Below are 57671 nucleotides of genomic sequence, written 5' to 3' on the forward strand. Positions count from 1 at the left end.
TTTTGCGCGGTACATCCCATTCAAACCAAGGTCTAAAGCTATCTGGCATCTCATCACTTAAGCTTGATTTAAAGTCAAATTCAAGTGAACCATCTGCTTTACATAAGCGCATTCTAGTGAAGTAATTGGTAATGGCTCTTATTCTACTGAATCCGTTTAGCTGCTCAGACCATTCATCAGGATACTTGCTATATAAATGCGGTAGCACCCTATCTAATTGATGTAAGCTACTTGAAAGCTGTACCTCTACCTCGCGCGCGTAGCGTTGGGCTTGACTAATGGTCCAGTGTGGTGGAATTCCGGCGTGTACCATGACAGTTCTGTCGTCGGGACATCTTAGCAAAGGTTGTTTGCGTAACCAGTGGAGCAGCTCGTCGCAATCTTCAGCTTCAAAAATAGGTTGGGTCTTGTCTTTATCTTTAAGGTTAATTATACCGCGCCATACTGCAATGAGTGTTATATCGTGATTACCAAGTACAATAGCAGCCGCATTCTGATCACATAGATTTTTTACATGTCTTAGTGTCGCAAGAGAATCATCTCCACGCGCAACAATATCTCCCACAAACCAGAGTTTGTCCTGTTTAGGATCAAAGTCTAATTTATCTAATAATTCAAGGTATGCAGCATAGCATCCTTGTAAATCGCCAATCACATATTCGGCACGACAACTCATAAAATCACTCAATTTTTACTATACTTAATTTTTTACTATTCTAAATTTATATTTAAAATTTTACTTTAAACTGTTCTACTGACCATAACTTTATGAAGTGGACACTATTGACGTTGGGTAACTAAATTTGACAGTTTTACAAATTGGTTCACGTCCAATGTCTCGGGACGTGCAGAGCTTGATATATCAATTGAAGCGAAATCTTCGTCTGTCAACTGAGGTAAAAATGATGACTGTTTAAAAATAGCACGTAGTGTTTTACGACGATGATTAAAGGTTTCGCGTACTACGATAGCAAAAGTCTGTTCATCTTCTGCTGTGACAGGTTTGACGCGATGGGGACGCAATCTAAATACGGCACTTGTTACCTTTGGAGGTGGGTTGAATGCCCCACGTGGTACTGTAAGCAGATATTCGGTTTCGCAGTGATACTGCATAATTATTGATAATCGGCCATATATCTTACTACCTACATCAGCCGTAATGCGTTCAACCACTTCTTTTTGCAGCATAAAGTGCATATCTTCAATAATGTCTGAATACTCAAGAAGTTTGAACAATAGCGGGGTTGATATATTATAAGGTAGATTGCCTACGATACGCAGTTTTTTGGGTGCATCATTGTTAGCATCGTATAAAGTCGCGTAATCAAAATCCATCGCATTCGCGGATATAATTTTAAAATTTTCATGGCTATTTGCGCCAATACGAATACGCAAACTACTCGCTAAATCTCGGTCCAGTTCAATAACCGTCATGGCATCAACTTGTTCTAACAGTGGTTCAGTTAAGGCGCCCATACCCGGTCCAATCTCAACTAAATTATCTTCTCTATTGAGATTAATTGAATCGACTATTTGACCGATAATGCTACTGTCGTGTAAAAAATTTTGACCGAAACGCTTTCTAGGCTGATGTTTGGCCATACGTTGTAATTTATTAGCAAGAGGATGTTTAGGTAAATTTGAATGCGTCATAAATATATAGCTGTTACCGATAATATTAGTTTGGTCTTTCATTCTAGCACAACTAGAGGTTGAATTATGATCCGTTGATTTCACAACATTTCTTGAGAGGACGCCATATTATCGGCCATAAAAAGCGCTTGCCATAGGCTACTACTACTGGCTTCTCCTTGACCAATAAGGTTACCGGCTAAGTCTAAAGCGGTACCATGATCTACAGAGGTTCTAATATAGGGTAGTCCTAAGGTTAGGTTCACTGTATCTCCAAATCCGTGCGACTTAAGAACAGGTAACCCTTGATCGTGATACATAGCAATCACCGCATCACAGTCCTCAAGATGTCTTGAAGTAAATACAGTGTCGGCTGGCATCGCTAAAGATATATTAACCCCCTGTTTTTGAAAGTCCTCAAGTACAGGGTTTATAATGGTTATCTCTTCTTCACCCAAGTGTCCGCCCTCACCTGCATGAGGATTTAATCCACAAACCAGTATTTTAGGATCAGATAAGCCAAATTTTGATTTAAGATCATTCAATACAATCTGAACAGTTTGTCTCACGTTCTTAGGCGTCACATAATCAACAACCTGTCTAAGGGGTAAATGTATTGTGACTAAGGCAACCTTCATCACATTATTCGCAAGCATCATCACCACTTTGTCACAGCCACTTTTTTGCATGAAATACTCCGTATGACCTGTGAACATCGTTCCATCATCAAGCGTGATTTCAGCATCAATAAGGTTCGACTTTTGCAGTGGTCCGGTCACAATACCGGCAACACCACCAGAATTAGCGAAGCGGCTAGCCAGTTCAAGCTGTTCAATAACCATATGGGCGTTATCTACCACTAATTTTCCAGGAATGACTGGCTCAGTGCATGGCACATCTATCAAATAAAATCCTTCATCATTGTGCATAGGATTTTCTTTAGTAACTTGGGTTAGATAACAGTTAATCTTAGTGCTTTCAATTTTAATGCTATTAGGATTAGTGCTATTAGGATTAGTGTTATCAGGCTTAGTGCTTTCAAGTATGCTGCTTTGATTGCTTTTTTTAATGCTGGTTTTATCAATACTATCTTTATCAATACTATCTTTATAAATACTGGTTTTGTTAATACTGTTTTCATCAATACTGCTATCTTCAATATGGCTATCTTCAATACTCGTTAATTCATTGATGTTACACAGTCGTATCCATTTAATAGTGCTAAGCTCGTTAGGCAAGGTTGTAGTTTGATTCTGCTTAGAATCCTTTGTGATGGCTTTATTAAATATAAGATTAGCACGCTCTATTAATGCTTGCTCATCAGCCAAAACGATAACTGGTCGATTTAGTTCACTAAGTTTACCTGATGCCGCAAGCTGTAAAATAATATCCATACCTATGCCGGCAGGTTCACCTGAGGTAACTATTAAAGGTAGCCTATACTGTTTTGTACTAAGCTTTGTTAAAGAATTAGAGTCATTCGAAAATGAATCGCTGATATTGTTATTGTTATTTATATTGTTATCTTTATCACTGCTATTTTTATGACAACTATTGTTAATATTGCTATTGTTCATATTGCTTTACTCGCATGGCTATCGTTAATTTTAATTTTGCTCATACATTTATAGGCTTATTAAATGCTAAATTCATCTTTTGTACACGGTCAATGTGGTAAACTTTACCTGCTACGATCTTCGATTCTTTATTCAATTTAACCCTATCTATTTAACTCGCGAATTCATTTAAACCTATTAATATTAAGTTTTCTTAACGATACTATGATTAAGGTTAAGAATAAGATTATATAACTATGGCAGAAACCAAAAAAAAGTCCAAGAACAACACACAAGACAGTAACAATGATGCAGGATTGACTGACTTACTCAGTCAACAGCCGCCTCATAATATCGACATTGAAAAAGCTTTAATTGCTGCCTTGATGAGCATTGAGGAATCCTTTGATAAAATTTCTGACATCGTATCAAAAGACGATTTTTATGCGGGTCGACATCAGCATATATTTGCTGCAATTACTCATTTAGCGATGGTTGGAGAGCCTTATGATACCATTATGGTTCATGATTGGTTAAGCTCTCAAAAGCTACTTAAAGCGGCAGGCGGCGAAAGCTACTTGGCCGATATTGTAACCCAAAGCCCGGGCACTCTATTTAATCTACAATCCTATGCAGAGCGCGTACGTGAACTGTCGACGTTAAGACAGCTGATTACTACGGGTAATGAGATGTTGGCTTTGGCTTATGACCCTAGAGATCGGGGTGTTAGTGATATTTTAGACACCGTTGAATCAAAAATATTCTCTATTAATGAACAACATAATAAACGTGCTGAACAACGTGGCCCTCGAGAAGTGACTGATGTTATATCCAATGTGGTCGAACAATTAGATGAAATTAAAAACAACCCTGGCGGTCTAATAGGTTTAAGAACCCCGTTTGCTGAGTTAAATAATAAAACTCAAGGACTGCAAGCTGGTGATTTAGTTATTGTGGCAGCACGTCCATCTATGGGTAAAACGACATTTGCGATGAACTTGGCTGAAGGTGTGTTATTCAATGAAGACCTACCAGTTGTTGTATTTTCGATGGAGATGCCTGCGGAATCTATTGTGCTTCGTTTGTTGTCGTCGTGGGGTCAAATTAATCAAACCAATTTGCGTTCAGCACAGATGAATGAAGACGAATGGGCGCGAATGATGAATGCGATAACCCATTTACAAGATAAGCATTTATACATCGATGACAGCACCGCCCTACCCCCCTCTGAGTTACGTTCACGTTGCCGCCGAATTGCTAAAAATCATGATGGCAGATTAGGCATGATTGTTGTCGATTATTTGCAGCTGATGAAAGTCCCTAGCTTAAGTGGTAACCGTGTTGAAGAAATCTCAGAGATTTCTCGAAGTTTAAAAGCCTTAGCGCGTGAGCTAAATTGTCCTGTGGTCGCTTTGTCTCAGCTCAACCGCAGCTTAGAAAACCGTCCCAATAAACGTCCTATCATGTCAGATTTAAGAGAGTCTGGAGCGATTGAGCAGGATGCCGATTTAATCACCTTTATTTATCGCGATGAGGTTTATAACGAAAATTCTGATCTAAAGGGTGTGGCAGAAATTATCATAGGTAAGCAGCGTAACGGCCCTATAGGAACGGTTCGACTCGCCTTTGAAGGTCAATACACACGATTCATAAACCTAACGCCCGATCACTTTATGGCAGATGCCGCCTTTGAGAATGATGAATAAAAAAGTTTAGTCCTAATTAATTAAACCATAAAAGCGAATACTCTCATATGTTTCATTTTTATAATGATTATAGCGAAAGCGCTCATCCCGATGTTATTCAAGCTATTCAATCGACAGGTTTACATCAATATGGCGGATATGGCAATGATGACTACAGTGAGTCTGCGCGGCGCTTAATTAGAAAAGAACTCAAAGACGAAAACACTGCCGTATATTTTTGTACGACAGGAACTTTGACCAATCAAGTTTGTATTGATGCTATGTTATCCCCGATAGACGGTATTATTGCATGTGATACTGGTCATATTGCGGTGAATGAGGCAGGCGCTATTGAAGCCACAGGTCATAAAGTTATTATCGCTGAGTCGACAAACGGTAAATTAACCATTGACGCTATCGAGACGCTTAGGGTACGTCATAGTTTTAAACCACATGTGGTCCGTGCTAAAGCCGTTTATATTTCCAATTCAACAGAACTTGGTACAGTATACAGCTACCAAGAGCTTAAAGCGTTATCGAACTACTGCCGTGAACATGACATGTTATTGTTTATGGACGGTGCTCGCTTAGGTACAGCTATTGCTTATACAACTACTCAAGACAATGAACGAACCGTTACTTTAGCCGACTTTGCAGAACTGACCGATATATTCTGGCTCGGAGGTACCAAAATGGGGGCTTTATTTGGTGAAGTTATAATTATACCCAATCAAAATATTGCTATAGATTTTGATACCTATCTAAAACGTCAGGGCGCTTTAATGGCTAAAGGTTTTTTATTGGGTGTACAATTTGCCACTTTATTAAAAGACAATAAGTATATCGAGCTTTGCATGCATGCAAACAACATGGCCAAAAAACTTGCAAATGGACTCACCAGTTATGGTATTGAACTGTCTGTTCCTACCCATAGCAATCAAGTCTTTGCTATATTAGATACTAATCTCATTGAAAAGCTTGCGTTGGACTTTGGTTTCTATGAGTGGCAACAATTAAATGATGGACGCAGTATTGTTCGACTTGTGACCTCTTGGGCCACTCCAGAACATGAAGTTGATAAATTTCTACGAATCGTGGCAGAAGCCTGCTCTTAAATTCTTCAATGTACTTATTGATTGTGGTGCTTATTGATTGTGGCGCTTATTGTCTTTAGCGCTTAATGAGAAAAGCGCTTATTAATCGTTCAGCCGCTAATTCTTTTAAACATTTTACAATAATTTTAAAGTCTTTAACTAGGGGCTGTATATAATTGATTCATGGAACTGGCAGAGGCTATTTTTTAGGTAATATGCAGGTAAATTTTCGCAGCTTAATCGTTCTAAGTTAGAATAGTAAGTTAGATCCCTTAATTACTAAAAGTCACAATATATTGGCATAAAATATCCCTGCCCCCCACTCGATCACAGCTCTCGCCTTGCGAACGGGCATAGCAATACTTTGCTCGAGAACCGTTCTCAAGGCTGATGCTAAAATTGCCCCAAACGTTGTTGTAAACCTAGCTAAGGTCCAATACGCTTCGGGCATTATCAGCGGTTTACGCCTAGTTTGGAACACAGCTTGGATTAATTGGTAGCTATCAGCAGTCCTAATTAATCAATTCTATACAGCCCCTATATCTACTAAGTTCAAGTGCCAATATGTATTAAAGGTAAACCCCTTGTTTTGATCGATTTATCATATCTTTTATAACTATTTATAATTTAAGGATTTCGCTAATGACCCAATCTCAAGATACCGTGTTATACCAAGTTGAAGATCACATAGCTACCATCACTTTAAATGACCCAAATAGCTTAAATGCGTTTAACACCACTATGAAAAATGGTGTTCTAAAAGTGCTAGATGCGGCAGAAAAAGATGAACAGGTACGAGTGATTATTTTGCAAGGTGCTGGTGGTAACTTCTCTAGCGGTGGCGATATAAAAGAGATGCTATCTGATGGGATTGATAAAGACAAAATTTCTAGCAAATTAGAATCGATGGTAGAAGGCGCAGGAGAGGTAAGTTTAAAACTTCGTAAAATTCACAAACCTATCATTGCAAAACTTGAAGGCGCTGTAGCAGGTGCTGGCATGAACTTAGCATTAACCTGCGATTTTAGAATTTCTACCGATACTGCTAAATATTTACAGGCTTTTGTTCATATTGGTCTTGTACCTGATGCTGGGGGTATTTACTTATTGAACCAACTGGTGGGCGCTGCCAAAACAACTGAGCTTGTGATGCTCGGTGATAAATTTTGTGCTCAAGATATGGCAGATTTAAATATAATAAATCAAGTGGTTACTCAAGATAAGCTCGATGATACTGTACTCACTTTAGCGAAGCGTTTAAGCCGTCTACCAGGCGTTGCATTAGCCACTATGAAACATATGTTAAACACACATGCCTATGCAGGCTTAAATGAAGCTTTAGATATGGAAGTTCATCAGCAAGCTCGGTTAGCAAAAACGGATGACTTTATCGAAGGAGTCTCCGCCTTTGTTGAAAAACGACAACCCGTTTATATTGGCAAATAACTTTGCTATATAACGAGTGAAATAAAGGCTACCCAATGGTAGCTTTTATTTTGGGTATAAATTGATTATCTAAGCCATTCAAATTCAGCCAATCTAAATTATTATATTTTAAACTTATCTTGATAGACTTAATTTATAATATTAATTAAAACAACATATATAATTAAAAAAAACTAAAATGGTTACATCGCAATAAAGTGTAAGTACTAATATAGTAGGGTGAGCGAGGTTAACACCGTAACCGTTTAGTATTTCGCTGACTATAGAAACCAAAAAAGCTCCCGTATATTAATACGAGAGCTATTGTTTATAAGATATTACTTAAATAAAATTAAGCCAATTGCGCCACGTTAATCTTATCCGCTTCTTCAGAATAGGTTTCCATCTGATCGAAGTTCATGTAACGGTATACCTCATCACCCATGCTGTTTAGCATGCCAGCGTATTGCTGATATTCATCATTCGTTGGCAGTTTACCAAGTACGGCAGCAACCGCAGCCAGCTCAGCTGATGCTAAGTAAACATTCGCGCCTTGACCTAAACGGTTCGGGAAGTTACGCGTTGAGGTTGAAACCGCCGTAGAGCCTGGTGCAATACGTGCTTGGTTACCCATACATAGTGAACACCCTGGCATTTCGGTACGTGCGCCAGCTTGAGCATAAACGTTGTAATACCCCTCTTCCATTAACTGGCGTGCATCCATCTTAGTTGGAGGCGCAATCCATAAACGAGTTTTGAGGCTACCCGCAGGTACTTCTTGTAGTAATTTACCCGCTGCACGGAAGTGGCCAATGTTAGTCATACAAGAACCGATAAACACTTCATCAATTTTGTCGCCAGCAACATCAGCTAACGTCTTAGCATCATCTGGATCGTTCGGGCAGCATAATACTGGCTCATTAATCTGACTCATATCGATGGTCATATCAATAGCATACTCAGCGTCTGCATCAGCGCGCATGAGGCTTGGATTCGCTAACCACTCTTTCATTGCTTCAATACGGCGGCTAAGTGTGCGTGCATCACCATAGCCTTCTGAGATCATCCACTTAAGTAGTGTGATGTTTGACTCTAGATACTCTTTAACTGAATCTTCAGATAACGTGATGGTACAGCCAGCAGCACTACGCTCAGCTGAAGCGTCAGACAATTCAAATGCTTGCTCAACAGTTAGATCTTCTAGACCTTCAATCTCTAAGATACGGCCGTTAAATTCGTTGATTTTACCTTTCTTATCAACCGTTAAGTACCCTTCTTTGATCGCTTGTAAAGGAATAGCATGTACTAGATCACGTAAAGTAATACCAGGCTGACGCTCACCAACGAAACGAACACGTACAGACTCAGGCATATCTAGTGGCATAACCCCAGTCGCAGCAGCGAATGCAACCAAACCAGACCCTGCTGGGAATGAGATACCCATTGGGAAACGCGTATGCGAGTCACCACCCGTACCAACCGTATCAGGAAGAAGCATACGGTTCAGCCAGCTATGTATAATACCATCACCAGGACGTAAGCTTACGCCGCCACGGTTCATGATGAAGTCAGGAAGGGTATGCTGAGTCTCAACGTCGACAGGCTTTGGATAAGCAGCTGTGTGACAGAAAGACTGCATGACTAAATCGGCTTGGAAGCCTAGACAAGCTAAATCTTTAAGCTCATCACGAGTCATAGGACCGGTAGTATCTTGAGAACCAACGGTTGTCATCTTAGGCTCACAGTACATCCCTGGACGTACACCTTCCATACCACAAGCTTTACCTACCATCTTCTGAGCTAACGTATAGCCTTTGTCAGATTCTTCAGGCTGCTCAGGCTTAGCAAATACGTCTGAATGCTCTAAACCTAAATAGTCACGTGCACGGTTCGTCAGACCACGGCCTACGATTAAAGGAATACGGCCACCGGCGCGTACTTCGTCTAGAAGCGTTGCAGAGTTCAGTTTGAAAGTAGATAATACTTCATCTGAATCATGCTTAGTGATTTTGCCATCATGTGGATAGATGTCAAACACATCACCCATTTCAATGTTATCAACTTCAACGTCTTCGATAGGTAGCGCACCTGAGTCTTCCATCGTATTAAAGAAGATAGGCGCAATTTTACCACCTAATACAAGACCGCCTGCACGCTTGTTAGGTACATTAGGAATATCATCACCCATTAACCAAAGTACAGAGTTGGTAGCTGACTTACGGCTAGAACCTGTCCCTACTACATCACCAACATAAGCTAGTGGATGGCCTTTTTCTTTAAGCTCATCAATAAGTGTCATAGGACCACGGACACCTTCTTCGTCAGCTTGAATGCCGTCGCGAGAGTTTTTGTGCATGGCTAATGAATGCAGTGGAATATCCGGACGACTCCAAGCATCCTGTGCAGGAGATAAGTCATCAGTATTGGTTTCGCCAGTTACTTTAAACGCAGTATAAGTTGTTATTTTAGGTACTTCTGGACGATTTAAGAACCACTCTGCATCGGCCCAAGATTGAATTACTTCTTTAGCTTTTTGATTACCCGCTTCAGCTTTGTCAGTAACGTCATTGAACGCATCAAATACTAATAATGTCTTTTTAAGCGCTTCAGCAGCATTTTCAGCAACTTCTTCGTCTTCTAAAGCTTCAACTAATGGTAATACGTTATAACCACCTTGCATGGTACCCAAAATATCGACTGCTTTTTGTTTGTCAATAAGAGGTGAGGTTGTTTCGCCTTTTACGATAGCTGCTAAGAAAGCGGCTTTTACATATGCTGCTTGGTCAACACCCGCTGGTACGCGGTTCGCCAATAAGTCCATCAAGAACTCTTCTTCACCCGCTGGAGGATTTTTTAATAGTTCTACCAAATCTGCAGTCTGATGCTCAGATAAAGGTAGTGGTACTGTACCGAGTTCGGCACGTTCTTCAATATGTTTACGATATGCATCTAACACAATAGCGTCCTCTAAATTTAAATGCAGGCTAAGGTAGCTACATTGATAAATCCACTGACCAATCATCTGATTTCAGTGGATTTATGTATTGGCTGCCAGGGCCTTGCAGGTGGGTTTAAATATCCCTACTAATATAGCGTAAAACGCGGCAAAAGTTAATCCTAATAGCGTTATACATTAGTAATAAGGGACTATAATCATCATTTATTATTGAAATACGGTATATGGAAAAGATATGCCTATCTGTTTTATTTTAGATATTATATCTACACCATTTATTAATAGTTTGGCATTAATTGTAATAAGAGTATTAAAGTTCACAATGTTTATTAAATTACTAGGGCTGTATAGAATTGATTCATGGAACTGACAGAGGCTATTTTTTAGGCAATATACTGGGAAATTTTAGACACTTAGTCGTTCTAAGTTAGAACCCTTAATTATTGAATGTCACAATATATTGGCAAAAAATATCCCTGCCCCCCTCTCGAGCACAGCTCTCACCTTGCGAACGGGCAAAGGAGTGCTTTGCTCGAGAACCGTTCTCAAGGCTGATGCTAAAATTGCCCCAAACGTTGTTGTAAACCTATCTAAGGTCCAATACGCTTCAGTCATTATCGTCGATTAACGCCTAGTTTGGAACACAGCTTGGATTAATTGGTAGCTGTCAGCAGTCCTAATTAAGCAATTCTATACAGCCCCTAATATAATTATGATAAATTAGTGTTTTTATTGATTTGAAACAGAGTTTTAAGATATAAATTTATACGTAGCTTGATGGTGCTGAACATCAGTATTGTCAATTTTATAACGTGTGAATATATAAAACGTTCATAATATTTAAGCACTTTATACGTTAAAGTTAAATTATAATCACTATATTAGGATAACCACGTATGTCAAAAAACGATAAATATAATAAAGGCCTTAAAGTTCGTACCGAAGTTATGGGCGAGGCGCATGTCCAGCGTTCATTAGATGCTGCCACCTCTTTTACCCAGCCTTTACAAGACTGGATTATTGAACACGCATGGGGAACGACGTGGCAGGATGACTCAATATTACCTCGTAAATATCGATCTTTAATAACATTAGGGTTTTTAATTGCTCAAAAAAGTCCAAATGAATTAAAAGGTCATATTAGAGGTGCTATTAACAATGGCGCTTCTGTAGAAGAGATACGTGAAGTCTTAATGCACAGCTTGCTGTATTGCGGGGCGCCTACTACTCAAGAAGCTTTTAGGGCCGCTATTGAAGTGTTTGAAGAAATGGAAATAAATTATAAATAGTTGATTATAATTACTTACATCACCTTCAACTCTTGACGTAGGCTGTGACTTTAGCCCAGCAATATGAAAAAAAATTTTAATTTTCTGGCCTAAAGTCATAGCCTACAAGGCAGTTTAAAAAGTTGTGAATGGGTTAATTACTTATTCAGAACTAGTCGTTCATAAGAATTAGATCAAAAGCGAAATTGGATCTGCACTGAGCATCAGACGCTTGTGCACGAATATGACTTTAAAACATCGATACTCTGATATAATACAATAATTATTTATTATCGAATGATCGATTCAAAACCCTTATTTAATAACGGTTTAAGAGATAAGTTTATTATGACTGTAATAGTACAAACTCATGTACCGTCACTGAAGCCAAAGCCAAAAAAAGCGGTGAAAGGTGAGAAACTACGCGGCTATGATAAGGTTGCACGTATTCCTATCAAAGTTATTCCTACAGAAAAGGCTAAAAAGAAGCCTGATTGGATTCGCGTTAAGATGTCATCTCCTGCCGAGGTCGATCGCATCAAAAAGACACTGCGTAAACAAAAACTATATACCGTGTGTGAAGAAGCCGCCTGCCCCAACCTACCTCAGTGTTTCGGTGATGGTACGGCTACCTTTATGATTATGGGTGATATATGTACACGCCGTTGCCCGTTTTGTGATGTGGCACATGGCCGACCAAACAACCTTGATCCTGATGAGCCACGTCATACCGCAGAAACAATCTTAGGCCTAGGTCTTAAGTATGCGGTTATCACCTCAGTTGATCGCGATGATTTAAAAGATGGTGGTGCTCAACATTTTGTTGAGGTTATCAATGAATCAAAAGCTTTAAGCCCAAACTGTTTGATAGAAATCCTTGTTCCTGATTTTAGAGGACGTATGGAGGTGGCTTTAGATTTATTAACTGAGACACCACCAGATGTGTTTAACCATAATATCGAAACGGTGCCTCGTTTATATAAAGCGTTTCGCCCTGGTTCGGATTATCAACATTCACTCGATCTGCTTAAAAAGTACAAAGCACGTCGTCCCGATATCGCAACTAAGTGCGGCTTTATGGTGGGACTTGGTGAAACTGAAGAAGAGGTCTATGCTTTACTTGATGACTTAAAAGCACATGATGTTGATATGATCACCATTGGTCAATATTTACAACCTAGTAAAAACCATGCTCCAGTTGAGCGTTATGTGCACCCCGATGAGTTCCAGCGTTATATGGATTATGGAAAAGAGATAGGCTTCTTTAGTATATGGGCAGGACCGATGGTACGCTCAAGTTACTTTGCAGATCGTCAATACTATGGTGAAGACTGCCCTACGCCTATTCGCAGTAAAAAGGCTTTAGAAGCTGAAGGTAAGCTTGGTTGTTAATAAAAACCATAATTATGAAATAAAGTCAAAAGGAGACCTAATAACTAGGTCTCCTTTTTAAGTTTGAACTATTAACTTGCTATTAAAACAATTAACTTGTTATTAAAATAGAACCTATTTAGATTCAACACAGAATTTAGCTTTATAGTTTAACTTTATAGTGTAGAAACTTGTACCGGTTTTTTATTTGATTTATTGGCAGTGATATTTAAAATCACTATACCTAGTACAATTATTCCACCTACCACATCGGTCATCAGCTCAGGATAAATAAGCAACAAGGCGCCCACTCCTAATATAATACGAGTGACAGCATTCATTGGACCTTTAAAATAGCCTTCAACCGCAGCACTTAGCCCTATTACACCAGTTACTGAAGTGAATACCACAGTAATAATGTCTAATATAGGTGGCAAAGGGAATTCTTTAGCGGTTACTGCCAATCCTACTGGATCAATCATCAACATGGTTGGATTATAAATAAACATAAACGGCACGATAAACCCAGCCAAAGCTAATCTTAGAGATTGAAAACCAGTTTTCATCGGGTCACCACCAGCTATCCCTGCTCCAGCAAAGGCTGCTAAACAAACAGGTGGGGTTATATTGGCAAATATACCAAAATAAAACACAAACATATGTGCTGATAGAATAGGAATATCAAAACCAGCCAGTGCCGGTGCTGCCATAGTCGCAGTGATGATATAGGCTGGAATAGAAGGTAATCCCATACCAAGTACCATTGAAGCCAGCATTGTTAATATAAGGGTTAGCAATAACGAGCCGGCCCCTAGGGTCACTATTGATGAAGTCATTACTGTACCAAAACTGGTCAAACTCACCACACCAATGATAATACCCACCACCGCACACGCTGCCATTACCGCCAGCGATTGACGCGTTCCGTCTTCTAAAGCGCCAAGTACATCCGTGAAGCTCATGCGCGTTTCTTTTTTAATCATACTGATTAAAACCGTAAACCCGATGGTGTAAGCCGCAGCAAAACCAACTGGTACCGATTTGGCTAATAACGTTACCAAAAAGATAATGGGTAATAGCATATGCCCGCGCGCGCGCATCACTTCTTTTAACTGTGGCAGGCTATCTTTAGCAATACCTTTTAGGTCGCGTCTACCCGCTCTAAAATGAACTTGTGCAATCACTCCTAAGTAATAAAGCACAGCTGGTAATAAAGCCGCCAAAGCAATGGTACTGTATTTAACGCCTGTGGTTTCGGCCATAATAAAAGCACTGGCACCCATAATAGGAGGTAGTACCTGCCCGCCTACGGAAGCGCTTGCCTCCACTGCACCAGCAAAATTTTTGTGGTAACCCACCTTTTTCATTAAAGGAATAGTGAACGCACCCGTACCCACGACATTAGCAACCGCAGCACCGTTGATACTACCCATAAAGCCACTGGAAATCACCGCAACTTTTGCAGGCCCACCTTGTTTGTGCCCAGCTAACGCAAGCGCTAAATCGTTAAAAAGTTGCCCCATACCTGAACGTGATAAAAATGCGCCAAAAAGAATGAATAGGAAGATAAACGTTACCGACGCCCCAATGGCTGTAGAGTATAATCCTTCAGTTTTAAGATAAAGCTGCCCAAAAATATCACCCATATCATACGGTCTGGTCAGTAATCTATCCGGCATAAAGTCGAGATGACTAAAAAATGGATATGCTAAAAATACCAATGCAAATAATGGCAATATAAACCCAGTGATACGTCTTGTACCTTCCAATACACAAAGTACGGTAATTATAGAAAATACAATGTCTAATGTATTGGGTATGCCGCCGCGAATCGTAACAATGTTTTGATACTCCATCATTAAATACACAACACCTGACAAGGACATCAAGAACCAAATCCAGTCATAGAAAGCCACCTTTAAACGTGATGCTTTTTTAGTAGCAGGATAAATCAGGAAGATAAGCCCGAAACCAACGCCTACGTGTATAGCACGCTGTAACAAAGCAGGCATGGGGTTAAAAGTAATGTATAAATGAAAAATTGCGTATAAGATCGCTATCGCCGCAATCAACCAACTTACCTTTTTATTTTTAAGATGCCTTGTAATCGACTCGCGATCGAACTTCTCTAGTATTTTCTGCTGCTGCTCTGCGGTAGGTGCATCTTCATCAATAACATCAACATTAGGCAACTCATCATAGGGTGGAATAGCTGCTCCTGGTGCTGGAATAGCGCTGGTGGGTATACTAGATGTTGCGGGATTATTTATGCCTCCGCTACTTGGGCGGGATGTACTCATAACAAGATTCCTGTCGTCTTAGATTCCATAGGTTGAGCTTCCGTATTGCTATATAAATGTTGGTATAACCGTCTACCCATTTATAAATAGGTAAACTGTCGAAGGTGTCATTATTGTGGTTAAGTATTATTTGCGCTTTAATATTGCTTGATATCATCCAGTTCAAATATGGCAATGTCGTATTGATTGAATAATGGGTATATTGAGGGTATTTACCGTCTGGCCTACCTATTGTCCCGGTAGATGGTGTACCCGCACCAAAGGTTTCAAAATAGGTATCTGTTAATAGGAGCTGATCACCCTGCTTTTTATAACTCTCAATCCACCACTGTTTTTCAACCGAGTGCATCCATTTAATTTCAAAATCATCTTCAAGTAGGCACTGATAATTGTTAAAACTCACCGTTACAACGCTATGAGGTATCAAAAACCAGTAACTAACCAAATAAATTAGCAAGCCCAAAGCTAATAGGCTTATTATCAAAGTCTTTACAAATAAAAAGCGACCAGCATGGTGGTGTTGCCAGTGCTGATCGCGGTTATTTAATATCATTAAGATTAACTTTCTCGATAAACGATTGCTAATTGCCGATTGCCATAGCTATCTATTTAGCATTTTGCTCATCGTAATAGCGCTTAGCACCTGGATGAATCGGCGCGACCAATCCTTGTTGCGCAGTTTCTAGACTAATGCCAGCCGCTGCTTGGTGTGCCGTTTTAAGCTTATCTTGACTATCAAAAAACGTTTTTGTGAGCTTATACACATCATCTTTTGACAAATCTGAGCTAACAACAAACGCATTCATAATCGCGGCAGTGGGTATGGCTGTCTCATTACCGTAAGTGCCGGCAGGAATTTCTTTAGCCGTAAAATAAGTTTGATCTTGAGCGATTTCGTTCACTTTAGCAGGATCAATACTAACCAATTGTAGATCAAAACCTTGCTCTAGTTCCATTAATGAAGAGTTGGGTAAACCACTGGTTAAAAACGCTGCGTCTAATTTGCCAGATTTTAGAGCGTCTGCTGCTTCAGCATAACCCAAATAATCTACTTTAACATCCTCATAGCTCATGCCAAAGCCTTTAAGCAAGTTGCGTGCATTAACTTCAACTCCTGAGTTCTGAGCTCCAACTGCAATGCGCTTGCCACGTAAGTCTTCAAAGTTGGTAATGCCTGAATCTTTCGAGGTTACGATTTGAACATAGTTAGGATATAAAGCTGCGATTTGCTGCACCTTAGTAATGGGTGCAGTAAAGTTATTCTGGCCTTTAACAGCATCGTTTACTACATCGCTCATGGCAAATGCCATTTCGACCTTACCTTGATTGATAAGATTCATGTTTTCCACTGATGCGCCTGTGGTCTGAGTCTTGGAGTTTACGCCATAGGTTTGATTAAAAGCTTCGGTTAGTGAGGTGCCTATAATATTATAAGGACCTGAAGCACCGCCTGTCGCTAGTGTTGCAAATTTGGTCTCAAGCTTATCAGTTGCCACCGTTTCAGTTCCACTTTCAGTGTCAGTGCCTTTAACCGTTTCTTCAGGCGTATCACCTTCAGTTACTGCATCAGTACTATTATCAGAACAAGCGGTTAAGCCCATAGTTGTTAATAAAATCAGCGAAGCTAACCCTATTTTATGCGAGTTAATTGCGGTATGGAGTGTAGACAAAGCTGTCATATTTATATCCCTATAAAAATTAAAAGTAGGCTTAAGAATTAAGTACTGTTAGTATTAAGTTGATAATGATCTATATTTAGATCAATAAATAAGGTTACAATTTAGATAACCATAATATTTATAACATAAAATACTAATAACTTATAGAATTTTGTTAATTCTTCTTACTTTTATGTGACTGTTTAATGCATAGCCGTATATAACTTTCTATATCTAAAATAGGGTTCAACATATAATTATTTGCTTATAAAATATGACTTGAACTATTGATATATTGTTATGTACAGCTTTATGACTATTTAATTGCTACCATATTTTATAATACGCTCATTGAATTTATTTAGGTTTAAACATAAGATTCTCATAATCAATTATATTTAAAAAATACTCTTTAAAGGATTTCTATGGCTAAGTCTATATTCTCATCTGATAAAATTCACACGCTGCATCACACCTTATTTAAACCAAGCGGCGATACAAAAGCAACTTTATTAATAGTTCATGGGATGATGGAGCATGGGGGTAGATATACCGATTTTGCTGAGTATTTATCAAATATAGGCATTGCGGTTTTAACCTACGATATATTAGGCCATGGGCGTAGTATTAGAAATAGTGATGACTTAGGTTATTTTACGCCGGCGCATCCCGCCCAAACTCTTCTTAAAGACACTATTATCATGGCGAACGTTTTGAAACGCCACTATCCAAAGACCCCACATTTTATAATGGGTCATTCAATGGGCTCTTTCATTGTGCGTAATGTGCTACAAGTTCATAGTCACGATTTTGCAGGTGCCATATTAATGGGTAGTAGTGACTATGATCCTTTATTAAATGCGTTAAGGCCTTTAAGTAAGGTTTTAAACAAGTTTCAACCTAAACGTCATAATGCCGCCTTCTCAAATATCATGAATAAGATATTGAATGCCAAACTCACCGATAAGAAAATGGATTCTGAATATGCTTGGTTATGTAAAAATCCAGAAGCTATAGAAGCCTATATAAAAGATCCCCTTTGTGGTTTTGATTTTACAAATAATGGGTTTTACACATTATTTGAACTTATGGAGACAGGCTTATCTAAAAACTGGGCTTCTACTATAGAGCATGACTTCCCTATGCTGTTTATTAGCGGTGAAAATGACCCCGTTGGCAACATGGGTAAAGGAATAAGAAAAGTGACGTCAAGCTTAGAAAAGCAAGATTTCAAAAATATAGATCAAATACTATATCCTCTAATGCGTCATGAACCTTTGCATGAAAAGGAATATGAAACTGTCTATGCAGACTTATCTAACTGGATAAATACTAACTCCTAACTCCTAGTATCAAATATAGTCCACTCGAATAAGTTGCTAATTTTGATGAAATTAGCGACAATACTCTACGTCAAATTACTAGAATATTGCACGCTTTTATAATCTTTAAATAACATATACTAAATCTAAAAATTATTATATCAATGAGAACGAGTGCGAACGCTATAAGTAGTAGGTTCAGCGAGTTTGATAAAGACAGATTATTTTTATGAGTTGGTATAAATTGAATAAATGGATAATATTATGTCATTAGAACAAATCATTGAACAAGCTTTCGAAAAACGTGCTGAATTTAGCCCTAGTTCTATGCCTCAAGATGTAAAAGATGCCGTAAATACCGTTTTAGAACAACTTGATAACGGGTCTCTTCGCGTTGCTGAAAAGAAAGATGGCGAGTGGTCCGTAAATCAGTGGGCTAAAAAAGCTGTCTTATTATCTTTTCGTATGAATGATAACTATCCGATGCCAAGCTGTGAGCATCTACAATTTTATGACAAAGTACCGACTAAATTTTCAAATTGGACTGAGCAGCAGTTTGTAGCAGCTGGCGTCCGAGTCGTACCCCCTGCAGTAGCGCGCCGTGGATCATTCATTGCTAAAGGTGTGGTACTAATGCCAAGCTATACCAATATTGGTGCATATGTTGATGAAGGTACGATGGTTGATACTTGGGCTACAGTAGGCTCGTGCGCGCAAATTGGTAAGAATGTTCACTTATCAGGCGGTGTTGGTATTGGTGGCGTATTAGAGCCTTTGCAAGCTAACCCTACGATTATTGAGGACAACTGCTTTATTGGAGCGCGTTCTGAAATTGTTGAAGGTGTCATTGTTGAAGAAGGCTCAGTTATTTCTATGGGCGTTTATATTGGTCAATCTACTAAGATTTATGATCGTGAAACTGGAGAAATACACTATGGCCGTGTACCCGCTGGTTCAGTGGTCGTGTCTGGTAGTCTTCCTGCCAAAGATGGTTCACATAGCCTATATTGCGCGGTAATTGTTAAGAAAGTTGATGCACAAACCCGTTCAAAAACCAGCATCAACGAATTATTACGTTTAGCTTAGACTTTAATTCAGTCTAACCCATAATTAGCTTTACTTTTGTTAATACAAAACTATCAGACGATTTAATAAGGTGCTTAGAATGCTTCTAAGCACCTTTATTCATTTAGAGCAAATTATTATGACTCCAAATAAACCACTACGTAGCCCCAGTATTCCGGTTACTGACCCTGAAGCTGGTTTACGCATGACTGAGATTTTTTATTCGCTTCAAGGAGAAGCATTAACATCTGGGCTACCCACAATCTTTGTTAGATTAACAGGGTGTCCTTTACGCTGTGTGTATTGTGACACAACCTACTCTTTTGTCGGTGGCGAGCGACTATCACTGGATACAATCATACATGAGATTGCCCAATATCCTTGTAAACGTGTCTGTGTTACCGGCGGAGAGCCTCTAGCGCAGCCTAATTGTATAGCTCTAATTAAGAGGTTGCTTGAAGACGGTTATGAAATATCATTAGAGACCGCTGGTGCTCTATCTGTTGCGGATGTACCAAAAGCTGTTAGCAAAGTTATGGATATAAAGACACCTAGTAGTGGCGAAGTCGATAAAAACCTTTGGTCAAATCTTGAATATTTGACAGACCATGATCAATTAAAATTTGTGATTATGAATCGCAGTGATTATGAATGGTCCGAACAAAAGCTTAAAGAATATGAACTTGATAAATTAGTAGGAACCGTATGGTTTTCACCTATGTTTAATGTAGATGAGAATATAGAACAGACTGTAAAAGTACCCAATTTAGCACGTGAATTAGCAGAATGGATACTCGAAGATGCACTGCCTGTAAGGTTACAATTGCAGCTGCATAAAATCATATGGGCAGATGCGAAGGGTAAATAAAATTAATTGATATTCTTTGTTCCGAATATCGACATCACATAATCAATATGCTGCTCTATTACTTTATCGCAGTAAGGGTCTTTACCAGATATACGGTAGAATTGAGGTGCATAAATAAAGATAGAATTGACGGCTCCAATAAAGATATAGCGTATATGAATACTGTCACCTTTAGGCATAAGTCCATATTTTTGAGCAAGTTTAAGCAGATTTAATTCCGATCGGGCATTTGGGCCAATATAATTGTCTGTAAACCAATTTATGCGGTCAGGATTTCCTTGATTGGCTTGAATCATAAATCGATAGAAGTACGGATAGTGAGCACTAAACTCTATATAATGTTGAATAAGTTCACGAATGAGTATACGTTCATCCACATCGCCTATCTGCTTACGCCGTTTATCAGATTCCGATATTTAAGTATCAAAAATAACCTTAGCCGATGCTTTCCATAGGTCCAATTTACTGCCGAAGTGATGCGTAATTAACGTATGATTAACATCAGCCTTAGCAGCTATCGAACGCGCGGAGACACCGTCATAACAAGAAGATGAAAACTCTTCAATAGCTACGGTAAGTATCTTACTTTTGGTTTCTTTAGTTCGCTCCTGCTCGGCGCGTTTAGAACTATTAACTTTGAGGGTAGCTATCATAGTTTTCTCGTTTTAAATAAAGTTAATTAATACCATCTCTTATCATTTAAAAACATAATTATTAATCAAGCAATTCATAAGTATTTATTAATTAATATTATATACTAAAAAACCCAAGCTTTAAGCTTGGGTTAATTTTAGATTAAGATATATTATATTAAATAATAACACGACTATTAAGCTATCTATATTATTGGTTTATTACATCTACATCAGCTGGCGGTGTAAAGCTAAATTGGCTACTAGGGATGCTAGTATTTAACCTAACATTGTTAAAATTAATAGAAGTAACTTGTCCTAACGAATCATTCAATACCATCATCACCGGCTTACCGCCATTGAAACTAACCGCTAAACTCTTAAAATTACTTGCGTTAGATTTTGGATATAAGACATAATAGTTCTTATTTTTATTAGGCTGAGTTATTTTAAAGTTCTGTGAAATCTTTGAAGGTTCACCTGATAAAAGTAATGCTGGCGTATTGCCTAGCTGTTGACTTGCGTTTTGACGCGTCACTTGCTCTAAGTCTTTGTCATATACCCATAGATCATTACCATTAGTGACGATTAACTGTTCAAATGGTGACGTTATATTCCAGCGAAAGTTATTTGGACGTTTCAAACTTACTTTGCCTGAAAAAGTACCATTTTTTGCAGTTAGCCCGCTTCTACCACCACCTTCACCCTTAGTGGTTTGAGTGAAATTAGCGGTCATACTTCTCGTATTCTTGAGTAATGCATTCAACCGTTTAGCGGCTGTTAAGTTGTCAGCGGCTGTAGTAGCTTGTGCTGCTTGAGACATGGTCATAACTGGCATACTAAAAATCAAAGCGCCAGATAGCGCAGTGCCCATTAATTTCTTCAGTAGTGGTTTCATTTTATTATTTTGGTTGATATTTATTTGCATATTATTTACCTATCGTTAATTAATATCAGTCAATTGAATTGATAACTTGAACGCTAGTTTGCCAGTTCTTTTCTTACGTGACTAGAAGATAATTGCAAAAATAACTTCTGTTATGTTACGCAGTTTAATTTTGATTAGATATTATCTTAAATCTATTGCATGTTCGCGACTAATATATAGCTGCCAACCTTGTTTAAGTATTAAATAAGCATATAAAAAAACCCTGATAGACAATATCAGGGTTTTGGTATCTATATATCAACATATACATCAAAATCAGAATTAAAGTTATTTATTAATATAAATATCTTGAATTTGATTTGACCGTTGTTTAAGCTTCTTGGATAGAAACATAACGACGGTTGAATTTACCTTTAGTGTCAAACTTAACAACACCATCAGTTAGTGCGAATAAAGTATGGTCACGACCCATACCTACGCCTTCGCCGGCATGAAATTCAGTACCACGTTGACGAACGATAATGTTTCCAGCAACAACATCTTGACCACCAAATACTTTTACACCAAGCATTTTAGGGTTAGAGTCACGACCGTTACGAGTTGAACCTGCGGCTTTTTTATGTGCCATGAGAAATCTCCTTATTGAGACTAATATATAAAAACTTTAAGTATTAAGACGATGAATAATAGGCTATTAATCAATAACTGTAAATTGATAAATGTAAATCAACTCTCTTAATATTTGAAAAGAACTATTTAGCTATTAAACATTAATCGCTTTGATTTTAAGAAGCGTATACCACTGACGGTGGCCTTGCTCTTTATGATAATGCTTACGGCGCTTATGCTTAACGATACGGATTTTCTTACCACGGCCGTGCTCTACTACTTCAGCTTCAACGCTAGCACCTTCAACAACTGGCTGACCGATCTTATAATCATCGCCATCTACAACCATTAATACATCTTCGATTTTAATGGTCTCGCCTTCTTCAGCTTTAAGAAGCTCAACTTTTAGTAGTTCATCAACATTTACACGATGCTGCTTACCACCACTTTTAATAACTGCGTACATCTTATGACTCCATTTAACCCGTGTGACGTGGTTATTATCTGCTCAAATAAAGCTCAAATAACGCTTCAGCGTATCGCTTGAACGACGATCACTACAGGGAAAGTTACAGGAAAATTTTCTATACAATTAAAATTCAAGATTAAGCGAATTCAAGGCTTTGTAAATTCAAGAGGGTAATTTAAACTTAATAAATTAAGACAGGTGTTTGATAAATGACACCCAAATAAATTAAGCTAATAACTACGAAGAAATCACAACAATTTAAACTCGCTATGTATAGAAGCTTTACGTTAAATATGAAGACGGAATTTTACGCATTTATTGATGTAATTGCAAGCCCTGTCTATAAAATAAACCTATGCTAGAATAATTCAAAAACCTAATTTAGGTTTGGTGATATAAATTTTTTATACAGCTACCATATTTGGTTTAGAATATTAGATGCTATTTGCTATTTAAACGATTTATCAACGTAATAATTTTCATCTTTATACTAAAATCGCAATTCTACTATAGATGACTCGAAATATGAGATGACTCGAAATATGACCTCTAAAACTTCTACAGAACTGAATGATTTAATTAAAAATAACGCCACCACTCATATCGAATACGCTGATATTCAAAACATCGTTGCAGAAGATTTCGATATTATGGATAAACAAGTATTTGGCAGTTTAAACTCCAAAGTTAAGCTTGTTATGAGCGTGTCGCAACATGTAATTAATGCTGGTGGCAAGCGAATGCGGCCCCTTATTACCTTGTTATGTTCACGTCTATGTCAAGATGAGCAATCCAGAGACACTATGCATTTGGCTGCTATTACTGAAATGCTACATACAGCCACACTCGTTCACGATGACGTTATTGATGAATCGGGCTTAAGACGAGGTCGTCCTACTGCGAATGCAACATGGGATAACCCAACGGCTGTATTAGTGGGTGATTATCTTATAGCACGTGCATTTAATCTACTGGTAGGTTTTGAAAGTTTACCCTTGCTTAAATTATTTTCAGATGGAACGTGTGATATTGCAGAAGGTGAAGTTTTACAGCTTCAACATCAGCATAATCCGGAAGCAACAGAAGAGGATTACATGCGTATCATAGATGGTAAAACATCTCGTTTATTCATGATGGCTACTTGTGGTGTTGCTATTTTGCAAAATAAAAAGGAATTTATAAAACCTTTTAGTGATTTTGGTCAGCACTTTGGTAACGCATTCCAGATTATAGATGATGTCCTTGATTATAGCGGTGATAGTGAGGTTATGGGAAAAAACCTTGGCGACGATTTGGCTGAAGGCAAGCCTACTTTACCTACCATTGTGGCACTTAAAATATTAAAAGATAGCGATGAAGATAATTATAACCTACTTCGTATCGCTGTTCAGACAGGTAAGGTTGGAGATCCTCAAAAACTAATTAGTTTGGTAAAAGACTCTGGGGCTTTAGAATACTGCCGTAAGCGCGCTTTAGAAGAGACGCGTCTGGCACAACAAGCGTTAACAGCTTTGCCTGACAATCAATACCGTTTAGGGTTATGGCAGCTCACACAATTAGCGACCAATCGATTAGTTTAAATTATTCGCTTTAAACAAAATTACTTATAAAAAAAATTACTTATAGTAAATTGGCATATTGGCTATACGTCTATTAAGCATCGATTTAAGCTTAATCAACTAAATCATATTTTATACCGCGTTTATATGAAGTTTTCACAACCAATCAATTAGAACCTCGTGCAAAATATTACAATTTCGAAACAATTAAAAAAATCCCTATCACTGATTTTTAACTGCTAAATAGGTGATAATAAATATATCTTTTCTACAAGCTAAATTATCAAATATCCCTACTTATTAAACTGCTTGTGTTGACCCAATTATTAAGGTTTATTAAATGAATCACTCTCCCCTTTTTTTAGCTTTAAGCTTGGCTGTATCCAGCATTTTGTTGCAAGGTTGTGATAAAAAGGAAGATGAAGCTTCAGCGGCTGCCGCTCAACAACAAATGCCTCCTGCTACTGTCAACGTAATTACTGCGCAGTTTCAAACAGTCCCTTTAATAAAAGAGTTTTCTGGTAGAACACACGCTTATCAACAAGCTGATGTTCGTCCACAAGCAACAGGCGTCGTCGATGAGATATTGTATCGTGAAGGAAGTATGGTCAATAAAAATCAGCCTTTATATCGATTAAGCGTCGATAACTATCAAGCTGGTCAAGCTGCGGCGCAAGCAGCTGTTCAACAAGCTATGGCTAATGTCAATACAGCGAGGGCCAGTTACAATAATGCGCTGGCTAATTTAGAGTCTCAAAAGGCACAGCTGGAACAAGCGCGTGCTGATGTTCAAAGATTAGAGCCTTTGGTTGGAATGAAAGCTATTTCACAACAGCAGTTTGAGCAAGCGATAACCAATTTTAAAACTGCGCAAGCTGCTTTTGCTAGCTCACAAGCAGCTGTTGAACAAGCTAAAGCAAATATTGCAAGCTCACAAGCTGCTGTTGAGACTGCTAGAGCTCAATTATCAGGCAGTCAATTAGATTTAAACCGTACCATCGTGCGCGCACCTATTAGCGGTAAAACAGACCGTTCAAATGTTACGGTCGGTGCTTTAGTGAATGCTAACCAAGCCGAGCCTTTAGTAACAATATCTAAACTAAATCCTATTTATGTCGATATTAGCCAATCCTCTTCAGACTTGTTAAAACTTAAACAACAACAAGCTTCAGGTAAGCTTGATGCAGGTAGCAGCACCGTAGAGCTTATACTTGAAGATGGCAGTACGTATCCGGTGCGCGGTCAATTATCTTTGGCTGAAGCTAAGGTTGATGAAGATAGCGGCGCTGTGACATTAAGAGCTATATTCAAAAATGATAACTATATATTACTACCCGGTATGTACGTAAAAGCTAAAATAATTCAAGGATTGATTAACAATGCTGTTCTCTTACCCCAAAGCGCTCTGATACGTACTCCTAAAGGTGAGACTCAAGTCTATGTAGTTGATAACGAAAATAAGATACAAGTACGAGATGTTGAGGTTAATGGAACTTATAAAGGGGACTGGGTTGTCACTGATGGATTGAATGCTGGCGAAAAAATTGTGGCGATAGGTGGCTCAAAAGTGCAGCCTGATCAAGAGGTAGTTGTTAAACCGCTTCCAGTGCCTAACCAACCTAACAGATCCGCTTCACAAGCAGCATCTAAAGGGCCTTATGCCCCGCCTTCTCAGCAGAATGAGTCTCAACAGTTAGCTCCACAACAGGCATCTCCTCAACAAGCATCTCCTCAACAGTTAGGGTCCGAAGACCAGGCTGAACAAAGTCCTGCAAATCAAGAACAAGCTCAGACTGCGCAATAATTCAAGAATAGGCATACTAGGAAATTATCATGTCACGATTTTTTATTCACCGCCCTATTTTTGCATGGGTTATTGCAATATTAATCATGCTGTTGGGCGTCATATCGGTTATCAATTTACCGATTGAACAATACCCACGAATTGCACCGCCTACCATTAGTGTTAATGCAGTCTATCCCGGTGCCAACGCTGAAATTGTAGAAGATTCAGTTGTTCAAATTATTGAGCAGCAGATGAAAGGTTTGGATGGCTTGATGTATATGTCATCCTCAAGCTCTTCAAGTGGTACGGGTTCGGTAACTCTAACTTTTGAAAATGGCACAAATCCAGATACCGCTCAGGTTCAGGTACAAAACAAGTTGCAGTCTGCCATGAGCGCCCTTCCTGAAATAGTTCAGCGACAAGGCGTTAATGTCACTAAGTCATCTAGTGGATTTTTGATGGTTCAGGGCTTCGTATCAGAAGATGGCTCAATGGACAATGTTGACATTGCTGATTATGTTGCTTCAAATATCGTGGATCAAATAAGCCGCGTTGAAGGGGTTGGGGATGTCCAGCTTTTCGGTTCGTCTTATGCGATGCGTGTTTGGCTAGACCCTGCCCGCCTTCGTGGGTATAAACTTGTGCCTAGCGATATTGTTCAGGCAATTCAATCACAAAACACTCAAGTTTCTGCCGGTCAATTAGGTCAAGCACCCGCTGACACTGACAATCAGGTAATCAACGCCACGGTCAGTGTGCAAAGCTATTTGCAATCACCAGAAGAGTTTGAAAATATTTTATTAAAAACTGATAATACTGGCGCACAAGTACGTCTAGGCGATGTTGCAAAAGTTGAAGTGGGTAGTGAGAACTATGGTGTTATCTCACGTTATAATGGCTATGATGCCTCTGGTTTTGGCATCTCATTAGCACCCGGCTCTAATGCTCTAGACACTCGACAACTTGTTGAAGAACGCATGGCGGAGCTGGAACAGAATTTCCCAGCAGGTCTAAAAACAGTCGTACCCTATGATACAACCCCCTTTGTTAAACTTTCTATTGAACAAGTAGTCAAGACCTTAATCGAAGCTATTATTTTAGTATTCTTAGTCATGTTCCTGTTTTTACAGAACTTTCGTGCGACGATTATTCCCACCCTTGCTGTTCCTGTCGTTCTTTTAGGGACATTTGCTGTCCTATATGTTGCCGGTTTCAGTATTAACGTCTTAACCATGTTTGCTATGGTATTGTCCATTGGTTTGCTTGTTGATGATGCTATTGTTGTTGTAGAAAACGTCGAACGTATCTTAGAAGAAGACGAAAATATCTCTGTCAAAGATGCCACTATTCAGTCTATGGGCGAGATTAGTAAAGTCGTTATTGGCATCGCACTTATACTAGCTGCAGTCTTCGTACCTATGGCATTCTTTGGTGGGTCTACAGGTGTTATTTACCGTCAGTTCTCTATTACCTTAATTACCAGTATGGTACTGTCTGCAGTGGTAGCGTTAATTTTTACTCCAGCATTATGCGTGACTTTACTTAAACGTGAACGCGATAAAGAAAAAGGTAAGAAAGGCTTTTTTGGTTGGTTCAACCGTGTATTTGATAAAACCAGTCGCTCGTATGAACGTATTATAGGTAAGAGCATCAACTTAAAATGGCTTTATGTTATTGCTTATGCTGCTATTATTGCGGTTATGACCGTGGTATTTTTGAGAATACCTGGGTCGTTTTTGCCCGAAGAAGATCAGGGCATTATGATTACTTTGGTTCAGTTGCCAGCTGGATCAACCCTTGATCAAACGCAAGATGTACTGGATAAAGTAAATGATTATTATCATTCTCAAGAAGAAAATAATGTTAATTCAGTATTTACCGTAGCAGGGTTTAGTTTTGCAGGTCAAGGTCAGAACATGGGACTTGCCTTTATACGTCTATCTGATTGGGAAGGTCGTGTTGGGGAAGAAAACACTGCCCAAGCGGTTGCACAAAGAGCCATGGGGTATTTCTTCACCCAACTTAACGAAGCTCAAGTCTATGCAATTGTACCACCTGCTATTACGGAGCTTGGAAATGCGAGTGGTTTTGATTTAATGATTCAAGATGTTGAAAACATAGGTCACGATCAGTTGCTTCAAGCGCGCAACCAGTTATTAGGTATGGCCTCTCAAAGCGATCAAGTTAAAAATGTTCGTCCTAATGGACAAGAAGATGCGCCTCAGCTGAAGGTCAATATTGATCAAGAGCAAGCAGCTGCGTACGGTCTGCCTATGCCAGCGATCAATAGCGTAATATCTATTGCATGGGGTTCTACTTATGTGAACGACTATATAGATAGAGGCCGTATTAAGCGAGTATTTGTGCAAGGCGAGCCAGAAAGCCGCACTAACCCCAGTGATATCCAAAAATGGTTTGTGCGTAATAATACTGGTCAGATGATATCATTTGATGCGTTTTCTAACAGTGAATGGCGCTATGCCTCTCCCCGTCTAACACGATACAATAGCTTCCCTTCCATGAATATCCAGGGTGAAGCTGCTCCTGGACTAAGTACTGGTGAAGCGATGTCTGCCATGGAGCAAATGGTCGATCAGTTGCCCGAAGGCGTGAGTTTTGAATGGACAGGTTTGTCTTTAGAAGAACAGAAGTCGGGCGCACAAGCACCTATGCTATATGCTCTATCAATTCTTGTTGTGTTCTTATGTTTGGCTGCGTTGTATGAAAGCTGGTCAATCCCCTTTTCTGTACTATTAGTGGTACCATTAGGGGTGCTGGGTGCCGTATTATTAACGTGGTTTAAAGGCTTTGATAACGACATATACCTTCAGGTCGGTTTATTAACCGTTGTAGGTCTGTCTGCTAAAAACGCTATTCTTATCATTGAGTTTGCCAAAGAGCACCAAGAAGCTGGTAACTCTCTAAAAGATGCTGTTATGATTGCTGCACGTCAACGTCTACGTCCAATTATTATGACGTCATTAGCATTTGGACTTGGTGTTGTACCGTTATTTATTGCAAGTGGTCCAGGGTCGGGTAGCCAAAATGCTATTGGTACTAGTGTTCTTGGTGGTGTAATAACCGCAACGTTACTTGGTATCTTTTTTATTCCAATGTTCTACGTTTGGGTACGCTCTATATTTAAAATTAAAAATAAAGATATTGATAACAATAGTGGTGACAGCTCTAATAGCAACAGTAGCAACAGTGGTAATGGTAGCAACAGTGGTAATGGTAGCAATAGTGAAGGTGACAAACGCCACAATGAGGCTACGCAATATGATACTAAGGTGGTCGTATCACCCGAATCTGCTAATTTTGGAGATAATACACAATGATGACATTTCCAAATATAAAAACTAATCTAATAGGTCGAACTGTGAATACAAGTACAATATCAATGCCCAAAAAAGTGTCACGTATATTCGGTCTTTCAGCTATAGTGATTGCGCTAAACGCGTGTCAAACTATCCCTACTATGAATACCGATACGGCCGTTGCGCGTCCGAATATTCCCTTAAACCCAGGTGAGGGATATGAAGTTTATGGAAATCGCCAAGTGCCTTCAAGTTTAGCCAGTGTACGCTGGCAAACTTTTTATACTGACCCAAAATTAAAACAATTGATTGCGCTTGGTCTTGAAAACAATAAAGACATTAAGCAAGCCATACTGGCCATACAAAAAGCTCAGGCTCAATATCGTATTTCTGATAGTTCAGACTTACCTTCTGTAGGATTAGAAGGCGGATATTCACGTGGTGCGAGCAATATCCGCGACCGTAATCCAAGCGATTCATATAATGTAGGCTTAGGATTAGCAAGCTACGAGCTAGATTTTTGGGGTAAGATTTCAAGTTTAAAGGAACAAGCCTTACAAAATTATTTAGCGACGAGTGCCGCTAAAGATACCGTACAGACAAGTTTAATAGCGAATATTGCCAAAAGTTATGTATCTTTAAGCTATCAATTAAAGCAATTAGAGCTCGCCACCAAAACGTTACAAAGTCGTGAAGAGTCTCTACGTATCACTCGTGCACGTCTCAACGCCGGTATCGATTCCAAAGCTCCTTCTCTACAAGCGGCGGCTTCAGCTGAAACTGCTCGTATAGCAGCATTGGATGCTCAAAGCGGTGTACTAAAAGCTAAAAATGCCCTTAAATACTTGATAGGTGCGCCATTATCTGACGATCTATTACCCGATCCAGCAGTAAGCAAGATTGCTACTGATACCATTATGAGTGCAGGCCTACCAAGCGACTTACTGCTTTATAGACCAGATGTGTTACAGGCTGAATACCGTTTAAAAGCTGCAGGTGCTAATATTAATGTTGCCCGAGCTGCCTATTACCCCACTATAAGTTTGACTGGAAATTTAGGCTATTCTAGTGGGGATTTATCAGACTTATTTAAGAGTAGCGCAGCGAGCTGGTCATTTGGACCTTCAATTAATCTGCCAATTTTTGACGCTGGTCAACGTGATGCAAACTATGATGTTGCCCAAGTTGAAAGACAACAAGCGCTCGCTGAGTATGAGTCCACCATTGAAACTGCATTTAAAGAGGTGAGTGATGTTCTGGCAGACAGAGCCACATTAGATGCAAGAACAGCGTCTCAATACCGTCAACAAGAGAACTATAATGAAATCTTTAATATCTCTGAAGCGCGTTATATTGCACAAGTAGATGACTATTTGAGTGTTCTAGATGCGCAGCGTTCTTTGTTCTCAACGCAGCTCTCTATTTTAAGTTTAGAGCAGGAACGATTGTTTAATCAGATTGAGTTATATCAAGTGCTTGGTGGCGGTGCTAATTTAGGTGAGCCTAAAGCAATACCAACGCCACAAAATACAAATCTAATAAATATTTTGAACACCCAAACTGATGAGCAAAAAGCAATAGATGCTGTCAAAGCTGCGAGCGCACCTAAGCTAATCTCAGCCGAAGAAGCAGATGTTATTGAATCCGCTCAACCTGCAACGTTGTTCACGTATAGCGAAGCTGCGCCTGTAGACTTAGATGGAGATAGACAAGCTGAAGCGGTTGTTGCCGATGTCGAAATAATCACACCGCAAGCTAATGACATCACGCCTTATGAACCTAGTTCTACAGCTGATGGGTACGTTGTTTTACCTGCAGAATAATCGTTATATATTTATTAAGATAGCTGTATAAATAGTTATCTAAACCACGAGATAAATAGGGCCTGTATTTGGCCCTATTTTATTTGAAAATATATGTACAGGTATAACAAGTACGAATAAAAATTATAAAAAAACGGTGTAATAAGATACTGGTAGTGAAAATCAACCCGAAAATAATGTAGTGGGTTAAAGATCAAGGAGATTCAAATTAGATTTATGCATTTTAAATGATAGATAACTTTAATATAAATAGTTTAAAAAACATTAAATTGAAATAATTAGGATAAATACGTTAAGAATCGTAGACAGTTTAATCCGGTACATCATAAGTCACATTATCCGGACTTACCCCAAAAGAAAACACAAAGGTTGCTACCAAACTGTTAATAACAATAAAAGGTATGTCTAAATGAGCATGATCCAACACAAATCGTCCTAATAAGGCGGATACAATTAACATAAAAATAAAGAATATTAGCATGTAGCGTATTATCAGAGGATGCTTTAGTCCATAAGGTTTTTCAGGCTTTGGGTTTTTGTCGAGTATATGAGTCCTAACGCCCCACCCAGCACCATATGCCAAACCACCCATAATTAGATAACCAAGAAACTCCATAGATAAATATCCTAAATGTTATTGTGGTTCAGTATTTTGAGCAGGCTCAATACTAATATTGCTGTCATGAATGTAGCTCTTATTATGAATTGAGGATTTTGAATGCACAGAACTATGAGAACCTTTTTCTGGTTGAATTTTATCACAATCGACTTTAAAAACAGTGTTGGAAGCATTAAGAATATATATCAAATACTGGCTGTCTAATAGTGGATTAATATTTGCATAAGAATCTGTAACATGACCTAATACAAAGAATCTATCAGAGCGCCCGACCATACTTGTTACATTATTAGGATCGATATCAAAATACTTTTCAGCATCATTGATCGGTATTAGGTCTAAAGATGCCGGATCATCCCAAACTCTTCCAGTAGCGGATATCGATGCTCTCATTTGCATCGTCACATCATCACTGTTCACATTGACCTTAATTTGCGCAGGTCCATTTGGCTTTAGTGTTGAGTAGCAGCCAGAAAACACCATGCTATTACTTTCAGGTTCACTGCAACTTGTATTTAATGCAGTTAAGCTGATAACAACTATAGTAGATATCAATTTATTATAGATATTCAATATAGATTCCTATTATGTTTTATAAGTCATTGATGATAAGACGCTATGATTGATATCTCTCTCGATCTGCCGTATATATAAAATTTAATAGAACATAGCTATTAAATATATAAGAATTTCGGATCATAGATGCCGTTATTATATTAGAGTGTGTCATTGATAATAAATACATTATTATAGCAAATCGCTCTTACTGTTATTTGAATGTTTAACCATTTTTATAAGCTGTATCTTTGATATAATGAACGTTACTAAATCGTCTTTTAATATCCTGTACTAATTCATTTATCGCTAGTGAGCTCTTATGTCCGTTCTAAATCCTAAACCTAATACCACTATCGCTTTCACTGATGGCGCATGTAAAGGCAATCCTGGTCCTGGTGGGTGGGGCGCCTATCTGGTATTTAGTGATGGCCGAGCCGAAGAGCATTATGGTGGTGAATCCCATACAACCAACAATCAAATGGAGTTAATGGGTGCCATTAAGGCTCTTGAAAAAAGTCCAAATAATCAACTACTGGAAATATGGACTGACTCAAGCTATGTAAAAAATGGAATAACCTCATGGATTAAAGGTTGGAAAAATAAAGGCTGGAAAACGTCTGGTAATAAACCTGTTAAAAACAAAGAGCTTTGGCAGCGACTCGATGAATTACAGCGTAATCGTGACGTCAGTTGGCACTGGGTAAAAGGTCATGCGGGACATGAAGGTAATGAAAAAGCTGATGAGCTGGCCAATCGGGGTATTTCAGCTTCTTCAGAATCGAATATCGATGCCTCTGTATCTACCCTTACTGATTCACAAAACAACCAAAAAAAACTAAATAATTCAGACTCTGCCCTACCCTCTACCAACACCTCTATTACTAACCATTCTACAAGTTCTTTTAATACTATGACTAATTCGCAAAATGACATTTCCAATCAAAAACCCATCCAAGGCCATGTTCAAAGTAGTGGGTCTGAAAGTGAAGATTGGATCTCAGGAGATCCGCTAGGTTTCGATGAGTTAGCAGACACAAATATAGCAGATCAAATGAATGCTGATGACATGACTTTAGTCTCTGAACCTGAACATATACAACCAATACAACAGGTTAAATCGGTACAAACTACCCTGCAAGTAAAGTCAGCTGAAGAACCAACTAATATTGAATTTGACGGCGATACAAGTCGAGCAAACCCTGGGTTCAAGCCATTATTACCCGAACCTATAAACCGTGGTCAATCCGGTCGGCAACTTATCATGGATACTGAAACAACGGGGCTTGATGCGCTCAAAGGTGATCGTATTATTGAAGTCGGTATTGTCGAGTTAATTGGCCGTAAGTTCACGGGTGAAAAACTTCATGTTTATATTAATCCTCAGCGCGGTATGGATGAAGATGCCATCAGAATTCATGGCATTTATGAAGCATTCTTAGCGGATAAACCAACCTTTGATAAAGTCGCTCATAAGTTATATGAATTTATGTATGGTGCAGAAGTTATCGCTCATAACGCGCCGTTTGATATTAGCTTTTTATCAATGGAGTTCGCTAAAGTAGGTTTAGACGACTTTACAGATGTGATTAAAGTGACGGATTCATTAGTCATGGCCAAACAACAATACCCTGGCCAAAAAAACACCCTCGACGCTTTAGTACGCCGTCTAAATGTGGGTAAAATGGATCGTACTTTCCACGGGGCTTTATTAGACTCTGAGATATTAGCAGAAGTTTATTTAGCCATGACAGGCGGGCAAGTTACCCTTGCAATTGATGAAGACATTCAATCTGAAGGATCGAACTCACATGAAGATTTTAGTCAATTGGCCTCGCAGATTTTAGCAGCTCCTTCGAATCTTAAAGCACATGTTGCATGGGTTGCAGGTCTAGTTAAAGACCATCCACAACTATTAGAGGTACAGGATGTGGCTTATTTAACTGAAGTTAATGACGCTAATGCGAATAGTTCTTTTTCTGTCTTGCGTACTCAGCTTACTAATACATTAAAGATGACATCTGAATCAAATATTGATGAGGAATTAAATTATAACAACCCACCTATCTTAGAAAATGCTTTATTTATTGGTTGTTAATGGTTCTTTTTAATACTTATTAAGTGTACTAGAGACTTAGTAATGTTTAAATCTACCTTTTTATGGACTTAATATCTAAAAATTCATTTTTAAATACATTTAAATAATTTATTTGATAGCAATTAGTAAGTACAAAGATTGATAGTTAATATTGGTAGTTAGTATTGTTAATTGCTATTAAAATTTACTATTGATTGTTAGTATGAATAGTTACTATTGTTAATGATTAAAGCACGCGTTTAATGTTAGAATTTAAATTGTTTTTAATATTAATATACTAAGATAGTATTATATTTATGCAATATTTATGCAAGATACACTTTAGGTACGTTTAATTATACTAAGTTTAATTTTAAAGCGTTCGATCTTAAATAGCATTTAATTTAATAAGCATCTAATTTAAGAAAATTTAATTTAAAATACCCTTCAATTTTAGGTAGCATACGATGACATTGACAAAAGAACCGTTAAGCACTCAAGCAATAAGTGTCACTAATTTTGATTTGTCTTCATTATATTTGCTTAGACCTGAAATAACTGTCACCTTAAAAAATGCGGAACGTCATTTAAGTGAATTTAATGATAATGAAGAGCAAGCGCCATTACTATTAGATTCATTAGCTATGCTCAAACAGCTTGCCGAGGTGCTAAAGCTCATATCTTTATCAGGTGGCGGAGAACTTGCCGAACTGTTATCAGAATCGATGCAGCGACTATATGACATCGGTGAGAACACAAATGAGCCATTAATTATGGCGACCTCTCAAGCAATTATGACGTTGAATCGTTATATAGAATTTGTGCTGTTGTATGAAACTCTAGAACCAAGTTTGTTATTACCTGTAATTAATCAGCTTAATGATATTATCGGTAAACAGCCGTTAAGTTTAGATAATTTAATCACTTATGATTATAGTCACGTCTCCCTTGCGAACCCTGCACAAAACTTTAAGTCTTTGGCGAGTCTCGATCTAGACTCAGAGCTCTTGAGTACGGTTTATCGTACTGGGCTTAACGTTATTCTAGCCAACGACAATAACGAGCTTAATGCTAAAGATGCAGAAAAACTTAATGCCATGTATCAATCCTGTGCTCATGTGGCAGAAAGGTCACACTCACTGTTTTGGAGAGCAGCTGCAGCAGCTACTTATCAGATTCAAGAATTACTACCTTTACCGAGCGAACATAAACACATTTTTATATTTTTGGACCAACAGTTCCACAATTACTTGCCAGCAGATGATAAGCGCTTTGCTGACTTAGTCAGTTTCGCCTGTTTACGCAATCATGAATTGGCAATTGAGCTTAGAAAACAGCTCGACGCCAATACCTTAACAGACTCACAACGAGGACAGTTAAGAAAGTTTATGTTTGGCCCTGATCAGGACATTACCAATACTTTAAACAATATCATCCAAAGTGAAGTTAGTGATATTAAAAGCCAAGTTAGTAATTTGGTATATGACAACAACGTCGATACAGGTTCAGCGATCAAACCTGATGACGTGAACCCTATTGTGGCTAAGCTTAAGCAGTTAGCGTCTACTATGCGCATGCTATCTTTGAGCAATGCGGCCAAAGAGCTTGATGAGAGTGCGTTAATAGTGGGTAAATGGACGACGCCTAATCTATCGGATCTAGATGCTTTACTAAATAGACTAATGACTACTGAAAATGCAGCGATAAATCTTTCTAAAGCGCACACACCAGGGTCTCAAATTCATCCTTTTAATAATGAAAACATATCCATTTTCCAACTTGATACCGCCTATCACTCGTTGGTCGATGAAAGTCGTAAACTCTTATCCCTTATAGAACATTCAATTAGTAACTTTATGGATGACATTACCAATCCTAATAAGGATGTCGATGTATTAAAAGACGTGCCTGGACAGCTTAAACAAGTTGCCGGAGCATTAAGTTTTTTAGAACTTACCGATGCTGCTAATGTAATCAATCGATTGTCTAATTATATGAGTGATGCGCTATATATTGATCATAATATTATAGAAAATGATGAAAATGCCAACTACCGCAAATACGCTAAAGTAGCGGATGTCATACTTGCTGTTGATCATACATTGAGCGCATTACAGAAAAACCATCCCGTTGGCAATCATGCTATGAACGTTGGCAATGAAAGCCTTAATAAGCTGATGACTCAACTGGCGGCTTAAATCATCTTGTCTCGTTGCACATGACCGTTTTGAAACTTATGTGTCATTCACGTGAGCTTATTATTAATGAATTACGATCAAAGGTTATCGCTGGTTAATTTTTATACTGTTTAATTTTGTTTATGTTTAATTTATAAAATAGCTATAGTCAAAGAAATCTAAAACGGTTACAAGGCAATCGAGTGCAAGTACTATTATAGTAGGGCGAGCGAGGTTAACACCGTAACCGTTTAGCATTTTGCTGACTATATGCCGTGCTCCTATTAGCCGCCATATCTTTTTAGCCGTAGCTATTCTATGTAATCCCTAACCTATTTTATAATTAAGTATTTCGTGTTTAATGAAATTAAGCCAAGGCACCCATGAGTAATACTCGATTAGACAACCTTCCTATTTTATTTAAACGTCTAGAATTAGTAAAACTTACACAGCAACAGCGCAATATCATTTCTATGATTGATGCCGAATTGCCTCAAACTCAATGCGGCCTGTGTGATCACTCTGATGGCTGTCTGCCTTATGCGGCAGCAATCGTTGTAGATGACGAACCGCATAACAAATGCGTGCCTGGTGGTCAGCCTGTGACAGATGCAATTACAGGTATACTAGGCCGCCAATCGCTTAAAGCTCGCGAATCACAGTGGCCTGTAGATCCTGTCACACAGCGACCGGTAGAGGTACGCGCGGTTATACGAGAAGATGATTGTATTGGTTGTACAAAGTGTATACCTGCATGTCCTGTCGATGCGATAGTAGGCACAGGCAAGCACATGCATACTATATTTACTGATCTTTGTACAGGTTGTGAGCTATGCTTACCTCCCTGTCCTGTTGACTGTATTGACTTAGTTGAAGTGCCTAGAGCCGCTGAATTAGAATCTCCTGAAAGCCGCTCCCTTGAACAATCTCACTTACGTAAGCGGTATCATACCCATCTAAATCGAGTCGCTAAGCAAATGGCGGATAATACCAATGCAAAGCCAGTGACGAGTATGGTTGAAACCAAGCTTGGGAATGCATCAATCAATCATTTGAATATCGACGCTGATGAAGCTAAGAAAACCATAGCGTCAGCCAAGCTACGCACTAAAATAAAAAAACTCGAGAAGCAGCTTAGTGTTAGAGCGAATGAGAAAAAACAGAGCGAGCTTAATAAGCTAAAACAAGAATTAAATGCGATAACAGATTAATTTAAGTAAGGTTTAACTGTCCTTTTAATCAGATCAATTTTATGATTAGAATATTTATTTATAAATAGTCCCGATTCCATCAAGATCATCCATACTAAAAACTAAAAATATAAAACATATTAACTCACTACTTTTTGACCTAATAAATCCTTATGAGCCTGACTGTAAAGCATAAAACAGCCCAAACACCCCCATCAAGGCGGCTACCAAATCGCAATGTACGTCTATTTTTCGATAAGCTTTCTGCAGCTATCGAAGAACCTGTAACCGAACTTGAATATAACAATAACTTTGAGCTACTTATCGCTGTTATACTCTCTGCACAGGCTACTGATGTGAGTGTAAATATAGCGACTTCGAAGCTATTTAAAGTAGCTAATACGCCTGAAGCCATCTTAGCATTCGGTGAAGACGGCCTTAAAGACTATATCAAAACGATTGGCTTATATAATGCTAAAGCTAAGAACATTATTAGAACGTGCCAAGATTTAATAGATAAACATAATAGTCAAGTTCCAGATAACCGTAAGGATTTGGAAGCACTGGCGGGAGTCGGACGAAAAACGGCTAATGTTGTATTAAATACTGCTTTTGGGCAGCCAACGATGGCCGTGGATACGCATATATTTAGAGTCAGTAATAGAACAGGCCTTGCTACCGGCAAAACGGTATTGGCCGTTGAAAAAAAATTACTTGAAAGAGTACCTGATGAGTATATCTTAACCGCGCATCATTATTTGATTTTGCATGGCCGCTATACCTGCCAAGCGCGTACCCCAAAATGTGGTAAATGCCCCGTTTACGACGAATGCATGTTCAAGAATAAACAAGTTTTTGCTACACAATAACATGCTTAATGTTTGTATAATCCTAATGTGTTAAAATCTGATATCTAATATACCTCCATTTCAAGCCATAAAATTTAAGCTTAAAATATAAGTGACTTATAAACTATGCATGATTATCAACTTTTTACCTCAGAATCAGTTAGCGAAGGTCATCCAGATAAAATGGCAGATCAAATCTCAGACGCCATACTCGACGCCATATTAAAAGAAGATCTAAATGCTCGTGTTGCTTGCGAAACTTTAGTTAAAACTGGCGCTGTAGTATTAGCGGGTGAAATCACAACAAATGCCAATGTAGATCTGGAGCGTATCGTTCGTCAAACAGTTAATGATATTGGTTATAACCATTCTGATTTAGGATTTGATGGTAATACTTGCGCGGTTATTAACATGATTGGTAAACAATCTAATGAAATTGCGCAAGGTGTAGATCGCTCTAATCCTGAAGACCAAGGGGCTGGTGATCAAGGTTTAATGTTTGGTTACGCTAGCAATGAAACCAAAGTATTGATGCCCGCGCCTATCGAATACGCGCACCGTTTAATGGAACGACAATCTGAATTACGCCGTTCTGGAGAGCTTAAATGGTTACGCCCTGATGCTAAAGCGCAGGTAACTCTACAATATAATAACGGAGTGCCTTCTGCTATCGATGCTGTTGTTCTTTCTACGCAGCATGATGAAGGCATCTCTCAGTCAGACTTAAAAGAAGCAGTCATGGAGAATATTATTAAACATGTATTGCCATCTGACCTACTTCATCAAGGCACAAGATACCACATCAACCCTACTGGAAAGTTCGTTACCGGCGGTCCAGTAGGTGATGCGGGTCTAACAGGTCGTAAGATTATTGTGGATACCTACGGGGGTATGGCGCGTCATGGTGGGGGTGCTTTTAGTGGTAAAGACCCTTCCAAAGTTGATCGCAGTGCCACTTATGCAGGTCGCTATGTTGCCAAAAATATCGTTGCAGCAGGACTGGCAGAGCGCTGTGAGGTTCAGATCAGTTATGCTATTGGTGTCGCTGAGCCTACCTCCATTTCAGTGAATACATTTGGTACTTCAAAAGTAAGCTCAGAAACTATTATTGAGCTTATTCGCACCCATTTTGATTTACGCCCCTATGGCATCACTCACATGTTAAACCTGTTACAGCCTATGTATCAGCAAACGGCTACTTATGGGCATTTTGGACGTGAAGGTTCAGAAACGGCATTTACATGGGAAAAAACAGACAAAGCCGAAATACTTCGTGCTGATGCTAATTTATAAATTGAATCATTTACTCATTTATTCAAAAGTTATCTATTATGACAGACACTTCTAATACACCAGAAATCCCAGAAATATCTCAAGATATTGAAGCATTTTATAAACGTGCCGACGCCATTATTCAATTAGCAAACAGTCAGTTGGGACCTGAATCTCACTCTGGTCAAGTTGGCGCCTCTTTATTGTATGCGGCTGCTCGCTATAGTGCTTCAGTGGCATCAATAGGCTTTGTAAAGGGAGGTGATTTAGCAAAAGAGAAAGAAGACATCATTGACTTTTACGCCAAGCAATACCGTCAGATGCTTAGTGATAATCTTGACGATTATGCGGACAATTTTGACAAGTATGTACAGGTTAATAAAGATCCAAAAAACTAGTTAGTTAGAATCTAAAAGCTAATACTTTAAAGAACCACTTATTTAATCTAAGTTGTTACTTCTTATTTTTAAAAATATTGACCCACCCTAAGGTGGGTTAATTTTTTGTAAAATATAATTTGAACTTATAGACTTGGATTAAGTCATCGAACTACTAAATGTTTACAGCCTTAATCTCGCTAAGCATATATGAGTATTAATTGCACTCGGTTGTCCTGTAACAAGCATACTTCTTCGACTATAGGTCTAATAGCCTTTAAAAAACAAATAAAAAAGCCAATTCTTTAGAATTGGCTTTCAATCGACTTATGAGCGTACGGGCTATTCACCTGATACTATTTTAGGTGGACCTTTAAGAAGATCTTCATCCTTAAACTCATTCGCTGAGTTATGCTCTGCCGACTCTTCAGTAATAAAGCGCTGCTGAGTACGATACAGTATTAATCTATCACGGCTAAGCCCTCTTAAGAGTGCTAATATCATCACAAATATAACGATAGCAAACGGGAAGCCTGCAACAATTGCTGCTGCTTGTAGTGCTTTTAGCCCGCCTGCTGCCAGTAGAATCGCTGCTACTAAACCTTGAGTTACTGCCCAAAATAAACGCTGTATTTTGGGTGGATTGGTATCTCCACCTGAGGTCAACATATCAATTACGAAACTTGCCGAATCTGATGACGTCACAAACCACAATACAATCATAATAATGATTAACATAGTCGTTATTTTAGTTAATGGATAGTATTCCATAAGCTTAAAGATAGCATTACCATAATCATTTTGAACGACTTCGATAAATCCAGCATCACCTATAAGTTCCATATTGACAGCTACGCCACCAAAAGTGGTAAACCAAAAGAACAATATGGTCATAGGCACAAAAAGCACACCTAATAAAAACTCTCGGATGGTTCGCCCACGGCTAATACGTGCAATAAATACGCCGACGAATGGTGACCAGCTTACCCACCATGCCCAGTAGAAAATAGTCCAAGAAGATTGCCAGTCTGTTTTAGTATAGGCTTCATTCCAAAAAGCCAGTTCAACGACATTACTTATATAATTACCAATGTTCTCAACAAAACTATCCATGATGTATTGCGTAGGCCCTAATATAAAGGCAAATGTTAATAACACAAAGGTTAAAAATATATTTAAATCACTTAAACGTTTGATACCCTTGTCTAATCCTAGCATTAATGAGCCACATGCCAAAAGTGTAATAAATGCGATTAAAACTATCTGCACTGGCACATTGTTGGGTAGTCCAAACAATCCTTCAAGGCCTGAATTGATTTGTAAGACCCCTAAGCCAAGTGTCGTAACCACCCCAAACATAGTACCAAAGACAGCCAACACATCTACTGTATGACCCCATTTACCATTGATACGTTTACCCAAAATAGGAAAAAGGGCTGAGCGTATTGCAAGCGGCAAACCGCGTCTAAAATGGAAATATGCCAAAGATAAAGCAACAAAGGCATAAATAGCCCAAGCATGAATACCATAATGTAGAAATGAGATATTCATCGCTTGTTTTGCAGCTTCTATCGTTTGCGGCTCTCCCATTGGCGGTGCCATGAAATGATAGACAGGTTCGGCAGTACCCCAGTACATGATTCCAATACCGATACCAGCAGAAAACAACATGCCAATCCACGATAGCAAACTGTATTGAGGGGCTTCAGTTTGATGCCCTAATCTGATATCACCATACCGACTTAAAATCAAATAAAGACAAAACGCAACAGCGACATTCATCAAAATAATAAACATCCAGCCGAATCTTTGGGTAATAAAGCTTTGACTCGCGCTAAACACCTCACTTGCTAAGTCTTGGAAAATAGCACCAAATACAATAAAGCCTACGATTAAAATAACCGAGGCTACAAATACTGGCTTATTAACCCTAGGAAAAGGACCTAAGCGCCCAACTTTTAAGTCATCCATTAGAATACCTTATGTCCTAAAAAAAATGATACATTAACAAGTCAATTATTAATTATCAATTATCAGAAACATATCTATTACAAGACTGAGTCAAGTTTTTGTTCTAAATTTTAACTGAATTTATAACTATTTAAATATAACATGCATAAAAAAGACCCAACATAATGTTGGGTCTCTTGCCTATTTAATTAGACCATTATTTAGAAAAAACCAAGTTGTCGTTGTCATCAATATCAACTTTGATCGTATCTCCAGCGACAAAATCACCAGCGAGTAACTTGAGTGATAATGGGTTCTCAATTTGCTGCTGAATAGCGCGTTTTAGCGGTCTAGCACCAAAAACGGGATCATAGCCAACGGCTACTAACATATTCAAAGCATCAGGCGTGAGTTTGATATCCATTTCACGCTCTTGTAAGCGCTCACGTAAACGCTCAAGTTGTCTTTCAGCAATACCAGCCATCTGCGACATACCAAGTGGATGAAAGACTACTATTTCATCAATACGGTTCACAAACTCTGGACGGAAGTGTTGACCAACAGAATCCATGACTGCCGCTTTAATCTCTTCATAATCATCACCTGCCATTTCTTGTATCTTATGAGATCCTAAGTTACTGGTCATAATAATGACGGTGTTTTTAAAATCAACGACACGGCCTTGAGAGTCAGTAAGACGACCATCATCTAGCACTTGAAGTAGGATATTGAAGACATCAGGATGTGCTTTTTCAACCTCATCAAACAAGATTACACTATATGGCTTACGTCGTACCGCTTCTGTTAAAACACCACCTTCTTCATAACCCACATAGCCAGGAGGCGCGCCAACCAATCGACTCACACTATGCTTCTCCATGAACTCACTCATATCGATACGAACCATAGCATCATCAGAATCGAATAAAAACTTGGCAAGTGACTTAGTTAGCTCTGTTTTACCCACACCTGTTGGGCCTAAGAATAAGAAGGACCCAGAAGGTCTGTTAGGGTCTGACAAACCAGCACGGCTACGACGTACCGCATTCGCAACTGACTGAACCGCTTCATCTTGGCCGACAACACGCTCGTGTAAACGCTCTTCCATTGCCAGCATTTTTTCACGTTCGCCTTGAAGCATACGGCTTACCGGAATACCAGTAGCAGACGCAACCACTTCAGCGATTTCGTTATCAGTGACCTTGTTACGTAGCAGCTTAATGTCTTCACCTTCTTCAGACTGTTGCTTTTGCTCTGCTAGGTCAGACTCGGCAATACGCTTCTCTAATTGAGGTATGGTCTCATATTGCAGCTTACTCATGGTTTCGTAATCGCCTTCGCGACTTGCTTTATCATAAGCGATACGGGCTTTATCTAACTCGTCTTTTAACTGCTGACTGCCCTTGAGCAGTGCTTTTTCTGCCTGCCATACTTCATTTAAATTGGCATATTCTTTTTCAAGCTCTTCAATCTGTTCATCCAGAAGTTTTCGTTCTGCCTGAGCTCCCGCATCTTCTTCATTCTTAAGAACTTCGCGCTGCATTTTTAATTGAATTAAGCGGCTATCCACTTTACCCAAAGCTTCTGGTTTACTGTCCATTTCCATACGCAAACGGCTAGCAGCCTCATCCACCAAGTCAATCGCTTTATCGGGTAGCTTACGATCAGTAATATAACGGTGGCTCATACGCGCCGCGGCAATAATGGCACTGTCTTGAATGTCGACACCATGATGCAATTCATAGCGCTCCTTTAGACCCCGCAATATTGCGATGGTATCTTCAACCGTAGGCTCATCAACCAGTACTTTTTGGAATCTGCGTTCAAGTGCAGCATCTTTTTCAATATATTGGCGATATTCATCTAATGTCGTTGCGCCCACACACTGTAACTCACCACGTGCAAGTGCAGGTTTCAACATATTACTCGCATCCATCGCGCCATCAGTTTTACCAGCGCCAACTAAGGTATGCAATTCGTCAATAAATAATATGACATTACCTTCTTGCTTAGATAAGTCGGCCAGTACCGCTTTTAAACGCTCTTCAAACTCACCACGATATTTGGCACCTGCAATTAAAGCCCCTAAATCAAGTGATAACACTTCTTTGGAACGCATACCCTCTGGTACATCACCATTCACAATTTTTTGAGCCAAACCTTCTACAATAGCGGTTTTACCAACACCGGGCTCACCAATTAATACAGGATTGTTTTTGGTACGGCGTGACAGTACTTGAATGGTTCTGCGGATTTCTTCATCACGTCCAATAACGGGATCGAGTTTACCGGTCTCTGCTTGTTCGGTTAAATTAATTGTATATTTATTTAAAGCGTCGCGTTGATCTTCAGCGTTTTGACTATCCACAGTTTGTTCTCCACGAATTTGTTCAATAACCGATTTTAGTTTTTCAGAGGTCACCCCTGATTGAGTGAATATCTTTTTAGTATCACCTTGCTCAGATAACCCCAATAAAACCCATTCTGTCGCGATGTATTCATCTCCCGCTTTTTGCGCCTGACGATCTGCTAAATTCAGCACTCGAACGACTTCAGGATTTAAGTTTACTTCACCTGTTGGGTTTGCAATAACTGCTTCATTCTCTAACGCTTTAGCAACGCCATTTTTTAGCGCAGGTATACTCGCCCCAGCTTGCTGACATACAGACAAGTTAGACTCATCTTCAAGTAATGCTGCCATTAAATGAATAGGGCTAATACTGGTGTGGTCTCTACCCACTGCTAAGCTTTGAGCTTGCTGTAAAGCAGCTTGAAGCTTCTGCGTAAATTTATCTAATCTCATGATAATCCTTATAAAAGTTAATATTTTTATTATTTATATAAACGTAACTATAAGCTTTAACTCTTAATGTAATCATAATAAATGGTTAGAACATTTATGATACTAAGCTTACGTTTTACTCTAGTAACTATATATGGATGATTGACTAATAATTCAATAAAAATCAAAGTTATTTATTTATGTCAAGTTTTAATATGACTACGTAGTTAGCTTGTCTAATTAAACCATATGATTTGATTTATTTTATAAAAATAGAGCTTAATTGATTAGATAGTACTCTAAAACAGTTCATTAAATTAAAGCTTAGAATAATAAAGCTTAAAATAGTAAAACTTAAATTTATAACTTGAATAGGAGCTATATTTGAAGATTAAATAAACATAAAAAAAGCGTACAATACCAAAATTGTACGCTCATTTATTTGATGACTAGTAGATTATACTTTTTAACCTAATTACTTGTTTGGCATTTGACACAAAATCAAAGCGTTTTGAACTTCTACAATAGCGCCTGCCTGTTGACAGTTCTTTATAAGATACGATCGACTTGCCTGCCACCCAGCATAAAAACTTATTACACATAATATAAGTATAAGTAATTTCGTCTTCCAAGACTTTAATACTTCTGGTTTATAAGAGTTCTCTATCTGATTCGACCTTCTAGAACTCAAGCTTTCCTCCTTTTTCAACAGCTGCTTGATAAGCTGGTCGTGCTTTACACAGTTTTAGCCAATTTAATGTATTGGTATATTTCACTGCATCCAAACCTTCACCACTATTCGCCGCTTCAATAAAGAAAGCCAGTTGAATATCTGCTGCTGAAAAGTTATTACCCGCTATCCATTTGTTACTACTTAGCTGAGATTCGACCATTTGCAATGATTTTTTGATATTTTTCTCAATCATAGAGGATTCAACTTGTTTACGAATACTTTTTGAAATAGGACGGATAAGCGCAGGAGAGCGCTCAACCACTTTATTAAAAATCAGACGCATAACGAGTCCTGGCATCGCTGATGCTTCGACGTAATGCATCCAAAAATTGTAATCACGCCATACCACATCTTCAGGATTCACTTTAGGATGCAGCGTGTAGTCAGCATCATATTTTGCAGTCAAATAATCTATAATGTGACCTGATTCAATTAATGCTTGAGTATGTTCAGGGTTGTCTGAATCTATACCAGTTACTTCAAGTATGGGAGACTTACCAGTCGGGTGAACTTGTTCTAAACTTTTTGGTGCTAAAAATGTTTTGGTTCGTTCATATTGAGTAAGTTCATAATCTAAACCTAGTTCTTCTAATAGCCAAACGATTCTAAACGACCGTGAGTTCTCTAGATGATGTATTCGAAGGTTAGACATAAAGATTCCTAATAAAATAGTGGTATGGATAATACAATGCCGACAACCTATATGTCGGCATTAGATTTCTATTGTCTATATCAACGACATAAATTTAATATCAATATTAAATATAAGTATATAGAGAATGAAAGTTTAAATTAATTTTTGATTATCAACTGCCGCGTCATCATCTAATGCAGTGGCATCAGCGATAGCCTCAAGTATCTCATCTTCTTCACCAGTATCTTCAACTCGTGCCATCGATACTAATTGTTCATCTTCTGATAAACGAATTAAGGTAACACCTTGAGTATTACGCCCTGATGTGGCTACTTGAGCAACTGGTGTGCGCACTAGAGTACCTTTGTTTGATATCAAGATGACATCATCTTCAGGTTGCACTTTTGTAGCCCGTACTAATGCACCGTTTCGTTCACTGGTTTTTATAGCGATTACGCCACCGCCACCACGATTCTGAGTCTTGAATTCATCAATAGAAGTACGTTTTCCAAACCCATTCTCACAAGCAATCAGTATCTCGTTCACATCTTCATCAATAACGACTAAAGATTTAATAGATTCTTGTTTGCTGATTCGCATACCACGCACGCCTTTTGCAGTTCGTCCCATGACACGTATGTCATTTTCATCAAAGCGAATGGCTTTACCACTTGAGGCAAATAGCATGACTTCCTGCAAGCCATCGGTAACTCGAGCAGATACCAGCTTGTTACCCTCATCTAAACCTATGGCTATTAACCCATTCGATCTGATATTTGCAAAATGCTTTAACTCTACTCGTTTAACTGCACCATTAGCAGTGGCAAAGAAAACAAACGGACCTTCTACTGCCGCATCATTGTTGTTATCTTCATCATTATCGATATATAAATCGTCTGAATCTACAACAGCTGCTGTAGTTGGAGCTTCTTCAACCATTTTAGGAATAGGCAATATTGTGGTGACAACTTCATCCGCATCTAATCCAATGATGTTGACCAAAGGACGACCACGAGCACCACGGCTAGCAATAGGCACTTCAAAACCGCGTAGACTAAACACTCGCCCGTTATCAGTGAAACACAGTACGGTAGAATGCGTAGACGTCACTACCAAATGATCGATCACATCATCTTCTTTCATGGCAGTAGCAGATTTACCTTTGCCCCCACGTTTTTGAGCAACATAATCACCAATAGGCTGGGTTTTTGCATATCCTGTACGCGACACTGTCAATACAACCGTTTGCTCCGGTATTAAATCTTCACGGCTTAAATCAATACGTGAATCTACGATATCTGTTCGGCGCTCATCACCAAAATTGTCACGAATTTCAATCAATTCGTTTTTGATTACCGTCATAAGCTTATCAAAATCATCTAAGATAGATTCAAGCTCTGCGATCTGGCGCAATAAATCTTGATATTCTTCCGTTAACTTTTCTTGTTCAAGTCCAGTAAGACGGTGCAATTGCATCTCTAAAATTGCATTGACTTGATCTAATGACAACCGATAGTTGTTCCCGTTATCAATCAAACCAAAAGGGTTTTTAAGATCTTCATCATCAATAAACTCTGGACGTACAGAACGAAGATCCCCTGTTTCAAGTGACCCACGCCCTGCCGCTTGAAGCATAGCAACCACTGTACCTGAATCCCACACCTCAGCCAATAGCTTTTCACGAGCTTCACCACGATTTGCAGACTCTTTGATAGTTGCAATGATGTCATCAATATTGGCTAAGGCAACAGTTAAGCCCTCTAACAGATGTCCGCGAGCTTTGGCTTTATTTAAATCATAAATAGTACGGCGGGTCACAACTTCTTGGCGATGACGCACAAATGCAGCAATAAGCTGCCTTAGCGTCATAAGCTTTGGTTGACCATTGTCTAGCGCAACCATATTAATACTAAAGCTTGACTCTAAAGGCGTCTGCAAGAATAAGTTGTTAACGATGACCTCGGCAACTTCTCCACGGCGAAGATCAATAGCTATACGCATACCATCTTTATCAGACTCGTCGCGAATCTCGGAAATACCCTCGATTTTCTTATCACGAACCAATTCAGCGATACGCTCGATAAGTTTGGCTTTATTTGATTGATATGGGATTTCGGTGAAGACAATGCGCTCTCGATCTCGGTTCGCCCCAGAGTCACTCATAGGTTCAATATGATAACGTCCTCGAATATGAAGACGTCCTTTACCCGTACGATAGGCATCAACAATACCTGAACGACCATGAATAATGCCGCCTGTAGGAAAGTCAGGGCCTGATATGAAATTGGTCAACGCTTCGCTAGAAATATTTGAATCTTCTGCATAAGCCAAACAAGCATCCAGTACTTCAGTTAAGTTATGCGGTGCCATATTGGTGGCCATACCAACCGCAATACCTGTTGCTCCATTTACTAGTAAATTAGGGATACGCGCGGGCAAAACACTCGGCATACGTTCAGAGCCATCATAGTTATCTTCCCAATCTACCGTATCTTTTTCAAGATCAGCGAGCATTTGATGGGTAAGCTTGGTCATGCGCACTTCGGTATAACGCATGGCAGCAGCAGGATCGTCATCAATAGAGCCGAAGTTACCTTGACCGTCTACCATAGGGTAGCGAAGACTAAAATCCTGTGCCATTCGCACGATGGCATCGTAAACTGCAGTATCACCATGCGGGTGATATTTACCAATAACATCACCAACCACACGGGCAGACTTCTTGTAAGGTTTATTGTAGTCGTTTGAGAGTTGATGCATGGCATACATAATACGGCGATGCACAGGTTTGAGCCCGTCACGTACATCCGGTAGCGCCCGAGAAACAATGACGCTCATAGCATAATCAAGATAGGATTGCTTCATCTCATCGACGATAGCAATAGGACTGACCGAATCGCTCATATATACATCTCCGTGTTGCTAATAGCTTTAAATCATTAAATAATTAAGGAACAATTGGCTCCGAAATGATCTAAAAATAATACAAACTATTTAAAAGTTTTTGTATCAAAAATATCTTTGCTATTTTAACACAAAATAAGATGTAACGGGCGTATAGACACACCATTATGGGAGACTATATATGACGATAAAATGGTTTGTTTAGATAGGATTTTTTAATATAAGGTGAGCCAATCACGCTTTGTTAGTATAATAATTAATGGTTAATAGAAACAGTTTAATTTACAACAGCTTAATTAGTCAAAACTTATGCAAGCCTGAAAGTCTAAGGGCTTTATCAAGGACATATGAGATCGTTAATTTATAAAACCGCTTTATAGTATTGCTATAAGATTCAAATACGTTGCCAAGTGGTGACATCTAAGCTATTACCTTGAAATAAGACGACATGCGCCATTATCGGATAAAAACCAATCTTAGACCCAATAGGATGATCATGATGGCTGGAGACTAAAGACAACACCTCTTCTCCGTTATCTAAGCGTAATCGATAAAGAAAATTCGCACCTCTATATACCCGCTCAACGACCTCAGCCTGTTGCGGACTATCATCATCATGAACAATATCATCTGGACGTATCAATATCTTGATTTGCGTTCCGTTGGGATAATCGTAGCGACATACTTCACCTTTATCAAACTGTGCTTTATTGTCTGATTCGATAGTCCTATTAGAGGTTAATTGATGTTCTGAATCGCTAATGATTAGAGGGGGAGCGGTGCCACGAGCGTGGATGGGTTCTGGTTGGCGCATAATATCACCAAGGGCCGTTTTGATAACGCCCTGCTCTATTACACCATTAATCATCGCGCCTTCTCCAATAAACTCGGCAATGAACGGGCTATTGGGCTCATGATACAACTTATCTGGTGTGGCCCACTGTGCAATCTTACCATGATGCATGACACCAATTTTATCCGCAATTGCAAACGCTTCATACTGATCATGGGTTACTAATATTGCCGTTGTATTTGTCTTTTTTAATATATCTCGCACTCTGCTGGCAAGAGATTCTCGCAGCATCATGTCTAAATTTGAAAACGGCTCATCCAAAAGCAATAACTCAGGCTTAGGCGCTAGTGCGCGAGCTAATGCAATACGCTGCTGCTGTCCGCCTGAGAGTTCAGTTACCCGCTTATTAGCATGCTCACTGAGCTCTACTAATTGTAGAACTTCTTGAATACGTTCAGCCTTTTGAGCTTTGTTCAATCGGTGTAAGCCAAACCCTATATTTTCTTTTACCGTCAGATGTGAAAATAATGCGTAATCTTGAAATACCATTCCCATATCGCGTTTAGCAGGCGCTACCTGCTTTTTGATATGAGTATTTATAACGTAGGTTAAAGTTTTATGATTTAATTTAATCAGCCCTTGCTGAGGTTGTTCAAGCCCAGCTATTGCTCTTAACGCCGTCGTTTTACCGCAGCCACTAAATCCAAGTAGACATCCAATTTCACCTTGGTTTAATTGCATTGATAATGACTTTACCACCTCTGTATCTCCAAAGCTAACACTTAGATTATTGATATCTAAGTATGACTCTGAATCAGGACGTGAAGGATTAGGTACTTTGGATGTCATTTGTTTTCACCATTAGGCTTAATGTCGTTTATATGCATTTATTCATTTATATATCTTTAAACTTATTAACTTAATATGTAGACACGTACTTATTTTAAAGTGCAGATATAAAGTGTGTTTATCACTGTAAATATAGTTGAAGCCAATAGACTCTATAGTTTGTCAGATTGACGAATGAGTGCAATGACAGGGATTAAACCAAGTAAAACAATCGTTAAACTTGGCAATGCTGCTCGTTCATACATACCTTCTGAGGTCATTTCAAACACCCTAACTGCCAACGTATCCCATCCATGACGTCGTGTCATTAATGTAATGGGCATCTCTTTGGTAACTTCCACAAATACCATAATAAGCGCGGTAAACACACCTGGACTTATCACAGGCATATAGACGTTGCGCCAACGTTTCCAGCGGTTGGTAGTAAGTAGCTGAGCCGCTTGCTCTTGATTGGGAGTTAATCGATTTAATTGACGATCAATAGGCTGAAACCCCACTGTCAAAAAACGGGTTGTCAATGCTAGTAGCATTACAAGGACACTGCCACTTAATACCTGTGCGTCAGTAATATTATAGGCAATAAACAAGTTATCCACCCACGCAATCGGTATAAATACGCCTACCGCTAATACCGTACCTGGCACCGCATATCCTAAGTTAGCTAAAGACACAATTAATTGATTACTTTTATTGGGATATTGCCTTAAAAGCCATGCCATAACTAGAGTTATTATGGCGATGACCACTGACGTAGTCGCAGCGATTGATAATGTATTAAACAAAAACCCCCAGTAGCGGGTATCTAAATCAATATGATAATTATCTATTACCCAAGAAATTAGCTGCAGCATTGGAAACCCAAATGCTAATAAAAATACGATACTACAAGACAGTACCGCAAGCACATTACGGACTCCGGTTAACTTTTCTCGTTCACGCTGACCTGCACTGGGTAAATAACTTCGCTTTCGTTGCCAATATCGTTCTAAAGATAAAATTATAAAAACAGTAAGAATTAATATAGCCGCTAATTGCGCAGCCGTGGTTAAACTAAAAAATCCGAACCAAGCTTTATAAATCGCGGTAGTAAACGTATTTAAATTGAATACCGAGACCGCACCAAAGTCTGCTAGGGTTTCCATCCACGTTAAAAGTAGTCCGCCAAGAATCCAAGGCATCGCTTGAGGAAGCGCCACTTTAAAAAATGCAATACGCTTAGTTAATCCTAGCATTTGGCCGGCTTCTAAGGCTCTTTTTCCTTGAGATAAAAATGCTTGGCGCGCAAGTAAATACACGTATGGATAAAATACTAGTGAGAGGATAACCCCTGCACCCCATACACTTCGAATTTGACTAAATGACCATGTGATGCCCATATCACGTAGTGTGGTTTGTACGACCCCACTATAATCAAATAGACCAACACTCACAAAAGCGAGGACATAGGCAGGTATTGCAAATGGCAACATTAAGGCCCACACGAAAAACCGCTGACCAGTAAATCGGTACATACTTGTCAGCCACGCAAGATAAGTGCCTAAACTACCCGCAATTAGCGTGACCAGTGCTAATATCAATATTGTATTTTTGACAACATCAGGTAGGACATAATCTAAAAGATGCGACCAGACATCGGCCATTGGTTCTAGCCATGATCGCATCACAATGAGTATTGGTATTAACATAAATAGCGAAATTAGCCCAAGGACCAATTTCGCTATTAAGTCACGCTTTATTGTATTTGATTTCATAATACCCTTTTGTAAGGCGTATACATTCTTAAAATGTATACGCCTTAGCAATCGTTATTATTCATCATAAAGTGAATATGAGACTGCTTATTATACCTAATCTGAAAATTAACATATCGATGAAAACCAGTGCAAACGTTACCATCAGTAGGTTCGAGTTTGACAATGATAGATCGTTTTCAGGTAAGGTATTATTATTCGTATCCTGCACGGTCCATCAACTGAACAGCTTCAGCTTGACGCTTACCAAATACTGTTACATTGATATTGTCTTGTTTAAAGTCGCCCCAAGAATTAAGCATTTCTGACTTATTAATGCCTTCTTTTACAGGGAATTCTTTATCACTGCTAGCATATTCGCCCTGAGCGGTATCAGATGAAAGCCATTCGATGACCATACGCGCGCCCTCTGGGTTATCAGCATTTTTTACAATACCAGCACCCGATACGTTCACATGCGTACCGGTAGCTTCTGCACCGTCACCTTGATTTGCCCAGAAAATGTTAACTGGGAAATCTGGATTATCTTCTAAGATACGGCCATAATAATAACTGTTTGCGATACCGACTTCGCACTGACCAGCAGCGATTGCTTCTAGCATTTTAGTATCATTACTAAACACTGGAGCCGCTAAGTTATCTACCCAACCTTTAACGATTTCTTCAGTTTTTTCAGCACCATAATGCTCAATCATACTGGCGACTAAAGATTGATTGTAGACTTTTTTAGAGGTACGTAAACATAATTTACCTTTCCACTTTGGATCAGCAAGATCAGCATAGGTTGATAAGTCTGATGCATCTACTTTAGCTGGATCATAAAAAATGGTACGTGCACGAAGCGATAAGCCTGTCCATAGATCATCTGATGAACGATACTTCTGTGGAACGTTGGTATTAACCACTTCAGAGTTTAAAGGCTGTAGTAGGCCTTGTTCGCCCGCTTGCCACAGGTTACCTGCATCAACAGTTAATAACATATCAGCAGGTGTGTTTGTCGTTTCTGCTTCTAAACGTGCCATTAATGGGCCTGTTTTATCAGTAACCAATTCAACTGGAACCCCAGTTTCAGAAGTAAACTGATCTAACAACGGCTGAATCAACTGCTCATTGCGTGATGAATAGATAGTGACTGGGCCTTTACTTGCCACATCAGTATTTGAAGCCTCAGAACTGACAACTTCGGTTTCGACAGCTTTTGTGGTTTCCGTGTCAACAGGTGCTTCAGCTTCAGTAGTTTCAGTTGTCTGATTACAACCTGTAAGTGCGAATGCACCCATAATTGCTGCACTTAATAATGTGATTTTGGTAGTGCTTAGTTTGCCGGATGTTGCCTCTATTGCGTTACTCATATGGCCCTCATTAGTTATGATAAATCGATGAAATTTTTAATATTACTGCACTATTAATAGTAAACGGCATAATAATACAAATAATAATAATTATCAATAACAAATGAGAAACGTTCTATATAAAGTTAATATTTGAAAGTAATTACTAGAGTTTGTCTTCACTTGCAACTTTATTATTTATGATATTAATTGTCATTAAAAACTAAACGACATCAAATATTATCTTCCAACGCTTCCTCAGACTCAATTTGCGTGGGCTTATACACCCGTTTGTTCTCATAAATGTCATACAAAGGCTTATCATCAGGGTTGAACTGAGTCCAATTAGGACGAATGGCACCTGAGTTAATACTTGGATCTTTAATATTAATAATAGGAAACGTGCTGGTATTGAAGGCTATGAATGCTTGTCCTGTATCACTTACCAGCCATTCCATAAATCTTAAGGATTGACCCGCCTTAAGACTAGATTTTAGTATACCGGCACTAATGACATCCGTCAGAGTGCCGCGATTAATTTGGTTAGACCAAGTTAGTCTAACGGGTGTTGAAGGATTAGATTTAGCATAGCGCCAGAATATATCACTATTTACCACACCTACATCGCACCGACCTTGTTCAATAGTATTTATAACGGCTTGTTCATTTATCGAATACTCTGACACATTGCGGTCTAAATTAGAGAGGATTTTTGCAGTTGGTTTACTCCCTCGATAATGCCACATCATTTTAGCTATCGATTGATTCTCAGGTAGCATTATGTCAGTCATACATAATCGGTTGTGCCATTTATCGTTACTTAACCCTGCATAATTAATCAGCTCAGGTTCGTTGACTTTATTTTTGTTGTAAATAATAGTCCGTGCATAGCTACTTATACCAAACCATTCACCATCGGTATCTTGATATTGCTTTGGCACGGCATCATTTAATTTATTTGAGCCTATGGGCTGAAGTTTATGAGCACTAGCAGCGTTAAAAAGGGTATGTGCACTATGCATGAGTAGCATATCGATATCTTGAGGGATGTTTATACTATCTGATAGCTGCAAATTCGACGTTCTGTTGAGTTTAAATAGCTCAGTATCAAGAGGAACCCATTCAATCTCAAAACCTTCTTGTTCGTAATAAGCATCGCTTATAGGCTTAAGATAGTTTATCTCAATATCTGTTCCAATTCTAATGGGTGCTTGTGCGGTTAGTATCTCCGTTTCTATAGTGTCCGAATTTGTTTGGGTAGCTTGTTTATCACATCCTGCAAGCATGAGTATAGTAACACTTAAAACCAACCACAGTTTATGGGCTATTGACCCATTAGCTTTGTCATCATAATAAAAAACAATAGACGTAAAGGCCATCATGTTGGATACCACATTTATAATAAAACTGTGTAAATAATGATAACTTTTAAACAATTATTTGGCCTCTATAACTCTCAACATATAGTTTGGTAAGTACATTATTCAACCAGTTAAAATAGATAGTGACCACACAATGCATTCACAACCGCTTCAGTGCGTAATATCCGGTCTCCTAAAGACACAGCTGTACATCCATTTGCTTCAAATAGCTCAATCTCATAATCTATCCACCCGCCTTCTGCACCTATACAGACTATTTGTGGAAAACTATTGATCTTTTGAGACTGTCCAAAAGAGGTTTGTGCATAAGGATGCGTTACCACACATGTGTGGGTTTGGGTCATCACACTTAGTTCATCTTCGACAAAAGGCTTAAGCCGTTTCTTAAAACTTACGATGGGCTTTACGGTATCGACACTTTGTTGTAAACCTAATTCGATAAACTCATCAACACGATGTAACATGGGGCTTTGCCAATAGCTTTTATCGGTACGGTAACTATTGACTAATATTATATGATCCACACCAATAGCGGTCATATCCATGATTAATCGGCGCAATACTTTAGGTCTTGGTAGCGCCAGAACAACCGTCAAATTAAGCTTGTTTGGTGGAAAATACTGACTGACAAGGTTTGATAAAATGACTTTATCACTATCTATGAATTTTATAGTTGCCGTTCCGATGTTACTCGATACAATGCCAACTTTTACTAAATCCCCTACCCCAAGCTTGAGTACCTTAAGGATATGAGTTATCTGACGCTCATTAGTGATTGTAAACTCTTGACCAAACGTAGCAGTACTTGGTAATAGAATAATATTCATAGGGTAGTTATAATCGTGATTTAACAACAAAGTGGTCTAAATCATCTGCTTGAAGCGACGTTTCTATCGTAGGTTCAAGATCAATTAATAAAGATTCTATCATGGCCAGTTGATTTTGCATGGCGTTGCTTTTTTGAGTTACTAATTGCCATCCAGCCTCGCCTGCTTGTTTGGCTAATTCTGGATCTAAAAGCCAGTCACTAACTATCTTAGCAAGTGTTGTCGCAACATCTTTAAGCTGACTTTTATTTCGTTTGCTTTGACGTTTGGATTGACCCGTATTAGGCTCTATCACTCTAAGCGCGCCAGCATCATATAAGGCGCTCACGACTTCATGACAGGATTGAGTATAGCTACCCATAATTATTGGCTTTGCCAAACTTGCCGCTTCAATAGGATTATGTCCTCCTATATTGACTACCGACCCGCCAACAAAAGCCACATCAGATAGGGCGTAACATGCGTTAAGCTCACCCATAGTATCAGCAAGATAAACCTGTGTATCTTTATTTATTTTGTCCCCTTTACTGCGTCGATGTAGCGTCATGCCCGTCGCTGAAATGAGATCTGCAACCTTATCAAATCGCTCAGGATGACGTGGCACCAAAATCAACAACGCGTTATTTAGAGAAGGCATCTTAATGATCGCTTGATGTGCTTCCAATACAACCTGTTCCTCGCCAGCATGGGTACTGCCTGCCACCCAAATTGGTCTGTCAAGAGCACTCAAATCTTCAGCAAACTTTTGAGCCGATTCGCTGTTAATCTGATTTGCCCTATTAGAAGGTTTAGACATAAAATGAGACTTTGTTAAGCTCGGCGTAGAGCCCGTAGACCATTTTAAAGAATCCGCACGGCGTATTTTAGGAACAGGGGTGCCCAGTCTACGAAATCGTTTCGCGGTATCGACGTCTTGAGCGATTATCATCGTCAAATTCTGTACCATACTGGTAATGACATCAGTATACTTGGCATAGTTTTGAAAAGACTTTTGAGATAATCTGGCATTAACTAACACAGAAGGAATGCCTAAACTATTGAGGACATTTAGAATGTTCGCCCACAACTCAGTTTCAACAAATAAAGCAATGTCAGGTCTAACGTGGTTTACAAACTTTTCTACCACTGCTTTATCATCCACGGGTACAAATGTGTGTGCCACTTGACCTGTTTGCAAATAAGTAGCAAACAATTCTTCCGCGCGGGCAAAGCCAGTTTGCGTCGTATTAGTAATCCATAACTTTGCACCCTGCTCGAGCATAATCTTTAGCATAGGCGCGATGGTATTGGTCTCACCCAGTGACACTGCATGACACCAAACGGTCTTATCGTATAA

The 57671-nt window shown here is 38.9% G+C and carries 42 protein-coding genes (2 of these 42 running past the window's edge); 18 read left to right on the forward strand and 24 right to left on the reverse strand.

The window, feature by feature from the left end; translation table 11 throughout:
* The 3 genes from AC2SLP_RS04160 to pdxA form a co-directional block, all read right to left on the reverse strand.
* Nucleotides 1–676, reverse strand: partial view of a symmetrical bis(5'-nucleosyl)-tetraphosphatase gene (locus tag AC2SLP_RS04160; protein WP_486535368.1) — the 5' portion only. The gene continues 161 nt to the left of window position 1, outside the view; the window shows 676 of its 837 coding nt (coding positions 1–676); the start codon lies at nt 674–676; its stop codon lies beyond the left edge, outside the window.
* 104 nt (nt 677–780) lie between these two features.
* Complete coding sequence (gene rsmA / locus AC2SLP_RS04165; RefSeq protein WP_486535424.1) at nt 781–1653, reverse strand: 16S rRNA (adenine(1518)-N(6)/adenine(1519)-N(6))-dimethyltransferase RsmA; 873 nt, start codon at nt 1651–1653, stop codon at nt 781–783.
* Nucleotides 1654–1733: 80 nt separating this feature from the next.
* Complete coding sequence (gene pdxA / locus AC2SLP_RS04170) at nt 1734–3209, reverse strand: 4-hydroxythreonine-4-phosphate dehydrogenase PdxA (protein WP_486535369.1); 1476 nt, start codon at nt 3207–3209, stop codon at nt 1734–1736.
* 236 nt (nt 3210–3445) lie between these two features.
* Between pdxA and dnaB the strand changes: the two genes are divergently transcribed.
* The 3 genes from dnaB to AC2SLP_RS04185 all read left to right on the forward strand — a co-directional run bounded on the left by dnaB (nt 3446) and on the right by AC2SLP_RS04185 (nt 7413).
* A complete protein-coding gene (dnaB, locus tag AC2SLP_RS04175) occupies nt 3446–4894 on the forward strand; it encodes a replicative DNA helicase (RefSeq protein ID WP_486535370.1) in 1449 nt (482 codons plus the stop codon).
* 47 nt (nt 4895–4941) lie between these two features.
* The gene (locus AC2SLP_RS04180) at nt 4942–5988 is read left to right on the forward strand and encodes a threonine aldolase family protein (protein ID WP_486535371.1); all 1047 of its coding nucleotides are present in this window, start codon (nt 4942–4944) and stop codon (nt 5986–5988) included.
* Between the two features lie 621 nt (nt 5989–6609).
* The gene (locus AC2SLP_RS04185) at nt 6610–7413 is read left to right on the forward strand and encodes an enoyl-CoA hydratase/isomerase family protein (RefSeq protein WP_486535372.1); all 804 of its coding nucleotides are present in this window, start codon (nt 6610–6612) and stop codon (nt 7411–7413) included.
* A 331-nt stretch (nt 7414–7744) separates the two neighbouring features.
* Here AC2SLP_RS04185 and acnB read toward each other — a convergent pair whose 3' ends face one another.
* Entirely contained in the window at nt 7745–10348 is a 2604-nt protein-coding gene (gene acnB / locus AC2SLP_RS04190) for a bifunctional aconitate hydratase 2/2-methylisocitrate dehydratase (protein WP_486535373.1), read from the reverse strand.
* Nucleotides 10349–11244: 896 nt separating this feature from the next.
* On the opposite strand from acnB, the gene AC2SLP_RS04195 reads away from it, so the two are divergent.
* Nucleotides 11245–11637, forward strand: a complete 393-nt coding sequence (locus AC2SLP_RS04195) for a carboxymuconolactone decarboxylase family protein (protein WP_486535374.1) — start codon at nt 11245–11247, stop codon at nt 11635–11637.
* A gap of 327 nt (nt 11638–11964) precedes the next feature.
* Complete coding sequence (gene lipA, locus AC2SLP_RS04200; protein ID WP_486535375.1) at nt 11965–13008, forward strand: lipoyl synthase; 1044 nt, start codon at nt 11965–11967, stop codon at nt 13006–13008.
* A 155-nt stretch (nt 13009–13163) separates the two neighbouring features.
* Here the strand turns inward: lipA and AC2SLP_RS04205 are convergent, their stop codons facing one another.
* Genes AC2SLP_RS04205 through AC2SLP_RS04215 form a run of 3 tightly spaced genes read right to left on the reverse strand, consistent with a single transcriptional unit; the run spans nt 13164 to nt 16966 of the window.
* Entirely contained in the window at nt 13164–15287 is a 2124-nt protein-coding gene (locus AC2SLP_RS04205) for a TRAP transporter permease (protein ID WP_486535376.1), read from the reverse strand.
* Nucleotides 15265–15840, reverse strand: a complete 576-nt coding sequence (locus tag AC2SLP_RS04210; RefSeq protein ID WP_486535377.1) for a DUF1850 domain-containing protein — start codon at nt 15838–15840, stop codon at nt 15265–15267. Before AC2SLP_RS04210 ends, AC2SLP_RS04205 begins: the two co-directional genes overlap by 23 nt.
* Before the next feature lie 52 nt (nt 15841–15892).
* Nucleotides 15893–16966 (reverse strand): TAXI family TRAP transporter solute-binding subunit, encoded by a 1074-nt coding sequence (locus tag AC2SLP_RS04215; protein ID WP_486535378.1) that lies wholly within the window; start codon nt 16964–16966, stop codon nt 15893–15895.
* A 404-nt stretch (nt 16967–17370) separates the two neighbouring features.
* Here AC2SLP_RS04215 and AC2SLP_RS04220 point away from each other — a divergent pair, with 404 nt between their 5' ends.
* The 3 genes from AC2SLP_RS04220 (at nt 17371) to queE (ending at nt 20200) form a co-directional block, all read left to right on the forward strand.
* Entirely contained in the window at nt 17371–18288 is a 918-nt protein-coding gene (locus tag AC2SLP_RS04220) for an alpha/beta fold hydrolase (protein ID WP_486535379.1), read from the forward strand.
* A 243-nt stretch (nt 18289–18531) separates the two neighbouring features.
* Complete coding sequence (gene dapD / locus AC2SLP_RS04225) at nt 18532–19353, forward strand: 2,3,4,5-tetrahydropyridine-2,6-dicarboxylate N-succinyltransferase (RefSeq protein ID WP_486535380.1); 822 nt, start codon at nt 18532–18534, stop codon at nt 19351–19353.
* A 118-nt stretch (nt 19354–19471) separates the two neighbouring features.
* Entirely contained in the window at nt 19472–20200 is a 729-nt protein-coding gene (gene queE, locus AC2SLP_RS04230) for a 7-carboxy-7-deazaguanine synthase QueE (protein WP_486535381.1), read from the forward strand.
* 2 nt (nt 20201–20202) lie between these two features.
* Here queE and AC2SLP_RS04235 read toward each other — a convergent pair whose 3' ends face one another.
* The 5 genes from AC2SLP_RS04235 to rplU form a co-directional block, all read right to left on the reverse strand.
* On the reverse strand, nt 20203–20577 hold the full coding sequence (locus tag AC2SLP_RS04235; RefSeq protein WP_486535382.1) for a hypothetical protein: 375 nt from the start codon (nt 20575–20577) through the stop codon (nt 20203–20205).
* A gap of 39 nt (nt 20578–20616) precedes the next feature.
* Nucleotides 20617–20853, reverse strand: coding sequence for a TetR/AcrR family transcriptional regulator (locus AC2SLP_RS04240; protein ID WP_486535383.1), 237 nt, complete (start codon nt 20851–20853; stop codon nt 20617–20619).
* Nucleotides 20854–21043: 190 nt separating this feature from the next.
* Nucleotides 21044–21760: an outer membrane lipoprotein periplasmic chaperone LolA gene (gene lolA / locus AC2SLP_RS04245; protein WP_486535384.1), complete on the reverse strand. Its 717-nt coding sequence runs from the start codon at nt 21758–21760 to the stop codon at nt 21044–21046.
* A gap of 331 nt (nt 21761–22091) precedes the next feature.
* The gene (gene rpmA, locus AC2SLP_RS04250; RefSeq protein ID WP_486535385.1) at nt 22092–22349 is read right to left on the reverse strand and encodes a 50S ribosomal protein L27; all 258 of its coding nucleotides are present in this window, start codon (nt 22347–22349) and stop codon (nt 22092–22094) included.
* 135 nt (nt 22350–22484) lie between these two features.
* Nucleotides 22485–22796, reverse strand: coding sequence for a 50S ribosomal protein L21 (rplU, locus tag AC2SLP_RS04255; protein WP_486535386.1), 312 nt, complete (start codon nt 22794–22796; stop codon nt 22485–22487).
* A 653-nt stretch (nt 22797–23449) separates the two neighbouring features.
* Between rplU and AC2SLP_RS04260 the strand changes: the two genes are divergently transcribed.
* The 4 genes from AC2SLP_RS04260 (at nt 23450) to AC2SLP_RS04275 (ending at nt 31284) form a co-directional block, all read left to right on the forward strand.
* Nucleotides 23450–24379: a polyprenyl synthetase family protein gene (locus tag AC2SLP_RS04260; protein WP_486535425.1), complete on the forward strand. Its 930-nt coding sequence runs from the start codon at nt 23450–23452 to the stop codon at nt 24377–24379.
* A gap of 319 nt (nt 24380–24698) precedes the next feature.
* Nucleotides 24699–26162, forward strand: coding sequence for an efflux RND transporter periplasmic adaptor subunit (locus AC2SLP_RS04265; protein WP_486535387.1), 1464 nt, complete (start codon nt 24699–24701; stop codon nt 26160–26162).
* A 29-nt stretch (nt 26163–26191) separates the two neighbouring features.
* Nucleotides 26192–29482 (forward strand): efflux RND transporter permease subunit, encoded by a 3291-nt coding sequence (locus tag AC2SLP_RS04270; protein WP_486535388.1) that lies wholly within the window; start codon nt 26192–26194, stop codon nt 29480–29482.
* A gap of 41 nt (nt 29483–29523) precedes the next feature.
* Complete coding sequence (locus AC2SLP_RS04275) at nt 29524–31284, forward strand: efflux transporter outer membrane subunit (protein WP_486535389.1); 1761 nt, start codon at nt 29524–29526, stop codon at nt 31282–31284.
* A 310-nt stretch (nt 31285–31594) separates the two neighbouring features.
* Here the strand turns inward: AC2SLP_RS04275 and AC2SLP_RS04280 are convergent, their stop codons facing one another.
* Together AC2SLP_RS04280 and AC2SLP_RS04285 are read right to left on the reverse strand one after the other, a co-directional pair.
* On the reverse strand, nt 31595–31900 hold the full coding sequence (locus tag AC2SLP_RS04280) for a hypothetical protein (protein ID WP_486535390.1): 306 nt from the start codon (nt 31898–31900) through the stop codon (nt 31595–31597).
* Between the two features lie 18 nt (nt 31901–31918).
* On the reverse strand, nt 31919–32476 hold the full coding sequence (locus AC2SLP_RS04285) for a hypothetical protein (protein ID WP_486535391.1): 558 nt from the start codon (nt 32474–32476) through the stop codon (nt 31919–31921).
* Nucleotides 32477–32780: 304 nt separating this feature from the next.
* Here AC2SLP_RS04285 and dnaQ point away from each other — a divergent pair, with 304 nt between their 5' ends.
* The 6 genes from dnaQ (at nt 32781) to AC2SLP_RS04315 (ending at nt 40420) form a co-directional block, all read left to right on the forward strand.
* Nucleotides 32781–34556, forward strand: a complete 1776-nt coding sequence (dnaQ, locus tag AC2SLP_RS04290) for a DNA polymerase III subunit epsilon (RefSeq protein ID WP_486535392.1) — start codon at nt 32781–32783, stop codon at nt 34554–34556.
* 446 nt (nt 34557–35002) lie between these two features.
* On the forward strand, nt 35003–36733 hold the full coding sequence (locus tag AC2SLP_RS04295; protein ID WP_486535393.1) for a hypothetical protein: 1731 nt from the start codon (nt 35003–35005) through the stop codon (nt 36731–36733).
* A gap of 362 nt (nt 36734–37095) precedes the next feature.
* Nucleotides 37096–37923, forward strand: coding sequence for an RnfABCDGE type electron transport complex subunit B (locus AC2SLP_RS04300; protein WP_486535394.1), 828 nt, complete (start codon nt 37096–37098; stop codon nt 37921–37923).
* A 152-nt stretch (nt 37924–38075) separates the two neighbouring features.
* On the forward strand, nt 38076–38771 hold the full coding sequence (nth, locus tag AC2SLP_RS04305; protein ID WP_486535395.1) for an endonuclease III: 696 nt from the start codon (nt 38076–38078) through the stop codon (nt 38769–38771).
* A gap of 105 nt (nt 38772–38876) precedes the next feature.
* Entirely contained in the window at nt 38877–40043 is a 1167-nt protein-coding gene (gene metK, locus AC2SLP_RS04310) for a methionine adenosyltransferase (RefSeq protein ID WP_486535396.1), read from the forward strand.
* A 38-nt stretch (nt 40044–40081) separates the two neighbouring features.
* Nucleotides 40082–40420, forward strand: coding sequence for a DUF3144 domain-containing protein (locus AC2SLP_RS04315; protein ID WP_486535397.1), 339 nt, complete (start codon nt 40082–40084; stop codon nt 40418–40420).
* 321 nt (nt 40421–40741) lie between these two features.
* Here AC2SLP_RS04315 and AC2SLP_RS04320 read toward each other — a convergent pair whose 3' ends face one another.
* The 10 genes from AC2SLP_RS04320 to AC2SLP_RS04365 form a co-directional block, all read right to left on the reverse strand.
* A complete protein-coding gene (locus AC2SLP_RS04320; RefSeq protein ID WP_486535398.1) occupies nt 40742–42370 on the reverse strand; it encodes a BCCT family transporter in 1629 nt (542 codons plus the stop codon).
* A gap of 196 nt (nt 42371–42566) precedes the next feature.
* The gene (clpB, locus tag AC2SLP_RS04325) at nt 42567–45152 is read right to left on the reverse strand and encodes an ATP-dependent chaperone ClpB (RefSeq protein ID WP_486535399.1); all 2586 of its coding nucleotides are present in this window, start codon (nt 45150–45152) and stop codon (nt 42567–42569) included.
* Nucleotides 45153–45811: 659 nt separating this feature from the next.
* Nucleotides 45812–46516, reverse strand: coding sequence for a glutathione S-transferase (locus tag AC2SLP_RS04330; RefSeq protein WP_486535400.1), 705 nt, complete (start codon nt 46514–46516; stop codon nt 45812–45814).
* Nucleotides 46517–46651: 135 nt separating this feature from the next.
* Entirely contained in the window at nt 46652–49402 is a 2751-nt protein-coding gene (gyrA, locus tag AC2SLP_RS04335; RefSeq protein WP_486535401.1) for a DNA gyrase subunit A, read from the reverse strand.
* A 394-nt stretch (nt 49403–49796) separates the two neighbouring features.
* Nucleotides 49797–51044 (reverse strand): ABC transporter ATP-binding protein, encoded by a 1248-nt coding sequence (locus AC2SLP_RS04340; RefSeq protein WP_486535402.1) that lies wholly within the window; start codon nt 51042–51044, stop codon nt 49797–49799.
* A 152-nt stretch (nt 51045–51196) separates the two neighbouring features.
* Nucleotides 51197–52795, reverse strand: a complete 1599-nt coding sequence (locus AC2SLP_RS04345) for an ABC transporter permease (protein WP_486535403.1) — start codon at nt 52793–52795, stop codon at nt 51197–51199.
* A gap of 194 nt (nt 52796–52989) precedes the next feature.
* On the reverse strand, nt 52990–54147 hold the full coding sequence (locus AC2SLP_RS04350) for an extracellular solute-binding protein (protein WP_486535404.1): 1158 nt from the start codon (nt 54145–54147) through the stop codon (nt 52990–52992).
* A gap of 212 nt (nt 54148–54359) precedes the next feature.
* The gene (locus tag AC2SLP_RS04355; RefSeq protein ID WP_486535405.1) at nt 54360–55508 is read right to left on the reverse strand and encodes an ABC transporter substrate-binding protein; all 1149 of its coding nucleotides are present in this window, start codon (nt 55506–55508) and stop codon (nt 54360–54362) included.
* 110 nt (nt 55509–55618) lie between these two features.
* Nucleotides 55619–56335, reverse strand: a complete 717-nt coding sequence (locus tag AC2SLP_RS04360) for a 16S rRNA (uracil(1498)-N(3))-methyltransferase (RefSeq protein WP_486535406.1) — start codon at nt 56333–56335, stop codon at nt 55619–55621.
* Between the two features lie 7 nt (nt 56336–56342).
* Nucleotides 56343–57671, reverse strand: the 3' portion of a protein-coding gene (locus tag AC2SLP_RS04365) for a 3-deoxy-D-manno-octulosonic acid transferase (RefSeq protein WP_486535407.1). 300 nt of this gene lie beyond the right edge of the window; the window shows 1329 of its 1629 coding nt (coding positions 301–1629); the start codon falls outside the window, past its right edge — the gene reads right to left on this strand; its stop codon occupies nt 56343–56345.

The organism is Psychrobacter sp. CX21 (genome assembly GCF_057396255.1).

What these genes read in the sequence shown, in the direction of transcription:
- rsmA (WP_486535424.1), bottom strand. Translation starts at nt 1,653, where the DNA reads ATGACGCATTCAAATTTACCTAAACATCCTCTTGCTAATAAATTACAA.
- pdxA (WP_486535369.1), bottom strand. Translation starts at nt 3,209, where the DNA reads ATGAACAATAGCAATATTAACAATAGTTGTCATAAAAATAGCAGTGAT.
- dnaB (WP_486535370.1), top strand. Translation starts at nt 3,446, where the DNA reads ATGGCAGAAACCAAAAAAAAGTCCAAGAACAACACACAAGACAGTAAC.
- AC2SLP_RS04180 (WP_486535371.1), top strand. Translation starts at nt 4,942, where the DNA reads ATGTTTCATTTTTATAATGATTATAGCGAAAGCGCTCATCCCGATGTT.
- AC2SLP_RS04185 (WP_486535372.1), top strand. Translation starts at nt 6,610, where the DNA reads ATGACCCAATCTCAAGATACCGTGTTATACCAAGTTGAAGATCACATA.
- AC2SLP_RS04195 (WP_486535374.1), top strand. Translation starts at nt 11,245, where the DNA reads ATGTCAAAAAACGATAAATATAATAAAGGCCTTAAAGTTCGTACCGAA.
- lipA (WP_486535375.1), top strand. Translation starts at nt 11,965, where the DNA reads ATGACTGTAATAGTACAAACTCATGTACCGTCACTGAAGCCAAAGCCA.
- AC2SLP_RS04205 (WP_486535376.1), bottom strand. Translation starts at nt 15,287, where the DNA reads ATGAGTACATCCCGCCCAAGTAGCGGAGGCATAAATAATCCCGCAACA.
- AC2SLP_RS04210 (WP_486535377.1), bottom strand. Translation starts at nt 15,840, where the DNA reads ATGATATTAAATAACCGCGATCAGCACTGGCAACACCACCATGCTGGT.
- AC2SLP_RS04215 (WP_486535378.1), bottom strand. Translation starts at nt 16,966, where the DNA reads ATGACAGCTTTGTCTACACTCCATACCGCAATTAACTCGCATAAAATA.
- AC2SLP_RS04220 (WP_486535379.1), top strand. Translation starts at nt 17,371, where the DNA reads ATGGCTAAGTCTATATTCTCATCTGATAAAATTCACACGCTGCATCAC.
- dapD (WP_486535380.1), top strand. Translation starts at nt 18,532, where the DNA reads ATGTCATTAGAACAAATCATTGAACAAGCTTTCGAAAAACGTGCTGAA.
- queE (WP_486535381.1), top strand. Translation starts at nt 19,472, where the DNA reads ATGACTCCAAATAAACCACTACGTAGCCCCAGTATTCCGGTTACTGAC.
- AC2SLP_RS04240 (WP_486535383.1), bottom strand. Translation starts at nt 20,853, where the DNA reads ATGATAGCTACCCTCAAAGTTAATAGTTCTAAACGCGCCGAGCAGGAG.
- lolA (WP_486535384.1), bottom strand. Translation starts at nt 21,760, where the DNA reads ATGCAAATAAATATCAACCAAAATAATAAAATGAAACCACTACTGAAG.
- rpmA (WP_486535385.1), bottom strand. Translation starts at nt 22,349, where the DNA reads ATGGCACATAAAAAAGCCGCAGGTTCAACTCGTAACGGTCGTGACTCT.
- rplU (WP_486535386.1), bottom strand. Translation starts at nt 22,796, where the DNA reads ATGTACGCAGTTATTAAAAGTGGTGGTAAGCAGCATCGTGTAAATGTT.
- AC2SLP_RS04260 (WP_486535425.1), top strand. Translation starts at nt 23,450, where the DNA reads ATGGATAAACAAGTATTTGGCAGTTTAAACTCCAAAGTTAAGCTTGTT.
- AC2SLP_RS04265 (WP_486535387.1), top strand. Translation starts at nt 24,699, where the DNA reads ATGAATCACTCTCCCCTTTTTTTAGCTTTAAGCTTGGCTGTATCCAGC.
- AC2SLP_RS04270 (WP_486535388.1), top strand. Translation starts at nt 26,192, where the DNA reads ATGTCACGATTTTTTATTCACCGCCCTATTTTTGCATGGGTTATTGCA.
- AC2SLP_RS04280 (WP_486535390.1), bottom strand. Translation starts at nt 31,900, where the DNA reads ATGGAGTTTCTTGGTTATCTAATTATGGGTGGTTTGGCATATGGTGCT.
- dnaQ (WP_486535392.1), top strand. Translation starts at nt 32,781, where the DNA reads ATGTCCGTTCTAAATCCTAAACCTAATACCACTATCGCTTTCACTGAT.
- AC2SLP_RS04295 (WP_486535393.1), top strand. Translation starts at nt 35,003, where the DNA reads ATGACATTGACAAAAGAACCGTTAAGCACTCAAGCAATAAGTGTCACT.
- AC2SLP_RS04300 (WP_486535394.1), top strand. Translation starts at nt 37,096, where the DNA reads ATGAGTAATACTCGATTAGACAACCTTCCTATTTTATTTAAACGTCTA.
- nth (WP_486535395.1), top strand. Translation starts at nt 38,076, where the DNA reads ATGAGCCTGACTGTAAAGCATAAAACAGCCCAAACACCCCCATCAAGG.
- metK (WP_486535396.1), top strand. Translation starts at nt 38,877, where the DNA reads ATGCATGATTATCAACTTTTTACCTCAGAATCAGTTAGCGAAGGTCAT.
- AC2SLP_RS04315 (WP_486535397.1), top strand. Translation starts at nt 40,082, where the DNA reads ATGACAGACACTTCTAATACACCAGAAATCCCAGAAATATCTCAAGAT.
- AC2SLP_RS04320 (WP_486535398.1), bottom strand. Translation starts at nt 42,370, where the DNA reads ATGGATGACTTAAAAGTTGGGCGCTTAGGTCCTTTTCCTAGGGTTAAT.
- clpB (WP_486535399.1), bottom strand. Translation starts at nt 45,152, where the DNA reads ATGAGATTAGATAAATTTACGCAGAAGCTTCAAGCTGCTTTACAGCAA.
- AC2SLP_RS04330 (WP_486535400.1), bottom strand. Translation starts at nt 46,516, where the DNA reads ATGTCTAACCTTCGAATACATCATCTAGAGAACTCACGGTCGTTTAGA.
- gyrA (WP_486535401.1), bottom strand. Translation starts at nt 49,402, where the DNA reads ATGAGCGATTCGGTCAGTCCTATTGCTATCGTCGATGAGATGAAGCAA.
- AC2SLP_RS04340 (WP_486535402.1), bottom strand. Translation starts at nt 51,044, where the DNA reads ATGACATCCAAAGTACCTAATCCTTCACGTCCTGATTCAGAGTCATAC.
- AC2SLP_RS04345 (WP_486535403.1), bottom strand. Translation starts at nt 52,795, where the DNA reads ATGAAATCAAATACAATAAAGCGTGACTTAATAGCGAAATTGGTCCTT.
- AC2SLP_RS04350 (WP_486535404.1), bottom strand. Translation starts at nt 54,147, where the DNA reads ATGAGTAACGCAATAGAGGCAACATCCGGCAAACTAAGCACTACCAAA.
- AC2SLP_RS04355 (WP_486535405.1), bottom strand. Translation starts at nt 55,508, where the DNA reads ATGATGGCCTTTACGTCTATTGTTTTTTATTATGATGACAAAGCTAAT.
- AC2SLP_RS04360 (WP_486535406.1), bottom strand. Translation starts at nt 56,335, where the DNA reads ATGAATATTATTCTATTACCAAGTACTGCTACGTTTGGTCAAGAGTTT.